This is a genomic window from Cystobacter fuscus (assembly GCF_002305875.1).
GTDB classification, from domain to species: domain Bacteria; phylum Myxococcota; class Myxococcia; order Myxococcales; family Myxococcaceae; genus Cystobacter; species Cystobacter fuscus_A.
In genome coordinates this window covers 11280859-11338529 of sequence record NZ_CP022098.1, presented here as the reverse complement: position 1 = coordinate 11338529, position 57671 = coordinate 11280859, and the positions used below count along the sequence as shown (strand labels likewise).

Genomic DNA, 57671 nt, shown 5'->3' with positions numbered 1-57671 from the left:
CCCTTCGCGGTGCGCCCCGTGCCCTCATCTCTGGTCGGCGGGCAGGCTCAGCAGTTGGGCCCAGTTCCTCGCGAAGCCGCGCGAGAAGCCCGCCCAGTCCTGCGCCACGGCCTGGCACAGGTCGATCCGCGTCCCCAGTCCGGGCTGGAAGCCGTTCAGCCCGACGCTGAAGGGCTCGTAGAAGGGGTGCTCCGAGGGGCTGATGGCATCGAGCGCGGTCCGCGGGAAGGTGCTCATTCTCGCGCAGCGCTCACGCAACTGCGCGTAGCTCTCGTTCTCCGACGTGGAGACGAAGAGGAAGCGCGTCTGGGATCGGGGGATGCGCCAGGCGGAGGTCGGGGGACTGCCGATGTTGAGCCAGGGCATGTGCTCGACGCCGAACCGCTCCGCCGGGGTCTTCTCGGCCGGGTCACAACCGGGGCCGTAGTCTTGCGGATGGCTCCCATGGTCGATCATCACCACGAGCAGGGCGCCGAGCGGGTCCGCGAAGGGACGGGAGCCAGACGATGCCACCGTGGCCTCGCTGAGCCGGACCGTGAGCGACAGCAGGTGCTGGCTGCTGCAGCCGGTGGGAGTCGTGCCGCTGTAGGTGGCCGCGCTCTCCAGCAGGGACTGCACGCTCGCGGCGGATGGAGTCGCGCTCTCGTTGCCCGACAACAGCCTCGGCTCATAGAGCGAGCCCACGGCCGTTCTCCGGATGTCGAAGCCCTGGGCGATGAGCTGCTGGGTCATCGTCTCGATGAGCGAGCCATACGAGGCGGCCAGATTCGCCGTGCTCCGGTCGATGCGCACCAGCCAGAGTACGCCCGTTCCACGGTCTCCGTTCGCGCCGCCACCCGGGAAGTTCCCCCGTGGCCCAGAGCCCGCGTCCCAGGCTCCGCCGTCCCAGCCGCCACCTCCGCCTCCGAGACCGCCGTCCCATTCGATGTCGAAGCCGCCGTCCGATGTCGGACGTTTGCCCCCATCGGGCCACTCATCTCCTCCGTCCAAGCGGATCAGATCCGGTGGCTCGATGATGCAGCCGCTGCCCAGGGTGGCGACAAGAATCAGCCCCAACGCGCGCATGAACTATCCCCTCAATTGGCGCGCCCGGCGCGCGCGCCATTCTGCGATGTGCTCAATCCCCTGCGAATCATCTCATCCTTCACACAGGCAAGCAGCTCTCTTCTGGCGCCAGTGAACTCCTCTGGACGTCCCCCGCCGCGCATTCCCAGCTCCTCGCGCAATTCGCGCTGGAGCGAGGCGGGGCAGGCATTCAACAGTTGTTCACGCAACGAGCCCTCGGCCCCACTCAGATAGGTGACGACCTGGGCCGCGGGCAGGCGCAGCAGGGCCGCACCGAGCACCTCCACCGGCGCGTTCACCAGGGTGGACTCGGTGACCAGGGACGAGGCCAGCTTCTCCGAGCCTTCCTGCCGCAGCCGCTCGACGAGCCGGTCCTGATCGGCCATGGACAGCGTGTCGAGCACCTCGCCCAGGACGCGCTCGAGCTGGGAGACGCCTCCCGTGCTCTCGGCGAGCTGGGTGCGCAGCTCGTCCGCCACCGCCAGGGCGTAGCGCGTGCTCAGCTCGGGCTGGCGGGCGAGGCCCAGCGCGAGCTCCCGTCGCTGGGCGGAGTTCAGGGACTGCAGGGCCGTCGAGCGCAGCGCGGAGGGCGCGAAGCGCAGCGCCACCTCCCGGGCTCCCGGCGCCAGGCCCAGGCACGCGCTCGCGAAGCGTTCGGGCCGCACCCCCTCCAGGAAGGCGAAGGCCATCTCCACCGAGCCTTCCGCCTGGGTCAGCCGCGAGGCGATGGTCCGCCCCTCCAGGTCGTACAGCGCGGAGGCCCGTGCTCCCTCGTCCACGGAGGGCACGCGCCCCAGCTCGGCGGCGAGTCCCACCAGCGACGCGGACAGAGCGGGGTCTCCTCTCAGGTCCTCCAGGAGGAACTCCCCCATCTCCCGGGTCCACAGCGCCACCTGCCGCAGCTCGCCCCGCGCGAGCGCCTCGCGCACCACGGCGTTGCGCACCGAGCGCTCCTCGCGCAGCGTCCGCTCCAGCCGCCCGGCCCGTTGGGACGGGTACTCGGTGGGGGCGGGAGGGGCCGCGGGCGCGGGCTCGAGGGGAGGCAGGGGCAGCTCCGGCCCATACTCCAGGCCCGGGGGCGGCGACGCGCGGCGGGTGGCCACCACGAGCAGCACGCCCAGCACCAGCACCGTCAGCGCGAGCAGCGCCGCCACCGCCAGCAAGGGGGCCGCCTCCAGCAGTCGCTCCTCGGCGCGCTGGCTCAGGGGCACCTCGGGCTTGGGCTCTGGCTCGTTTTCGGGTGGAGGGGTGGGCGTGGCCGAGGGCGGGGGCGGCTTCGCCTCGCGGGGGGGCGCCTCCAGGTGGGGGGCGTTGCGTGGCGGGAAGGCCACGGATTCCATCTCGACCGTGGGCTGGGCGCTCACCGTCTTGAGACGCTGGGCCACCAGGTCCTTGAGCCGGGTGCGGAAGGGGCCCGGTAGCTGGCTGTCCGTCAGCACGCGCGCGCTCACCGAGCGCAGGGTAGGCAGGCTCGCGCTCGTCGACAGGCTCTCGAAGCCCGGAGCCGCGCCGCCCACGGCCTCCTCCTCGACGCGGGCCTCCACCGACACGAGCACGCATTGCTCGGGGCAGAGGGTGCGCAACAAATCGGTGATCTCCGTGCGAGCCCGCTCCTCGGACTCCGCGCGCAGGCGGGCCTGGGGCGTGGAGGGCGCGGCCGGGGCAATGCCCGCCCAGGCCAGGACGGGAAGCAGCGGCAGAAGATGTCGTGACAGGCGAGTCATTGGCTATTCCACCCGGATGACGACCCGGCGGTTGGCGGCGCGTTGTTCCTCGGGCGAGCCCGGGACGTCGACGCGGCGGGTATCGGCGAAGCCCCGCACCGACATCCGCTCACGGCCCACACCGCTCTGCTCGAGGGCGGTGCGCACGTTGATGGCGCGCTGCGAGGACAGCTCCCAGTTGGAGGCGAAGCGGGCGGTGCGGATGGGCACGTCATCGGTGTACCCCTCGATGACGAGCCCACGAGAGGGCAGCGTCTGTAGCATCCGGGCGATCGAGGTGATCGCCGCGTTGCCCTCGGCGCGGATGTCCGCCGAGCCCGAGTCGAACAGGAGCGCGTCCTTGAACTCGATGGCCAGCCCGTCCGTCTCCTGGCGGGTGAGCACCTTCTGCTGCAACCCCTCCTGGGTGATGAAGGTGTCCACCTTGTCCTTGAGCTCCTCCAGGGGGGGCGCCTCGCCCGAGAGCGAGGCCGCCATGCGCTCGAACTGCGCCATCTTCGGCGGCGACACGGCGAGCAGCAGCACGAAGAAGCCGATGAGCAGCGTCAGCAGGTCCGCGTAGCTGATGAGCCACAGCTCGTCCTCCTGGCCGCCTCGCAGCATCTCTTGCAGCTCTGGATCCTCCTTCACGGCTCACCCGCCGTTCCGGTGGCGATCTCGGCGGCCGGGGCGCCCGCGCCATGGGGCGAGGTGCCGGACAGCTCGAAGAGCTTGCGCACGTCCGCGAGCGGCTTGTCCTCGCGGATGAGCACGAGCGCGCGGGTGATGAGCCGCGCCTCCTCCACCGCCACCGTCATGTGCGAGTGGATGACGCGTCCGAGCGGCTGGTACACGGCATTGGCGAGCAGCAGGCCGTACAGGGTGCACAAGAGCGCGAGCGCCATGGAGGGGCCGAGCTGCTCGAAGCGCGACAGGTCCTTGAGCAGCGAGATGAGTCCGAGCACCGTGCCCACGAGGCCCGTGGCCGGCGCCACGCGCGACAGCGTGCCCAGGACGTCCTCGGCGCGCTTCATGCCACTCACCATGCAGAAGAGCGACGTGCTGGCGGTGCTTTCGATGTCCGCGGTGGAGTACTGGCGGATGACGAGGGGCCCGAGCTGCCGCAGCACGTCGTGTTGCGCCTGATTGGCGATCTCCAGCGCGCGGGCCGGACGACGCTGGCGCACCTCGGCGGCGAACTGGGTGAGGGCCTCATAGAGCTGGGCGCGCGAGCGCGACGCGGAGAAGCGCAGCGCGCGCACCACCGCCCGCGCCGCGCCCCCGAGCTCGCTGAACTTGTACGAGGCCACCGTCATGCACAGCGGCGCGAACCCCAGCAGCACGAGCGAGGGCACGTGGATGATGCCCCCGAAGCCGCTCGCGTGCCCCTGGGTCAGGGTGTAGGCCAGGGTCAGGCCGAGCCCCAGCATTCCGACGATGAAGTGCATGGTCCTACTCCTCTCCCGCGGTGGTGGCGCGCAGGGCCTCGGCCACGCCCGCGTCGTCCGGATTGATGGACAGGGCCTTCTCCCACGCCTGCCGGGCCAGCTTGGGCTGGTTCAGCTTGACGTAGAGCGAGCCCTTCATGGCCAGCAGCCGCGCGTCCTGGGGGTATTCCTTCTCCAGCGCCACGAGCTCGATGAGGGCCAGTTCGTATTTGCGCGCGGCGTACATCTCCTTCACCCGCGCCACGCCCCCCAGGTAGCTGCGCGTGCGCGCCGCCCGGTTCGCGTCCACCACCGGGGCGTTGCCCGCCGGCTTCGTCTCGCCCTTGGACGCGGGGGCCTTGTCCTGCTTCAAGCCCAGCACGGACTCGGCGAGCATCTCCTCGTCCGCGGAGGTGAGCATCTCCACGGGACTTCCGCCCGCGAGCGGCAGGCGCACCTCGTAGCCCCCCGACTCCTCGGGCAGCTCCATCTCCCACACGCGGCCGTTCTCGGCCAGACGCAGGATGTACTTCTGCGGCGGCGTGAGGGGCGGGCCCCTGTCCCTGTCGGCTCCTGGCCGCCGGCTCGGGGCCGCCGAGCGCCGCATCTCATCCGGCACCACCATCACCTTGGTGGTCGGAGTGGTCGTGCACGCGGGCAGCACCGCCGCGAGCAGCAATCCCCAGTACCTGGAGTTCACCATGTGAAACCCATCCCTAGCTGCGGGGTCACCCCGCCCACGAAATACGTACTGTCCTCGCTGCTCGCGAAGGGCACCAGGTACCCGAGGCTCGCCTGGACGGTGATCCGGTGCGCCAGCACACACTCCGCCTGGGCGTTGATCATGGGCGAGTTGCCCGTCACCCCCGTGACGAGGAAGCCCACGGAACCGCCCCCGAAGCAGTTGATGCTGTAGACGTTCTCCTTGTTGATGCGCGAGAGCAGCGTGGCCTCCAGCAGCGCGCCTCCGATGCGCGTGGGGTTGATGATGGCCGCCACCGTCCCGCCCGCGCGCCAGGTGCGCTCCTCCCCGAACGCCTCGGTGAACCGGTAGGCGGTGTAGGGCGCCCAGATGGCCCCGTCCGGATGGTTCTGGGTGGGGATGATGATGGCGCCCAGGTGCACCGCGTGATTGAAGCGCGGCTTCGCGTTGATGCGGTCCTCCAGGTCCTTGAGCCGCGCCTCCCGGTGCTGCACCTTGTCCGCGGAGCGGTAGAGCAGCGCCGTGTGCGGGTGCACCCGGTAGCCCTCGGCGAAGAAGATGGAGGCGTCATCCCCGCGCACCATCTCCACGTCGAACGCGAAGGAGTTGGGCGCGGTGTACAGGGTGAGGCTCGCGCTGAGCACCACCTGGGCGTTGTACTTCTTCATCACCTCCTGCAGGTCCTCTCGGCGCGCCAGACCCCGGCGCACCACCCACGTGCCATCCTCCACCTGGGCGTGCGTGGCGTAGCACTCGTAGCAGCGCACCACCCGCACGTTCGCCGCGCGGTAGATGGCGGCCACCAGGCGCGCCTCGAAGACGCTCGCGAACTCGGGATTCATGTTCTCCGAGACGCGCACCCGCTCCAGGAGGATGGGAGAGATGCGGCTGGCGCCCAGGCGCGCCACGTCCGCGGCGAACTCGTCGATGATCTCATCCAGCACGTCGTTGGCGTCCACGCGGTCACCCGGTCGCACGAGCCGTCCCTCGCGCGCCTCCAGCCGTGGGGGCGTGCGCGGCCGGGCGTAGATGCTGGCCTCGGCGGACATCTCGTTGTCGGGGGGTGACGTCGGCGGCGCCTCTTCTGTGGGCGTCTGGGCCCCCGCGCCGAGCGCCCACAGGAGCCCGGTGAGGAGGACGATGGCTTCACGGCGCATGCGGAACCTCGGTCTTCGCGGGAGCGGAGACGGGGGAAGCGGGCTCGCGCGGGAACCAGTCGCGCCAGGAGCCCTCGGGAAGGGGAAGGGCGAGCAGGGACCACAGCTCTGGCCAGCTCACGGTGAGGGGCGGCGGAGGCTCGAGTCCCGGAGGCGCGCCCACCGCCACCTGGCCCACCGCGACGAAGGCCTCCAGTCGCTTGCCCTTCGCCGCCGCCTGGGGCCCCCGGTCCTCGAGTGCCGCGAGGAGCGCGGGAAAGGCCTTCTCGTGGCGCGAGTGCACCGCCTGGCGCATCCCCTCCAACTGGGCGGCGAGCAGGGGGCGCCACCGCGCCTCCGTCAGGTCCGCGCTCGCCGTCACCAACGTCTGTGCGAGCGCGAGCACGATGCGGTCCACCTCTTCCAGGTCCTTCGTGGGCACGGGCTCCTGACGGCGCAGCGAGAGCAGCCGCTCGATGGCGCGGGTGAGCCCCGTCGCGTCGCCCGAGGCGAGCGCCACCTCGGCGCGCAGGGTGTGCCCCCGGACCCGGAAGAGGGCGCTCTTCTCGAGGAGCAACCGCTCGGAGACGTCGAGCGCCAGCCGCACGTTGCCCCGGTCCAGCGCGAGGCCTCCCAGGGTGGCCAGCCGCCGGGGGAAGGCGGCGGCGGGTCCCAGGTCGCGCAGCAGCGTCAGGGCCTGGGTGTCCAGCGTGCCGCGCGCCAGATCGGCCAGGGCGATGCCTCGCAGCGCCTCCACCCGGGAGTCCTGGGCGCTGGCGAGGGCGGGGAAGATGGAGGGCCACATGCGCGCGAGCGACTCTCGTTCCCCGAGCGCCTGGTACGCCAGCGCCCGCCGGTAGAAGACATCCCAGCGCTGGGGCGACTCGGAGAGGGAGGCCCGGGCATCGGGCCTCGGGGCGTAGGGCTCGGTGATCGCGAGCACCTCCCGCCAGCGGGCCTCGGTGGACAGGTGCGCCGCGGCCTGCGCGACGATGGGCATCCGCAACGGGGAGAGCACGGGCTCGTCCACGAGGGACAGGTAGCCCGCGGGGGGATCGATTCCGAGGCCGAGCCGCAGCAGTTGGCCCAGGGGCCGCAGGGCGTCGCCCATGGCGGAGGGATTCAACCGGCGCGCCACCTCCCGCGCCTCGTCGGCCCGCCCGAGCGTGAGCAGCCGGGATGCGCGGTGGTAGAGCAGCCGGTGCGCCACCTCCGCGCCCAGGGTCTTGTCCACCTCCTGCTCCAGCTCGGAGGTGAGCAGGGGCAGCTCATCCGTGGCGGGGACGGGCTGCCCACAGGACGAGGGCCGCAGCCGCAGCTCGAGCGTCTCGGAGGACCAGTTCTCCTCCTCGATGGGCCAGCGCAGCGCCTGCTCCTTGGGGAGCAGCGCGGCGCGCCGGAAGAAGTCGGGGGTGAGCACGTCGCGCCACAGCGTGGCGGAGGAGGCGGCGGACGCGCCGAGCCGGCCCCGGCGGGCCACCTCCAGTCGCAACAGAGCGCGCGGGGCCCGGGGGCTGTCCTCGGGCCGCAGCGGCGCGAGGGGCTCGCAGTTGAGGAAGCTCACCACGTCGCCGAAGAGCCGCTGCCGCTCGGCATCGGCCGGGTCCACGGGAGGCGCGGTGAGCCGCTCCACCAGCGCGGTGAGATCGCGGGCCCAGAAGGGCTCGGCGTAGGGATGGGTGGCGAGCGCCACCGCGAGCAGCGGTACCCTCACAGCACCACCCCGAACGTCAGCGTGGGCAGTACCCCGAGCGACACGAGTCCCCGCTGGCGCTTCTCGAAGGTCACCACGAGGGGCACATCGAGCTGGGCGTGGACGCGCGGACTCACGCGCACGAGCAGGCCGGGGCCGACCATCGGCGAGGGGCTCACCCCGCGATCGGTGAAGGTGAAGCCCAGGTGGCCGGCGGCCTGCACGTCGAAGTGCAGCAGCGTCCCGGTGCCGACGAGCACCTTGCCGTAGCCGAGCGCATGCCGCCAGCCGGCCGCGAGCAGCGCGACGGGGCGTTGGGCGTCGGGGACGAGGCCGGTGCGGTCGAAGACCTCGGAGCCCGCGGCGCTGAGCGAGGAGAAGAACAGGGCGAGCTTGAGCTCCACGCCGCCCGTCTCCATCGGGTACCAGCTCCCGGAGAGCAGCAGGCCCGGGTTGTTGTAGTAGTCGCCGCGCGCCAGGTAGCCCGGGCCTCCCGTGGCGAACACGTGGCCCTGCTTGAGCAGGAGCCGCCGCTCGACGCGCACGGGCGTGCCCTCGGTGCCGGGAATGGGCGAGGCGGGATCCGCGGCGAGCAGGACGAGGAGGAGTCCGGAGAGCATCAGAGGGAGCCCGACAGGAGACAGCGGGGCGTGGCGTTCCAGGACAGCAACTCGCCCTCGGAGGTGGAGAAGAAGCGCTCGCAATGCTCGCGACACGCCTCGAGCGCGAAGCGGATGGTCACCGGTTCGAGCTTCTGGTTGCGAGGGACCGGCTCCTGCGTGGGGACGGTCACCTGGTAGCGGGGGGGATAGGCCGCGTTCACCGTGAGGGTCTGGGGTCCGTAGACGAAGTTCATGCCGCTCAGGCCGGTCGCGTAGGTACACCCCTTGAATTCCCGCACCCAGGAGAGCTCCTGCGAGGTGAACAGGGCAAAGCCCCCCGCGGGGGGCTGCTCGTGCTGGATGAAAGGCAACTGCGCCCGGGCCAGCTCCTCGAGCTTCGCCGTCAGGCGGGGATCCGAGCTGTAGGTCCAGAGCGCGCTCTGGGTGAACCGGATGTTGCTCAGGACCTCCTGGGTCGTCAGGGCCCAGACTTGAGGGGAGTTGCCGCCCCCGTTTTGCAGATTGATGAAGTCTTCCCTCAGGGACGGCGGAAGCGTCAGCTCCACGTTGTTGAAGTAGAGCAACACCGGCTTGAACCGTCCCTGACCGAAGCGTGCCACCGCCGCCGCGTGCTGCTCCGCATAGCGGGTATAGGGGTACGTCCGTTGGCTGGGCTGTACACACCCCGGTGAGAGGTCATGGACGGACAGCTCCATCCCCTCCCGGCCCGGGGGGAGCAGCGCGGCCCGCAGGGTCGCCGTCAGCTGCCCCTTGACGCGGGTGCACTCGGCGGCATTGGGAATGTGGAGGTCGAAGATGAGGCCGTAGACCACGGGAGTATCGCGCACCTTCATCACCCGTTCACGGGGCAGGGTGCTGATGTCGGGCGGGTAGGGGTCCACGAAGTACGTCTCGCAGCCGGCCAACAGGGCGCCCAGGAGCGCCAGACCGCCGAGACTTCCTCTGCCCTGGTGGCGTGATGACCTCGACCGCGTCCGATTCACGTGAACGACCCGTCCCCCGCTTCGGCCCGCATGCGCGTGGTGGGCAGCGTTTTACCCGAAGGGGCCTCGGGTCTGAAAGGGGGGGGTCATCCCCCCTTCAACCGGGCGGACCCCCTACTCCCCGGCCGGACCCCCGGACGCGGCGAAGGTGGCCAGGGTGAGGGACTCGGGGGGCGCGGGCAGGGACTGGGGGGCGCGCGCCTCGCCGCTCCGGTAGCGCCAGCCGGTGCCATCGTGGCGGAACTCCGAGCGCTCCACGAAGGAGCGATCCTTGCCGCTCTCGAAGACGCGCGCGTAGAAGAGCACCACCGACGTCCCGGACGGGTCGGTGAGCTGGCGGTCCAACACGTACAGCCGGGGGTACTTGAGGGCGCTGGCCTGGGCGCGCAGCTCGCGCACGAAGTCTTCCCGGGGCCGGGAGCGGTCCGGGTGGTCGGGGTGCAGGGTGCGCCAGAGGTAGTCCACCTCGCGCAGGGCGAAGGCGCTGTAGCGCGAGCGCATGAGGGCCTCGGCGTCGGGTGCTTCCGCGGTGCCACGGTGGTAGCGGGCGCAGCACGCGGTGTAGCGCAGGCCCGAGGAGCAGGGGCAGGGGGGAGTGGGGGGCATGAGGTGTTTCCGGAAGACAGCTCCGACGTGAAGGACCTTGCTGCCCTGGAGGCTAGCGCATACATGCACTTCCCTCCTCTATGAGTCTCTTCCAAGCCATCGTTCTCGGACTGGTCCAGGGGTTGACCGAGTTCCTGCCCATCAGCTCCACCGCGCACCTGCGCATCGTTCCGGAGCTGTTCGGCTGGGCCGATCCGGGCGCGGCGTACTCGGCCGTCATCCAACTGGGCACCGTGGCGGCCGTGCTCATCTACTTCCGCAAGGATCTGGTCACGCTCGGCCGGGCCTTCTTCCAGGGGCTCGTGCGGCGCCAGCCCATGGCCACCACCGACTCGCGCCTCGCGTGGTTCGTGCTCGTGGGCACGCTGCCCATCGGCGTGTGCGGCCTGCTCTTCAAGAAGAGCATCGAGACGTCGCTGCGCTCGCTCTACGTCATCTCGGCGAGCCTCATCCTGCTCGCCCTCATCCTCTTCGTCGTGGAGCGCCTGGCCTCGCACCAGCGCACCCTGGAGCAGATGACCTGGCGCGACGGCATCATCGTGGGGCTGTGGCAGGCGCTCGCCCTCATTCCGGGCTCCTCGCGCTCGGGCACCACCATCACCGGGGCCCTGTCCCTGGGGCTGCGGCGCGAGGACGCGGCGCGCTACTCCTTCCTCCTGTCCATTCCCGCCACCTCGCTCGCGGGTCTCTTCGAACTCAAGCACCTGCTGGAGGCCACCGAGCGTCCCTCGACGCTGGCGCTGGTGGTGGGCACGCTGGTGGCCTTCGGCTCGGGATGGGCCGCCATCGCGTGGCTGTTGAGCTACCTGCGCCGACGCTCCACGCTCGTCTTCATCGTCTACCGCGTGGCGCTCGGCTGCCTGCTGCTCGTGCTGTTGCAGCGGGGCGTGCTGCACCCCCAGTCCGGGTTGGAGAACACGGACACCCCGAAGAAGCCCCTCATGGTCCCCGTGGAGAAGCAACTGACGGAGTAGCCGTGCACCCTCTCTTCGACGCGCTCGAGAATCAGCTGTCCACCCGGCCGCCCCAGGCGTTGCGCATGCCGGGGCTCGTGCTGCGCGAGGCGGCGGTGTTGGTGCCCCTGCTCCTGCGCGACGGGGTGCCCCAGGTGCTCTTCACCAAGCGGCCCACCACGCTGCGCCACCACGCCGGCCAGTACTCCTTCCCCGGCGGCTCGCGCGACGCCGTGGACCCCACGCCCCTGCAGACCGCGCTGCGCGAGACGCGCGAGGAACTCGGCATCGACGTGACGGGAGTGCGCGTGCTCGGTGCCCTGGACGAAGTGCCCACCCTGGGCGGCTCGGGCTTCCGCATCCAACCCTTCGTGGGCGTGCTTCCCCATGGCCTGGAGTACAAGCCCAACCCCGCGGAAGTGGAGTTCATCGTCGAGGTGCCCCTGGCGCACCTGATGGATCCCACCGCCCACCGCGTCGAGCCCCACTTCTCACGGGGCGTGGCGTACGAGGTGGATTTCTACACCTACGAGAGCCACGTCATCTGGGGCGCCACCGGCCGCATCCTGCGTCATCTGTTGGGCCTCACCCGCGCGTTGTCCCCGCCTTGAGGTGCTTCCAGGGCTTTAGAAATTACAGGCTGGCGCCGCATGCTCCGGTGCGGGTGCATGGCCCGAGACGTTCCAGGTCGCGCGTCCGCTGTTGCTATTGCTCGCACCCGGCTTCTTCGTGGATGGTTCGGGCTCGCCGCGCGTCGTCTCTGACTCGTCTCCCGAGCGCTCGTTCATCCGTGGCACGGTGTGTCCCGGAACGAGCAACCCGCATGGGGTGGGGCGGGGGCGTGCCGGTGTGGTTCGGAGCCCGTATGGCCAGGATTCTCATCGTCGATGACGAAGTTCATGTGGTGGGCGCCCTCCGCAGACTGCTGCGGCGCGAGGGCTTCTCCATCGAGGTCGCGCTCGGGGGCGAGGAGGCCATCGAGAAGCTGGCCACGTTTCCCGCGGACGTCGTCATCTCCGACTTCCGCATGCGGGGGATGAACGGCCTGGAACTGCTCGGCCAGGTGTTGCGGATCGCGCCTTCGGCCGTGCGGGTGCTCATCTCCGGCCATGCGGACCTGTCTTCCGGTGGACCCGAGGCCGGTGTCATCTCCCACTTCATCAGCAAGCCGTGGGATGATGACCGCCTCATCGCCGATGTCCGGGCACTGCTGGGCGCGCAGCGCTCGGCCTCCTGACGGATGAGAGGGCGCATGCCCTCCTGGTTGCCCTCCGGGCTCCGCCGTGGGGGATGGCCGGGCGGACGCGGGTGGATGGAACGGGCGGACCCGGACTGTTGGGACGGGGAATCGTCGAGAGGACTTCCGGCATGCATCTGGCCTTTCCCCGCGATGTGAATGCCCGCGAGAGCGGCTCCCCGGACGTCGCGGACGAGGCGCTCGGTCCCCAGGCCCTGGCCTGCTACGGCGAGCTGCTGCGGGTGTTGCGCTCGCCGCGCTGGAAGTGGCGGCTGCGCGTGCGGGTGGACCTGCTGCGCGGGGCGCTGGCGCTGGAGCCCGCCGTGAGCGAGTGGCTCGCCCGGGGCGCTCCGGGGGCCCACCGGCGGTTGCTCGCGCGGCGCGAGCGGCTGGAGCGCGTGGCCCGTGCGCGGCTCGCCCGCCTCACGCACCAGGAGGGGGCGTCGCTCGCCGAGGTGTGGGGGCATCTGGAGCGGCTGATGTCCGAGCCGCTGCCCCAGCCCCCGGGGGACGACGAGCCGGTGTTGTTCGAGGGCTCGCAGGGGTTGCGGCACTTCCTCGCATGGCCAGGCGCATGGGTGTTCGCGCTGCTCGTGCTCACCCACCAACATCTCCTCGGGCGGCGGGCCAGCGTCGTGCCGGTGCTCGTCCTGGGCGGGGCGCTCCTGGCCGTCTACTTCTCGCGCTACACGGGGCGCTTCTGGCTCACCGCGAAGCGGCTCGTGTGGCAGCCGCGCCTGGGTGAGCCGGTGCAGGTGTCGCTCGCGTCCATCGCTCCGGAGGGCATCACCGCCCTGGCGGCCTGGGGTGAGGTGCGCGTCGAGGGCGAGCGCCGGGTGACCGTGCGCCACGCGGGGGCCGCGGGACGCCTGGCCGCGCTGCTCGAGCTGCACCACCGCGCGCCCTTCCTCGGGCGGGTGGACGGCACGCGGCGGGTGGAGGACGTGTCCGTGGTGCCCGCCTGGCGTGTGCCCGAGGGGGCCGCGCCGGGCTCGCGCACGGAGCCGGGCGTGGCGGTGCTGCGGCCCGGCTATGCCGCGTTCCTGCCGGCGCGCCGCGCCACCGAGATGTTCCGGGGCCTGACGGCTCCGCTCGGCGCGAAGCCGGAGGCGGATGCCGCCGAGGTGGACGTCACGGTGGAGCTGCTGGTGGAGCACCTGCGGCTGTTGCCCGAGGCGGACTTCGACGCGTACCTGCGCCAGGCGGTGTTCGCCCTGGGCGGTGAGCTGTGGTTCGCGGATGAGGTGCGGCCCGGAGAGGCCGCGAGCGCCGGCCACGTGTGTCTGGTGGGCGCCCGCGGCGTGGGGATGCAGTTGCGGCCGGACTCCGTGCAGGCCGAGGCCACGCATCGCATCGTACGTCAGTGGGCGGCGTGACCCCGGGCCGGGACTAGCGGAAGTCCCACTTCTGGTTCGAGGTGCCGTTGCAGGTGTAGATGCTCAGCTTGGCGCCGTCGTTGGCGTTGAAGCCCTCGATGTCCACGCACTTGTCGGCGAGGTAGCTGACCAGGTCGCCCGCGGGGCTGAGCGTGAAGTCCTGGGCGCGGTTGCCATTGCAGTTGGCGAGCTGGATGCGGGTGCCGTTGGCCGTGGAGGCCCCGGACACGTCCATGCACTTGCCGCCGATCTTCAGCCGGGCGCCGTCCCAGGTGAACTTCTGGGCGTTGGTGCCATTGCAGGTCCACATCTGCAGCTGGACGCCGTCGGAGAAGTTGCTGTTGGGCACGTCGATGCACTTGCCGTTCATCCGCGACACGAACGACGCGCCGCCGCCGCTGCTGCCGCCGCTGGTGACGAGCGTGAGGCCGTAGGCGCTGAGGATGGGGTTGATGGGCTGGAAGAACGTCTGGGGAGCGCTGCTGGCGCAACCGCCCGCGATGCCCGAGGTCACGCCCTGCGCCTGGTTGCCGGAGATGACCGAGCCACCCGAGTCACCGGGGTCGGCGCACGCGTTGGTCTTGGACAGACCATAGACGGGGCCATTGGAGTAGTTGACGGTGATGTTCGTGGCCTGGAGCGTTCCACACCGCCAGCCCGTCGTGTTGCCGGAGCGACAGATGGAGGCGCCGATGCCCGCCGCGTTGGAGCCCTGCACCAGGACGTGGGCGTTGGCGTAGTTGTACACCCAGGGCTGCGGCGTCCACGAGCTGTTGGTGGCCACCCACGCCCAGTCATTGCCGGGCCAGACGGACGCGCGGACGGTGCCCATGGCCTGCCAGTTGAAGCCGAGGGTGGGGGTGCCCGCGCTGCCACAGTGTCCCGCGGTGACGAAGCCGCCGTACACGGAGAAGCCCACCGAGCACGCGGCATAGGAGCCACCGGCCCCGGTGCCGGTGAAGTAGACCTCGCCGCCGCGCACGTCGTACGCCGGGCGCGGGGCCTGGGCGGAGTGCTCCACGCGGATCGTCCCGTCCTTGGCGCCGCTGCTCAGGGCGGTGAACGACTGGGCGCGCGAGGCCATCAGGCTCGTGGCGCTCTCGGCCTGCACGACGACGCTGTTGGTGGCGACGTCCACGTACCAGGAGTAGACCGAGGCGGGCGCGTTGTGGGCGTTGCGATCCAGCTCCGCCATGACCTCGTCCAGCCGCGCCTTGCTGTGCTTGACGAGCCGGGGCTCGGCTCCAGCGCGGCGAACGCGCGCGGCGCTGGCCTCGTCGGTGACGCCGACGATGAGCCCGGTGCCCTCCTCGTTCAACCAGGCGCCGCCGAAGCGGTCTCCCAGCTGCTCGCGCAGGCCCCGCTCCAGGGAGGGCGCCTTCGCCTCGAAGTCCAGCCGGCGCAGCAACTGCTCCTCGGTGCCCTTCAGGTCCCGACGCATCGCGTTGAGGATGTCCGGCGACACCTCCGGCGCGGTCACGCTCTTGTCAGCGGAAGCTGCCTCGGCAACGGCTGGCAAGGCATTCACGGTGGCGATGCTGGCGAACAACGCCGTCACGGTGGAGAGCGCGTTGAACTTCGTATTCTTCATGTTTGTCTTCTCGGTGGGTAGAACCTCCTCGGCCGCGCGGTTTCAGCAGCGCACGGCGAGGGGCAGGTTTGTGATTGACTATGATTCAATCAACCCGGGTTTAGCAAGAGGAACTAACGAGATCGAAAAAGTCCCTAATGCCCATTTTCCAAGAAATGTCCGCGGGAGGCCGTCGGTCGAAACGTTTCGATTGATTGACCCGAAAAAAAGCAACTTTATCTCCAGTCCATCGAAAACGGAGATGCAGGAAAAACCGATGAAAGCTGAGGAATCCTCCTTGTCCTACATTCCCTACCCCTTGCGCAGGTTGACCGTAGGTGCTGTCCTCTCCACCGTGGTTGCGTGCTCCGGGGCGCCGGACGCGCTCTCCGAGCAGCCCCTGGACACCCAGGAGCAGGCCGCGCTCACCACCCGGGTCGTTGGCTACTTCCCCACCTGGAATGGCAACGTCAATGACATCCAGTACGACAACCTCACGCACATCAACTACTCCTTCCTCCTTCCCACCGCGCAGGGTGGGCTCACGGGGTTGAGCAGCGGGGACGCCCGGCTCAAGTCCCTGGTCCAGACGGCGCACTCGCGGGGCGTCAAGGTGCTCATCGCGGTGGGCGGCTGGAATGACGGAAACGACTCCGGCTTCGAGCAGCTGGCCGCCAATGCCTCGACCCGGACGGCCTTCGTCAACAACCTGGTGAACTTCGTGAACCAGGCCGGGCTGGATGGCGTTGATATCGATTGGGAGTACCCGGATCCGGGCAACTCGGCCACGAACTACGGCCTGCTGATGAAGGAGCTGTCCAGCGCGATGCACAGCCGCGGCAAGCTGCTCACCGCGGCGGTCGTGGCCAACGGGTACACGGGCGGGGGCATCCCCACGGCGACCTTCGCCGACGTGGACTTCCTCAACATCATGGCCTACGACGGCGGCTATCCGCACTCCACGTATAACTATGCCGTCCAGTCCCTGGATTACTGGCTCGGCCGCGGTCTGCCCAAGGACAAGGCGGTGCTCGGCGTGCCGTTCTACGGCCGCTCGCAGACCGCGTACGTGGGCTATGCCGCGCTGGTGGCCCAGGACTCCCAGGCGCCCTACAAGGACAACGTGGGCGCCGTCTATTACAACGGCATCGCCACCATCCAGTCGAAGTCCAAGCTGGCGCTCCAGCGGGGCGGCGGCGTGATGATCTGGGACATCTCCGATGACGCCAAGGGCAGCGCCTCGCTGCTGACCGCCATTGCCCAGGCGGTGGGGAGCACCACGCCCCCGCCCACGGGCAGCAACCTGCTGGACAACCCCAGCTTCGAGTCGGGTCTGACGAGCTGGAACTCCGAGTGGCACAGCCCGGCGCTGGCGCACAAGGTGGACACCGACTACCCCTACGCGGGCGCCTCCAAGCTCACGCACTACTCGGCGGCTGCCTACCAGCAGGTGTCGGGCCAGTCGAAGGCCGTGGCCAATGGCACCTACCGCGCCAGCGTGTGGGCCCGCTCCAGCGGCGGCCAGAAGGCGCTGCGCCTGTACGCGAAGAACTACGGCGGGGCCGAGGTGACGGCGGAGATCGGCTCCGGCGCCGTCGCGGGCTATACGCAGTACACCATCAGCAACATTCCCGTCACCAACGGCAGCATCGAGGTGGGTGTCTACAGCGACGCGAACGCGGGGAACTGGGCGGCCTTCGACCAGTTCGAGCTCGTCAAGCAGTGAGCCTCCGCGGTTCCCGGTGCCTCGGTGAGGCACCGGGTGCCGTCCCGTCGCTTGAACACGAAAGAACCAAGACATGGCATTCCTTACCCCATGGAAGCGCTTGACGACGTCCGCCCTGGCATTCGGGGCGCTCGTGATGGGAACGGCCGCCTCGGCCGCGCCCTCCGCGCAGGTCATCTGGAGTTCGGAGAAGAACCCCGGTGACGGCGCCTGGTTCAGCGGTCCCCTGTCCATTCCCTATGCGCTGAGCCCGCAGGCGAACATCGCCCTGACGAGCCCGACCACCACCTCGGCCACCACGCTGGCGGTGGACCCCTCGGTGCAGTTCCAGACGATGCTGGGCATCGGCACCTCGCTGGAGGAGTCGACGGTCTTCAACCTCTCGCGCATGTCCCAGGCGAAGCGCACGGAGGTCTTGAAGAAGCTGCTCGATCCGGCCACCGGGGCGGGCATGAACCTGCTGCGCATCACCTTCGGCACGTCTGACTTCACCGGCCGCCAGTTCTACACCTACGACGACCGGCCCGCTGGCCAGACCGACCCGAACCTCACGTACTTCTCCATCCAGAAGGACATCGACTACAACATCGTCTCGACGATCAAGCAGGCGCTGGCGGTCAACCCGAACCTGAAGATCTTCGCGAGCCCGTGGAGCCCGCCCGCCTGGATGAAGGACAACGGCAGCCTCATCGGCGGCAAGCTGCTGTCCCAGTACATCCCGACCCTGGCGACGTACTACCGCAAGGCCATCCAGGCCTACCAGGCGCAGGGCATCCCCATCTACGCGCTGACCGTGCAGAACGAGCCCCTGTATCAGGCGCCGGACTACCCCAGCACCTCGGTGGATTCGACCCAGGCGCGCCAGCTCATCGTCGCCCTGAAGAACGAGCTGAACGCGAACGGCTTGAGCACCCGCATCTGGGCGTTCGACCACAACTTCGACTCGGCGCTGGCCTATGTGACGCCTACCCTGAACGATGCCGCCGGGAACGCGGCGACGGACGGCGTGGCGTTCCACGACTACGCGGGCGACCCCAGCAGCATGACCCAGGTGCGCAACGCCTGGCCTGGCAAGAACATCATGATGACCGAGCGCTCGGTCTGGGGCACGAGCGGAGCGGACCGCATGGCGCAGTACTTCCGCAACTGGGCCGCGGGCTACAACGGCTGGGTGACGATGCTGGACAGCAACATCCAGCCGGAGAAGTGGACCGGGACGCCCGGCCCCACGATGCTCATCCAGAGCGCCTCCTCCTACGACAACTACTGGGCCCTTCCCGAGGTCTACCTGATCGGCCAGTACTCCAAGTACGTGAAGGCGGGCGCCAAACGCATCTCCAGCACCTACGGCTCGGCCAGCACGGTGACGAACGTGTCCTTCCTCAACCCGGACAACACCATCGTCTCCGTGGTCATCAACCAGACCGCCTCCAGCCAGCGCTTCAAGCTCGCGTCCGAGGGCTGGGAGCTGCTCGCCACGCTGCCGGCGAAGACCGTGGGCACCTACGTGTGGGCGCGTGAGAACGCCCCCACGGCGACGAACCTGCTCGCCAACCCCGGCTTCGAGGCGGACGGCACCCTGTCGAGCTGGAACGCCGAGTGGCACAACGCCGAGCTGGCGCACAAGGTGGACACGGACTACCCGTACACGGGCAATTACAAGCTCACGCACTACTCGGCGGCCGCCTACCAGCAGATCTCGGGCCAGACGAAGGCCGTGGCCAACGGCACCTACCGCGCCAGCGTGTGGGCCCGCTCCAGCGGCGGCCAGCGCGCGCTGCGGCTGTACGCGAAGGGCTACGGTGGCGCCGAGCTGACGGCGGAGATCGGCTCTGGCGCCGTCACGGGCTATACGCAGTACATCATCAACAACATCCCGGTCACCAACGGCAACATCGAGGTGGGCGTCTACAGCGACGCGAACGCGGGGAACTGGGCGGCCTTCGACCAGTTCGAGCTCGTCAAGCAGTAGGCCACGAGAGGCCCCCGGTGGCGGTAGTCAAGCGCTCCCGGGTGAAGAGGAGGGGCCTCGCCCGCTCTCCGGGGAGACCGGGGCGCGGCCCCTCCTGTCGGAATGGGCAGCCGGGCACCCGCCTCGCGGTTAGAGTCCGCCGCCCATGTCGTTGTCCACGTTGCTGACCGCCGACTCCCTCCGCGCGGCCTCGGGAAGTGCCTTCCTCTCCGGTGAGGCCTCCTGGCGCGAGGGGCGGGTCCTCTCCTGTGCCCTCGAGAACGATGCCCTCGAGGGGCTCGTCCGGGGACGGGAGACGTACCGAGTCCGGCTCACGGCCTCGGGGGGCGCGCTCGTGTCCCGCTGCGCGTGCCCGGTGCGCGACGCGGTCTGCGAGCATGCCATCGCCCTCGGGCTGTCTTTTCTCTCCCAGGGTTCTGTCCCGGCCGAGCCGCCCGAGGGGCCCTTCGCGACGCGCGCGGACCTGGAGCGCTGGGCGGACGCGCACCACGTCCGGCACGCGCTCGCGGTCTCCGTGTCCGTGCTCGTGGCGGAGCTGCCCCTCAACGAGGCGCGGCGCAATGGACTCCAGCACGCCCTCAATGGGCTCGCCCTGCGCGATGTGGGCTCGCGCGAGGGGGCCCTGCGCTACGTGGGCGCGCGCGGCAGTGGCCTGGAGACGGCGATCACCGAGGCGGCGTGGGCCTACCTGCGCCAGGAAGCGGACTCGGTGCGGCAGGCGCTCTCCGAGGAGGCGGCCCGTGGGGAGGCGCACGCGGATGCCATGCTCGCGCCGTTGTGGACGCGCCTGCTCGAGGTGCGCCGCTCGCTCCGGGCCCAGGCCTTTCCGCGCTCCCGCGAGCGCCGGGCCTCGGCGACCTGGGGCTTCGACGCGGCGACGTGCTCGCTCACCTGGAAGGAGCGGGACCGGGTCGTCCGCTCCGGGCCGGATTACGGCACCATCGGCGTCTCCACCCGGTTGTCGTTTCCCGGCGGCGGTGAGAGCCGCGTCGAGTGCAGCTGCGCGGCCCGGCAACGCGGCTGTGCCCACGCGCTCGCGCTCGTCGATACCGTGCTCGACGTCCTGGCCGAGCCCGCCCGGGCCCCCGAGGCGCGGAGGATCGCCGAGGAACTTCTCCTGCCGGGCTGGGCCCGCGCGTTGAAGGACCTCGAGCTGCTCGAGACGGAGGCGGCCAGGCCCCGTGCGGGAATCGAGGTGTGGTGGTGCGTCGAGCATGAGCTGGGCGCGCTGACGGTGTCGCCCCTGGTGAAGAAACAGACGCGCAAGGGCACCTGGAGCACCGGCGCGCGGATGACCGCGGCCCGGCTGCTCGAGGAGCATCGCGAGCTGCTCTCCGAGGTGGATCTCCGGGTCGCCGAGCACCTCGCCTCCTGGGCTCCGGCGTCACGCGCGGCCGGGACCTACCCCTCGCGGGCCTTCCTCGCGCTCGTCGGACATCCGCGGGTCGCGCTCGAGCTTCGTCCCGACGAGCCGCTCGAGGTGAAGCGGGTGCGGCTCGGCTTCACCGCGCTCTCCGCCGCGGACCACATCCGCCTGGAGCCCTCCGTCGAAGGCGAGCGTCTCAACCCCAAGACGATGGGGGCGCTCCTGCGTGCGTTCACCCCGGGCGAGCCGCTGTTCCTCGCCGAGGCGGAGCGGGGTCGGTTCCTGCTCATCGACGTGAACGAGGAGGCGCGGCAGCTCTGGCACGTGCTCGACAAGCACGGGGACCAGTTTCCCCCCGAGAGCCACGAGCAACTGCTCGAGCGGTTGTCGCGCCTCGAGACACGGCTGCCCCTCGTCGTCCCGCCCGCGCTCAAGGGACGCGAGCACCCGACGGAGATGGTTCCCGTCGTCCGCCTGCGCCTGTTGCCCGATGTGTCACTCGAGCTGGAGCTGCTCGTGAGGCCCGGTCCGGGCGCGCCGCTGTACCCTCCCGGCGTGGGCCCGCGCGATGTGCTGCTCTCGCGTCACGGGGAGCGCGGCTACGTGCGCCGCCACCTGATGTCCGAGGAGGAGCGTGCCCGCGCGGCGCTCGTCCCCCTTCCCCTCGAGGGCGCCGAGGAGGGGCCGCCGTTCCGCTTCCGCCTCGGGGACACGGAGTCGGCGCTGCGGCTCGTCGCCGCGTTGCAGCGGCCCCAGGAGGGGCTCGAGGTCGAGTGGGTGGACGAGCGGCCCGTCATCACCTCGTCGACGGGACCGGAATTCCTGAAGGTGCGTGTCGAGCGCAAGAAGGATTGGTTCGGGGTCTCGGGTGAGCTGAAGGTCGAGACGGGGAGGATCGAGCTCGCGGTCCTCCTGGACGCGGCCCGGCGGCAGAAGCGCTTCGTGCGAGTGGATGCCAACCGGTGGGTCGAGCTCGGTGACACCCTGAGACAGCGACTACAGGCGGTGGCGGATCACGCCTTCCTCGGGAAGAACCGCGTGGAGTTGTCTCCCGGCGCGGTGCCCGCCATCAGCGCGCTGTTCGACGCGGGCGCCGAGGTCGAGGTCGCGCCCGCGTGGCGGCTGTTGACGGAGCGCCTCGCCGCGTCGCTGTCGCTCAAGCCGAAGCCTCCCGCCTCGCTGGGAACCACGCTGCGCGACTACCAGGTGGAGGGGCATGCGTGGCTCAGCCGGGTGGCGGCCTGGGGGGCGGGTGCGTGCCTCGCGGATGACATGGGCCTGGGAAAGACGGTGCAGGCGCTCGCGATGCTGTTGGATCGCTCGCGGCTTGGTCCCGCCCTCGTTCTCGCGCCCACCTCGGTGGCCTTCAACTGGGTGGAGGAGATCCAGCGCTTCGCGCCGGGCCTGCGCCCCGTGCTCTACGCCGAGCAGGCGGATCGCGTGAAGTGCCTGGCGAAGCTCAAGAAGAACGACGTGCTCATCGTGAGCTATGGCCTGCTGGTGCGCGATGCGGCGAGTCTGGGCGCGGTGCAGTTCGCGACGCTCGTGGTCGACGAGGCGCAGGCGTTGAAGAACCCGAACACCCGGCGGGCCCGGGCCGCGCGGCAGTTGAATGCGGGCTTCCGCATCGCCCTGTCGGGCACGCCCCTGGAGAACCACCTGGGTGAGCTGTGGAGCCTCTTCGCGATCGTCTTCCCGGGCCTGCTCGGCAGTTGGGAGCAGTTCCGCGAGCGCTTCGCCGGGCCCATCGAGCGGGGCAAGGATCCCGAGGCGAACGCTGCCCTCTCGCGGGTCATCCGTCCCTTCCTGTTGCGGCGCACCAAGCGCGAGGTGGCGCGGGAGCTGCCGCCACGCACGGAGATCCTGGTGCCCGTGGCGCTCTCCGAGGAGGAATGGACGCTGTACGAGGACGCCCGGCTCGCGGCGGTGGCGGAGGTGAGCACGCAGGGCAAGGGCATTCGTGACGAGCAGCAGCGCTTCCAGGTGCTCGCGGCGCTCACGCGGTTGCGGCTGCTCGCCTCGCATCCGCGGCTCTACGATGGGCAGTCGGCCCTTTCATCCTCCAAGATGCGGCGTCTGATCGAGCTGCTGGAGGAACTGCGGAGCGAGGGCCACCGGGTGCTGGTGTTCAGCCAGTTCACCTCGCACCTGGAGCTCGTTCGCGAGGAGTTGGAGCGCGCGGGGTTCACCTACCAGTACCTGGATGGGTCGACGCCCGCGGCGGCGCGGGCGAAGCGGATCCATGCGTTCCAGGCGGGGGAGGGCGAGCTGTTCCTGATCTCCCTCAAGGCGGGTGGCACGGGCATCAACCTCACCGCCGCCGACTATGTCATCCACCTGGAGCCCTGGTGGAACCCGGCGGTCGAGGATCAAGCGACGGATCGCGCCCACCGCATCGGACAGACGCGGCCGGTGACGGTGTACCGGCTGGTCGCGCGCGGCACCATCGAGGAGCAGATCCTCTCGCTCCACTCGGACAAGCGGGCGCTCGTGGCGGGGGTGCTCGAGGGGACGAACGTCGCGGCCCGGTTGACCACCCAGGATCTCCTCGCGCTGCTGGAGGGGGGCGATTCGCCTCGTGACCGGGATGACGACGAGGAAGAGCCGCGCGCCCGGACGATGCACTGACTCCCCCCACGGGGCTCAGGGCAGGGCGGCTTCGTAGACTGGAGCCGGTGTCGTCTCGGCTGGCTTCGCGCCCGCGGCCTTGCGGCGCATGTCCTCGGTGGTCTCGCTGTTGCCATCCGGTCGCCAGCCCGGCGGAGAGCTGATGTAGCCCCACACCTCGCGTGGGCTCCGGGCGCTCATCACGTCACGCAGGAACGGGCCGAACTGGTGGAAGACGATCTTCAAGGGATTGTTCGTCGTCAGCGGGTGCACCAGGCCGTAGCGGCAGGGCAGGTCATCGCGCTCGGGGGTGTACGTGCCGAAGAGGCGATCGAAGAGCATGAGCACGCCTCCGTAATTGGCATCCAGGTAGTCGAGGTTGGCCGCGTGGTGGACGCGATGCGCCGACGGGGTGTTGAGGATGCCCTCGAGGAAGCCCAGCTTCGGAAACCAGTCCGCGTGGATCCAGAACTGATAGCTCAGGTTCAGGGCGTAGCCGGCGAGGATGGTCTCGGGAGTGAAGCCGAGGAGCGCCAGCGGCGTGAAGATGACGTAGGCGCCCGTGATCTGCGATGTCCACGCGAGCCGGCCCGCGGCGACGAGGTTGATCTCGTTGGTCGAGTGATGCACCGCGTGTGACAGCCAGAACCACCGTACGCGGTGACCCAGCCGGTGGTACCAGTAGTAGAAGAACTCGATGCCGAAGAAGAGCACCACCCAGGACACCACACCATGGGCCGAGGCATCGAAGAGCCGGTGCTCGTAGAGCCACGCCGCGCCGGGCAGGACGAGCGCGATGGGAATGAGCCGGGTGAAGCCCCGTCCCACGATCACGGCGAGCGTCGCCAGGGCGGAACGCCAGCCATACTCACGTTTGAAGACAAACTTGTAGGCCAGGATTTCCAACAAGGTGGCGCCCAGGCTCAGGACGAGGAGGACGCGGGACACGGAACCGAGGTTGTTCATGGGAGGCCTGGGAGGGGGGCGGACAGCGGCTGTGTCATAGCACCGCCCCCCAGGCGTCTCCAGGGCCCTTGACGCGCCTCGTCAGGAGGTGTTCCTGGCGAGGCGCGGGGACTCAGCAGCCGGTGTTGCCGCCGGGGTTCACGCCGAGCTTGCCCGTGAAGTTCAGGTAGTTGTTCACGCGGCTCTGCACCTGGGCGGGGTTCTTGCCGTTGCACTCCAGGGCGCCGTTGATGGTGCGGATGGTCTCACCGAAGCCCAGGTTGTTGACCATGGAGTCATGCGCCGGCCTGTAGCCCGCGCCCGCCTGGGTCATCCAGAACCAGAGGCCGGTGCGCCAGGCGATGGTGGCATCGCGCGCGACCCGGTCGGGGTCGTTCTTGAGGTCCACGCCGAGCGCGTTGCCCGCGGCGCAGTAGTTGCCGTTCCACGACAACTGGATGGGGCCACGGCCGTAGTACATCTTGCCCGCCGCGCAGCCGCAGCCCGGAGGGCCCCAGCTCGTGTCACACATGACGCTCTTGTTGATCTCCTCGATGTAGACGAGGCCACCGGTCTCGTGGGCGATGTTGGCGAGGAAGGCGGCCACCTCGCGCTTGCGCGTGTCGGTGTCACCCGTGGTGGCGAACCCGGGGAAGGTGTTGGCCGCGGCCACCAGGGCCGAGTAGGTGTAGAAGCCGTTGCGGCCGGGGAACATCGAGTTGAACGTGGCCTCGCTCAGGATGGCGGCGATGCCCGTGCCCGTGGGGGGCGGGGTGGTGCCCCCGTCGACCTTGTCGAAGGTGTAGAGCTGGTTGGCGGTGCCGGTGTACGGGTACTGGACGTACTGCGTGCCATTGTCCGCCGAGCCCCAGTACAGATCGATCGCCATGTCCGTGTGGCGCACGTGCATGCTGAACTGGCTGTTGCCCCGGCCCACGAACTTGAACTGCTGGTTGCCGCCGCCCACGTAGCTCCACTGATGGAGCTGGGCGTTCTGCGCGGTGCTCACCTCCTTGATGTCGAGCCCCTTGTTGCTGTTGACGTTGATGATCTTGAAATAGCCATCCGACGTCGGGGAGATGTGGAACTTCTGGGCGTTGGTGCCGTTGCAGTCCCACTGCTGCACCTTGGCGCCATCCTCGGTGCTGGACGACGCCACGTCGATGCACTTGTTCGTCATCACGGACCGGATGACGTAGTCCCCCTCGCTGATGCTGGAGACGATGGCGGCACTCTCGAGCTGTGAGAGTTTCTCGGTGGACGCCACCTCGTCCACCGTGCATCCGCTCAATCCACCGAGGACACCCAACAGCGCCATGCCGCGATACGTGGGTTTGTAAAACATTTCATGCTCCTGGTTCTGGCGGGCACGCACTCCGCGGACACCTGATGTGTCTGGAGCCGCGTGCCTGCGTCGAGAAGCCAAACTAAAGCATGAAATGGAATAGCCCGCCAGATCCGTACTGAGAAGAAAACGTTAAAAATCGTGAGAGGTGGAGGATTGACCCGAAATCCACGCTCGCGCGCTCTGTTGTATTTGGAGCCGTATGCGCCCCGGGCGGGTGGGCATATCGTGCCGCCCCATGCGCTGCCTGCTCTCGTTTCTTGTCATGTTGCTGTGCGTCGTGCCCCGCCTCGTGGCCGCCCAGACGGCGTCCGCGGCGCCCGTCGCCTATCTCCTACGCCCCGCGCGTGTCTTCGATGGAGTCTCCGCGAAGCCTCAGGAGGGCTGGGTCGTGCTCGTCCAAGGGGATCGCATCGCCTCCGCGGGTCCAGCGGCCCAGGTGAAGGCGCCCGCTGGCGCCGAGGTCATCGAGCTGCCCGGCACCACCCTCCTGCCCGGTCTCATCGAGGGCCACTCGCACCTGTTGTTGCACCCCTACAACGAGACCTCCTGGAATGATCAGGTGCTGCGCGAGCCGCTGGCGCTCCGGGTGGCCCGCGCCACCAACCATGCCCGCGCCACGTTGATGGCTGGCTTCACCACCGTGCGCGACCTGGGCACGGAGGGCGCCGCCGACGCCGACGTGGGACTGCGGCAGGCCATCCAGCAGGGCATCATTCCCGGGCCGCGCGTGCTCGCCACCACCCGCGCCATCATCGCCACCGGCTCCTATGGCCCCAAGGGCTTCGCTCCCGAGTGGCACGTCCCCCAGGGCGCCGAGGAGGCCGATGGGGTCGACGCGCTCGTGCGCGTGGTGCGCGGACAGATGGGCCGGGGGGCGGATTGGATCAAGGTCTACGGCGATTATCGCTGGGGGCCCGGGGGCGAGGCGCTGCCCACGTTCTCCGAGGAGGAGTTGAAGCTCATCGTGCGCACGGCCCGCGATGGGGGACGCCCCGTGGTGGTGCATGCCAGCACGCCCGAGGGCATGCGCCGCGCGGTGCTCGCGGGGGTCGAGACGATCGAGCATGGGGATGGGGGCACGCCCGAGGTCTTCAAGCTCATGGCCGAGCGCGGTGTCTTCCTCTGCCCCACGCTCGCCGCGGGTGACGCCCTTCACCAGTACGGGGGGTGGAAGAAGGGCAGCGACCCCGAGCCCGCCGCCCTCCAGCGCAAGCGCGCCAGCTTCCGGGCCGCACTCGCCGCCGGTGTGACGATTTGCGCTGGCAGTGACGTGGGCGTGTTCGCCCATGGCGACAACGCGCGCGAGCTGGCGCTGATGGTCGACCATGGCATGACTCCCGTGCGGGCACTCCAAGCCGCCACCTCCGTGAACGCGCGCATGCTCCACTTGCAAGACGTTATCGGGCAGGTGAAGCCAGGGTTGCTTGCGGACCTCGTCGCGGTGGAGGGGGACCCCACCCGGGATATCTCCGCGCTCCGCCACGTCCGCCTGGTCATGAAGGGCGGCACCCTCCATCGCCGGTAGGAGCGGTTATCCTGTCGCCCATGTCCGATTCCCTCTCCGCTCCCAGACCCCGCGCGATCCTCTTCCAGCACGACCTTCCGGTGAGCGTGGGGGCCCTCGAGGGGGCGCTCACGCGGGCCGGTTTCTCCCTCGAGACGCGCTTTCGCGAGGTCCGGCCGGGAGACGCCGACGCGGAGCTCGTGGTCGTCCTGGGCGGCTTCATGGGCGTCTACGAGGCCGAGCACCACCCGTACCTTCGCGAGGAGCTCGCCTTGATGGAGGGGCGGCTGGCGCGGCGCCGTCCCTGTCTGGGCATCTGCCTGGGCGCCCAGATGCTCGCGGCCGTCTCCGGCGCCCGCGTCTACCCGGACCCCAAGGGAATGGTCCTGGGCGTGGAGCCCATCCACGTCACGTCCGCGGGCCACGCACACCCCGTCTTCTCCGGGGCCCCGGCGTCCTTTCCCGTCGTCCAGTGGCACGGCGATACGTTCGACACCGTGCGTGGCGCGGAGGCACTCGCCGCCTCGGAGCGCCAGCCCCAGGAAGCCTTCCTCCTGTCGAACTCGGTGGGCTTCCTCTTCCACCCGGAGGTCGTGCCTCCGATGCTGGAGTCCTGGGTGCGCGCCTTGCCCGAATCCCTCGAGCGCTCGGGCCGGCGGCTCGAGGACGTGCTCACGCGGGACCTTCCCCGGCTCGAGGCGGCCCGCACCGAGATCGATGGGCTCCTGGATCGCGTGGCCCGCTACCTCGCGCACGAGGTCTCGTGAGCATCCGGATGCGCTAGCACCCGCCGTGTGGGTGGAGTGGGAACCTCCGCGAGATAGGCCCGCCTTCCGGGGGTTGCGGGGTAGCCAAGACTCCGGAGGTCGGGGGAAGATGGGGGCGCACGGAGGAGGCGGAATGGCTCACGGCGTCATCGACAGCATCTGCCCCGAGGAACCCCTCGTGCGAGAAGTCGCCTCGGGACGCTTCCCGGAGGCGGAGGTCGCGCGGTTGCTCGCGCACGCGGAGAACTGTCCCGCCTGTGGCCGGCTGCTGGTGCGCTCCGGTGGTTTCGAGGCGACGGGGGAGGTGCCCACCCACGTGGTGCCGCCTCCCGCGCCCCCGTCGACCCCCGCGCCCGAGGAGGTGCTCCCGCGCGGCGCGATGGTGGGCCGCTATATGGTGTTGGAGAAGCTGGGCGCCGGCGGCATGGGGGTGGTGTACGCGGCGTATGACCCGGAGCTCAACCGCCGGCTGGCCCTCAAGCTGCTGCATGCCGGGTCGGAGCAGCTGGAGCGCAGCGGCGGACAGGCCCGGCTGCTGCGCGAGGCGCAGGCCCTGGCGCGGCTGTCCCATCCCAACGTCACCTCCATCTATGACGTGGGGACGTGGGAGGAGCGCGTCTTCATCGCCATGGAGCTGGTGGAGGGGCCGTCGCTGCGCGACTGGCTCAAGCAGGGGCCGCGGCCCTGGCGCGAGGTGGTGGAGGTCTTCATCGCCGCGGGACGGGGACTGGCGGCCGCGCATGCCGCGGGCCTCGTGCACCGCGACTTCAAGCCAGACAACGTGCTGCTGGGCAAGGATGGGCGGGTGCGCGTGCTGGACTTCGGGCTGGCCCGGCAGGTCTCCGCCACGACTCCAGGGGAGGCGGGGGAGGCGCCCTCGCCGCGGCCCGTGGACGTCCCCTGGTCCGAACTGGGCCAATCGCCCTTGAACACGCCCCTGACGCGCGCGGGGCTCGTCATCGGCACCCTGGCCTACATGGCGCCGGAGTCGTACGAGGGCATCTTCGACGCGCGCGCGGACCAGTTCGGCTACTGCGTGGCGCTCTACGAGCTGCTCTATGGCGAGCGGCCCCAGGGCAAGACGCCGGGCCCTCCCTCGACCTGGCGCACCCCGGAGCCCCCCCGCGACGCGCGGGTCCCCGCCAACGTGCGGCGCATCGTCCTGCGGGGGCTCGAGCTCGAACCCGAGCAGCGCTGGCCGTCCATGGATGCGTTGCTCGGGGCGCTCGGAGACACCCTGCCCCGGCGGCAGCGCCAGTGGCTCGCGGTGGGAGGGCTGCTGGCGCTCTCGCTCGGCGTCGGGCTGCCACTGCAACTGCGGAGCATGGCCGAGCCGCCGTGTCAGGGCGGTGCCCGGCGCCTGGAGGGGCTGTGGGACGGGGCTCGAGGGGCGGCGCTCGGCCAGGCCTTCCAGGCCACCGGCAAGCCCAACGCGGAGGAGTCCTGGGCCCGCACCGCGCAGGTGTTGGACACCTACGCTCGCGACTGGACGGCCATGCATGTCGAGGCGTGCGAGGCCACGCGCGTGCGGGGGGCTCAATCCGACGCGGTGCTCTCGCTGCGCATGGCCTGTCTGGAGCGGCGGTTGCAGTCGCTGCGCGCCCTCACTGAAGTCTATGCCCAGCCGGACGCCGCCCTGGTGGACCAGGCGGCCAAGGCGGCCAGCGCCCTGCCCCTCATCACGGGGTGCGCGAACGTGGAGGCGCTCCAGGCGCCCGTGCTCCCGCCGGAGGATGCGGCCACGCGCCAGAAGGTCGAGCGGCTCGAGGTGCGTCTGGCCGAGGCCCGGGCGCTCTTCGACAGCGGCCAGTTCAAGCCGGCCCTGGAGCGCACCCGGGCGCTCGCCGACGACGCCCTGGCGCTGCGCTACCGTCCCCTGCAGGCCGAGGTGCTCGAGTTGCGCGGCGCCCTGGAGGAGAAGTTCGGGAACCTGGAGGACTCGGAGGCCTCGCTCCGTCAGGCGGTGTGGGCCGCGGAGGCGGGCCGCCACGACGAGGTGATCGCCTCGGCCTCGGCCCGGCTGGTGCGCTCGGCGATGCTCCAGGCGCACTTCGAGCAGGGCCGGGAGTGGGCCGAGCACACCCGCGCCGTCCTGGAGCGCATGGGCGGGGACGCGCGCATCGAGGCCTTCGTCACCAACGCCCTGGGCGCCATCTTCATGCGCGAGGACAAGACGGCCGACGCTCTGGAGAACTTCCGTCAGGTGGTGGCGTTGCGCCAGAAGGTCTACTCCACCGAGCACCCGGAGGTGGCGGCGGCCTACAACAACCTCGGGGCGGCGCTCACCAAGGCCGGCCGGTTGTCCGAGGCGCGCGAGGCGCTGTCGCACGCGCAGGCGCTCTACGCGAAGACGCTGGGTGCGCATCACCTGGAGACGGGCAATGCGTTGCACAACCTGGGGATCCTCGCGCAGAAGACCGCCGATGACGAGGCCGCCGTGGGCTATTTCAAGGGGGCCCTGGAGGCACGCGAGGTGGGCTCGCGGCGCGAGACGCTCGATGTGGCCATGACGTATTCCACCCTGGGCGCGAGCTATTGCCACCTGCGCGACCACGCGCGGTGTCTGTCCGCCCACGAGCGCGCCCTGGACATCCGTCGCCAGGTCTTCGGTCCCGAGCACACGGACGTGGCCGCCAGCCTGGTGGACGTGGCGGGGGTCCTCCTGGCCCTGGGCCGTCCGGGCGAGGCGTTGGAGCACTACCAGCGGGCCCTGCGGCTCGCGGAGGCGGCCCGGGAGCAGGTGCCCTATCAGCTCATCAATCCCCTGAGCGGTATCGGTGAGGTGCTGCTCGCGCAGGGCAAGCGCGCGGAGGCGCTGCCCTACCTGCAGCGGGCGCTGGCCCTGGCGGAGAAGAGCGAGGTCGATGAGGTCTGGGCGCTCGCCACCGTGGTGGAGGATATGGCCGACTGGTACCTGAAGGGGGGCCAGCACCGCCAGGCGTTGCCGTACTACCAGCGGGCGTTGGCGCTGGAGGAGAAGCGGGTGCCCGCGCGCCACCCGGAGCTCTTCTCGCCGCTGGTGGGGGTGGCGGAGTGTCAGCTCGCGCTCCACGCGCCCGCCGCGGCCCGCGCCGCGCTGGAGCGGGCCCTGACGACCGAGCCGCTCTCCCGCTTCTCCGCCGGCTCCCTGGCCCATGCCCGTTTCCTGCTCGCCCGGGCCATCTGGGAGGAGGGCGGTGCCGAGGCCCGTGCCCGAGAACTGGCCCTGCAAGCCCAGCAGGTGTTGCTCCAGGAGCACGAGGACTCCGCGGCCTCCCAGGTGACGGCCTGGCTGGACGCACACGCGAAGCGTTGAGACGAGCGGACGTGGGAGCGTGCGTGGTGCTCAAAGCAGACACCGTCCGTCTCTCTTCGGCTGAGAAAAAGAGAACTTCACGCCGCTGATTTCTCAGCAGCAGGAAAAGACAGACTGCTGCTGAAATCCAGACGACCGCGCTCCTTGAATTACGTATCATGTGATGGACGACGGAGGAGCCGGCCCATGTCCATTCGGATCAACCCGAACAACGTCCCCACCCACCGACCGCTCTTGGAGCAGAAACCCTCGGGGGTTTCCACGCCTCCCTCCGGAGTGCAGGCACCGTCGGCCTCCGTTCCCGCCAATGGGGCGCGGGGCTCGAGCTTCCAGACGAAGACCGAGGCCGTGAATCTCCAGGGGACCTCGAGCGCGTGGACTCAGGACAGCGTGCAGCGCCAGCTCGCGGTGACCTCGACCTACACCCGGCTCATGGAGGATGCGGTGACGGCGCGGGCGCTCAACGCCCTGCGGGTGCGGGACGGCGCGGCCCTGGCCGCCCTGGGCAGCCTGCTGACGAGCGGCAAGTTCTCGCTGTGGCCGGACAAGCAGGCCGCCCTCGAGAAGCTGCAGCAGACCCAGCCGGAGCTCTTCACCCAGCTCGTCACCCTCGCGCAGCAGCTCGGCTCCAGCGCCCCGCTGCCGGTGGGCTCCACCCCGGACGTCGCGGCGACGCAGGCCGCCAACGCCCTCACCACGGCGCGCAACGCCTACACTCACGCGCGCGACGTGGTGAACGTGTTGGATCAGCAGCTGGCCGCCGGCCTGGATGCGCTCGGCCCCGCGCTCACGGGCGCGCAGAAGCAGGCCTACATCGAGGCCTTCCGCGCCGCGCACCAGGCGGACTACGACCGCGCGCTCCAGACGGAGGCCACGCTCGCCGCCTCGCTGCTGAATCCCGAGCTGGACAAGATGCTCGGCCGGGATCTCCACCTCGCCTATGTGTCGGCGGAGGCGGCCCAGGCCCTGGCCGGCGGCGCGCACTCGGTGGAAGTGCTCCAGTGGGCGGCGCGTGTCCTGAACGAGGCCAACGTCGCCCAGGACATGTTCGAGCAGACCGAGCCGGGGGTGTCGATTCCCGGCTGGAAGGGGACGAGCGAGCTGCACGCGCCGGTCGACTTCGCGGAGCTCCAGCGTCTGGCGCTGGGCGGTGCGGCCGGGGAGCTGCTGGCCCAGGCCAACGGCGATCCCCAGGCGGCCCTGGCGAACTTCGCGGCACTCGCGTCGGCCGTGGGCGGAGATCCCGCGAAGACCAACGAGCTGCTCTCCGCCCTCAACAAGGCCTCGGCGGGCGACTACTCGGGCCTCTCGCAGTTGCTCAACTCGGCGGATCCGTTCACCCAGGGTCTGGGCACGGCCGCGGCGGTGTTCGCCGGACTCAATGCCCGCAACGCCACCCAGCAGGCCGCGTATGGGAAGTTCCTCAAGGACCTGGCCGCCACGCCGGCGGGAGCGAAGGTGCTGGGTGATGCGCTCCACTCCCTGGCCGGGGCGAGCCTCGCCGCGCCGGAGGGCTCGGCCGTGCCCGCGCAGATCGCGTCGACCCTGGGCGCGTTGACCACCACGCTCGACAGCGGCACGGAGACCCTGGATCTCTTCAGCGCGTCCTCCTTCGACGATGGCGCGCAGCAGGCGTTGACGGACTTGAGCGCCCTGGCCGACAGCGGTGCGCCGGCCGCGGCGCCGCAGCCGGAGACGCTCACCGAGAGCATCACCGACCTCATCACCGACCTGGGCGAGGAGATCACCGAGCTCAAGAGCAATCAGGCGGCCGAGGAGGAGAAGCGGACGGAGCGCGAGGAGAGGAGCCGCGACGAGGAGGTCCGCGAGAAGGAGGACCGGGAGCAGGAGAACCGGGAGTTGCTCGAGAAGGCGGGCGTGGAGCGCAACCTGGCGAAGACGCTCGCCAAGGGCGTGGAACTGCCCAAGGCGTTGAGCAAGAAGGTGGGCCTGACGCCCGCGCAGATCGCGTCGCTCGCCGTCTCGCACCCCGAGGTGTTCGCGTCGGCCCGGGCCTCCCAGGATGCCGTCGAGTTCGCCCGGGCGTGCGGCATGCGGGGGGACAACGTGCGCAAGTTCTTCGATGTCCTCGCGCAGGACTCCGCCGACTACCTCCAGAAGCTCTCCCAGGAGGGCGCGGCGCTGAAGGAGAAGGACACGGAGATGCGCGCGTTCGTCGAGCGCTCGTTCCCGAAGGCCCGTGCGCTCCTGCGCGAAGCCGACCGGGTCGCCGCCTGATTGCTCCGCGGGGACACTCGGGAGAGGTGGGCGCCCCGTTACGACTGGCGCGTTTTGTGTCATAGGACGGGCCCATGGAGCCCCTCCAGCGACAGTGGACGATAGGCAATCACACCTTCCACTTCGAGGCCCCCGATCTCCTCTGGGCGACGCACCAGGGGTACTGCACCCTGGATGAGGCCATGGGGATGGTGAGCCTCTACCGGGAGCTGGGCGGGATTCGTCCCTTCTTCCTCCTGAGTGACATGGCTCAGGCCGAGGGAATGGAGCCGGAGGCCCGGCGCCATGTCAGCGAGAATCTCCGGCCCGAGTGGCTCCTGGGCGCCATCTATTTCAACGCACGGCTGCTGCACAAAGCCATCGCCAGGGGTCTGCTCCTCGCCGCGCAACTGGCCCGGTCGGAGAATGATCCTCCGCGGACGGAGATCCACTTCGTCTCCACCCGGGAGAGCGCGCGAGAGCTCAGCGCCCGGTTGCGCGCGCAGCGGGAGGAACACCGCGTCTGAGCCGGAGGCCTCGAGGAGCCGTGGTCCGGGTCCCTCGTCGATGCGCTGGCTCGTGTCATGCCCGGGGGGCGGGCGCTCGCCACCTTCCTCGGGAAGATCCCAGGTGGACGTGTGAGCGGGGTTGCGCCGGCCCGATCGTCGGTTCCCTCCTCGTGGCTCCGTCCCCACCGTCATGAGGGGCCATCATGCGCGGAGGTGTTTCATGGCATCCCGAGTGCGTTTGGGAATGATGGTGCTGCTCATCATTCTGCTCAGTCTGATGCTTCAGGCATGCATCGTCGTGCCCGTGGAGTCGAGGCCCCGGAGTCGTTCGGCCTATGGCTATGGGGGGAGCGGCTATTCCACTGACGTGGACCCGCGGGAGGCTCAGCGGGAATGCTTCCGCGTGGCACGTGACTTCCGGGGCTACCAGGGGGTTCGCGTGGGGGCCGTGGACGTGACGGGGCCCGAGACGGCCCGGGTCGAACTGCGCGCCCGGACGTATGGCGGCTACGTGCGCATGGGCTGCACGTACGACGCTCGGACCGGCCGCGCCTATGTCCCGTGAGGGAATGCACCTCCTGCGAGTGCGTTCCTGTCCGTTCCCTCCGTGTTGCCTGGTACCAGGACCCAAGGGGTAGGGCCCCCCCTGTTGGCGATGGGAGGACCTTGTGTCATATGGAAGACACATGGCGCCCACCCAACGAAAGTGGACGATCGGGAGGAACACCTTCCACTTCGAGGCTCCCGATCTGCTCTGGGCGAAGTGGGAGGGAGAGTGCTCCCTGGATGAAGCCATACTCCTGGTGAAACTCTACCAGGAACTGGGCACGGTCCGCCCCTTCTTCATCCTGGGGGACATGGAGGAGGCCGGAGGGATCGAGGCAGAGGCCCGGCGCTATATCAACGAGCACGTCCGGCAGGAGTGGCTCCTGGGCGTCATCTATTTCAAGACGCGGCTGCTGCACCGAGCCATCGCCAAGGGCCTGCTCCTCGCCGCGGAGATGACCCGGTCGGAGGGTGATCCCCCGAGCACGAAGATCTACTTCGTCTCCACGCGGGACAGGGCACGGGAGCTTCTCGTTCAACTGCGTGCGCGGCAGGAGGAACACCGTGTTTGATGAGCCTTCGGCCGCCCTCTCCAGCACAAGGAACGGTTCGGGGTATGGCTTCAGGTGGGTGGGTACTTGTCAGGTGCTTGCGCGAAGGTCGTCGTGCTACCGTGGCGGGGCCGCTCGCGGGACTGTGATGCGACTTCCGAACCTTGCTTTTGAGGCTTGACTAGCTAGTCGTGTCCGCCTTCCCCGAGCGGCCTCTCGCCACCCGAAGCTCGAGACGAGGCAATCCTGGAGGCGGCGGTGGAACAGTCGGTGGTGCAGCGCGCCGAGCAGGTGGCTCGCGAAGATCTGGTGATGTTCGTGAACGCGTGCTTCTCGTGCACCGGGCAGCGCGAGTTCTACAACGACGCACGCGGGCAGTCGGTCTCCATCGAGTTCCTGCACGCCTATATCCTGGGCAACTACCGCCGCCTCTACGCCCGGACCCTGGCCGCGGGCATCAACCACTTCAACCAGGGGCAGATCATCCTCAACCTGCTGGCCACCGGGAAGCAGACGCCTCCCGAGGACCGGCGCGAGGAAGGGGCCCTCATCGCCGCGTCGCTCCGGTCGCTGCCGCCCCAGCGGGCCTTCCGCGTCCTGGAGCTGCTGCGCGAGCGGCGCATCAACAACCGCCGGGCTCGCGCCATCGCCCGCGAATACCTGGAGGGCCGCGAGGATCCGAGCTTCGACGCGGTGAAGTACCGCTCCAAGCTGCGGGCCACGGTGGCGCATGGACATCTGAAGCTCGCCGGGGAGCTCAACGCCTTCCTGTTCCATGGCTGGCGCAAGCGCGTGTTCAAGACGCCGCTGTTGGAGGCGTTCCGCCGGGCCCATTACGAACAGGCCTCCCTCTTCGAGCTGCCCTTCACCATCGCCGAGGGACTGGCCGTGAAGCACGGCATTGCCCGCGACGTGTTCCTCGAGCGCATCGAGCCGCGCCTCACCGCGGGCGAGCGGCTGCGCCTGCAAGGGGCCGCGGCGCGCCAGGAGGGTGTCATCGCCATTGAGCTCGGGAAGGCGCCGCTCACGAAGCTGGCGCTCTACCTGCTCTCGATGAAGCCGGAGACACGCCGGGAGCGCCACGTCGAGCTTCACGCCGCGCTGGAGCGGGCCGCCACGCGCACGCTGCGCCGGGGCTCCGTGCCGCTGGGCCGGGTGGCCGCCGTGCTCGACAACAGCTATTCCGCCTCGGGCTCCACCGAGAAGCGCCGCCGTCCCCTGGGCGTGGCGCTCGCCGCGCACTACCTCCTGTCCTCCATGGCCCGCGAGTACCGCGCCTTCTGGACCTCGCCCCCGGAGGCGCCGCTGCTCGTCGAGGCCCGGGGACAGACGAACCTCGCCTCGCCGCTGCTCGATGCCCTGGACTGGGGCGCGGAGTTGGTCGTCATCGTGTCCGATGGCTACGACAACGACCCGCCCCATGCCGTGGCCGAGCTCACCCGCGTGTTCCGCACGAAGTTGGATCCCTCGCGCCGCACCACCCTCCTCCACGTGAACCCGGTGTTCGCCTCGGATCTCTACGCTCCGCGAGCGCTGGGCGCGCACGTCCCCACGGTGGGTGTGCGGGACGCGGAGGACCTGCCCACGGTGCTCGGCTTCGCGCGCTTCGCCGAGGGCGCGGCCCCGCTGTCGGAACTGGAGGACTACCTCGCCGCGCGTGTGCGGCGGTTGCTGGAGCGCGGACGGAGGGCGGCGGAGCCGGGTGTCTCCCCGGTGGAAGACGAGGCGACCGTGGACGCCGGGGAGGACGCATGAAGGCGAAGGTCTCGGTGACGAACATCGTGCCCAAGGGTCTCCGGCTGGCTCCGTCCCAGGTGTGGGGCACCCTGCGGCTGGTGCCCGTGCTGCGCGACGAGGTGCGGGAAGACCTGCGCTTCGCCCAGCGCTCGTATGACGATGACCTCACCCTCGTCTCCTTGAAGGGCGGATTGAAGGAGCCCGGGCTCAAGTACCTCTCGTATGTGCCGCACGGGCTGGTGATGTCGTGGGAAGGCCGGCACGCGGAGGCCGTCGTCGGCACGCAACTGAAGAAGCCCGAGGGCAAGGCGTTGAAGGTGGGGCCTCACACGCTCCGGTTGATGCATCGCATGGTGCGCCGGGAGGAGAAGAACCGGCTGCGGATGCTGCCCCTGCACCTGGCCATGGAGGGCTTCCTCTCCCTGCATTTCGGCGGGCCGGAGGTGGCCTGGGCCGAGTACTCGCGGGAGGCGCTTTCCCATGGCCTGGATCCCCGGACGGAGTGGTCCGTGCCGGGCTGGGCGAACCCGCTCTTCGACGAGGCCCTGCGCGTCTTCGAGATCCACGAGCGGCAGGTGGGCGTGCTCCTCTTCCACGCGGACCTGCTGCTGTCCGCCTTCATCGTTTCGCACCCCGAGGACTATCGGGCCCTGCACCGGACGCTGCTGGAGGACTTCTACGGCGAGCTGCTGCTCCAGTACGGCTTCCTCGACAGCGCCGCGTCCCTGGAGTCCCCCATCGACGAGCGGCGGGTGTCCTCGCTCGGGGAGTTGAGGGCCGCCGTCGAGCGGATGCGCGAGGACTGGGCCTGGTTCCAGGGCTTCATGGCGGGAGGGCTCTTCGGCGCGGAGGTCTGGGCGACATCCGTCTACGGGGCGGGCCCCTTCCACCTCCAGCGTTTCGTCACCAGCCTTCAGGTGTCGGAGGAGAACCACATCGGCGAGCTGATCACCCGCGAGGACGGCACGCTCGAGTACCTCAAGACGTATCGCCTCTCCGCGGCCCAGACCCGGCGCGCCTACCTGCTCAAGCAGCTCGCGCTCGCGGACTGGAACCTGGACCGCGCCGCGGAGTCCCTGAAGACGACCCGGGCGGAGCTGATCCTCCGCCTGCGCAACGCCGGCTTCGGCTATCTCCTCAAGGACTCCGTGAAGTAGCGCCCCTCGATAGTCCTGGAGCCTGGGATGTTCATTCGCTTCGTCATCGACAGACTCGATCCGGATTCAGGCCGACGTCAGGGAATACTACAAGCCTTGAGGGAACTCAGGGACCATGACCTTCTGCTGCCCGAGGAACGGGATGTTTGCGATGAAGTGTTCGCCTGGCTTTTCGACAATCTGGACAGACCAGACACGTTCTCCCGATCGCGGAAGCGTCATGCCGCGAAGGTCGCGTTGAGCTGGTTCAAGCCGACGGCGAGAGAGCACATCGCGCGCATGCATGTGCTGGCCAGGGTGCTCGAGGCGCATGGGCTCCAGGTGGACGTCATCGAGGAACGGCGACCCGGGTACATCATCCATGAGGACGAGTATCAGGTCGTCGCCGAACCCTTTCAGGAGACGCGCACCTGAACTCCAGCGCTCGAAGTGGGGGGCAGAACTGGAAGTAGTGGTCGGCGTCGTGCTTCTTCCGCGGCCGTTGGGGCATGCCTCCACAGCACGAGCATTGAAAGAGCTGGGTGAACAATACCGCGCCTTCGTCGCAGCATTCCAAGAGGCGGCGGCTCGGTGGCTACGGGGGGACTTCTCGGTGAGCTTCCCCCTCTACTCCTTCCCTCCGCGTGTCGTGCCAGAGCGTGTTGTTCGAGTTCTTTGACACCCTTTCCGGGACACCCTTTCTGGCTCGTACTCGGTAATGCCTACATATGGAGGATGGCGAGGGCGTACCTCCTGCGAGCTGCCTCGTCCGCTGCTGACTGGACGGTGTGCAGCGCCGTCTCGACTGTGTCGTCATCGGCGCTCTCGAGTTCCTCGATGAAGTCCTCGGGCAGTTCATCAAGGGAGGTCTTGAGATCCTGAACCTGCTCGGGGCTGAAATAGCCAAAGCTGGGGCAGTCGCTGTCGTCGCCGAGGACATTGTTCGGAGAGTTGTTGAATGCGAACACAGGCAGGAATTTTGTTCCGCCCATCTGCTCGTCGATGATTTCGAGCGCCTCGGCGAAATCGAGGGTGTTCATCTCCAACTGCCCCCAGCGAGCTCCCTGCTTCTGGACGGATGCAACGAGTTTGTCATAGAATTCTTGGTCAGATAGCCCCTGGCGAGCCGTGGGCAGCTTTCTTTCGTCCACAACGTACAGCGTCAAGGTATCGCTCACTTCAACCCTCCAGCAGGAACAGGGGGAGGTAGAGAGACTTCACACCGCACTGCATACCGCGCTCCTGCCCGAGCTTTGCAAGGGTTAGCGCCGGCAGGCAGATGAATCCCTCCGAGCGAAGCTTGAGTTCCCCACGCTTCGCTTGAACTTCGTGTGCCTTGACGACGTCCGCAATGGACTCGTCCAACGACTTCGTATCCTGGGTTGCCACGGCCCGGAGGGCCCGGACCTCCGGAAGGACGGATTGCCTGTCGTCCTTGGAGGCCGTATCGGATGAGCACTTCGCAATCAGTTCTTCGATGGCAGCCGGATCCAGAGCGCTCTTGCGCAGGTACAACCTCACCTGCTCCAGATAGCCAGCATAGGCGTCATCCGAGGGCTCCACGGGGTTGCGAAACTGCCAGGGCTGAAGCCGGAGGAGTTCTTCTCGCTCCGCCGTACCGGCAAAGCAAACCACCAAGGACAGCGTCTTCTCGAATACCCACAGAATCCGGGACTCGCTGGGAGCTGGCTTTTGCCGCACCGCGTGCATCTTGAGCAGGTTTCGGCCAGCCAGGGCCAGATGCTCCCGGATCTGTTTCGGGTCCTTCTCCTGCTGGTACAGCATGAGACCCACTTCGCACGAGGACTCACCGATCGAGGAGTAGTATCTATCGAGCCCCCTGGCATCGCTCGCGGCGGGCGGCTTCTCGAGGAGCGCCTTCTTGAGCAGCCCTGCACGCCAATCCAGGTTCTTCACAACGACATCATCGGCGATCTTGTTGAGTTTCAGTCCCATTGGATTCTCCAGAGCCACCTGCCAGGTCAGTTGTATCTACCAGACGCTTGAATCCCGGGCGGCAGATATTCGCGGGCTCCGCCTCCCTCCAGGGCTTCCACCACCATACCGGTCACCTTTGGAGGGGGCTTGCTGCCCAGGGCTTCCACCAATTCCCTGCCCAAACCCATGTTCTTCGCTGCCATTTCCTCGGCCGTGCCCTTGACCCACTGTGTGCTCATCTGGTCTCCCTTGGTCTTGGTGGTGCCGAGTTTGGCGCCAGGCCCCTTGGCCTCGACAATGACATATTCCTTGATCTTCCCGTCCAGACCCCGCTTCACATAGACCTGATCGAACCCGACCCCCTGCTTGAATCCGTGGCGCAATTCGAGTTCTGGATGGTTCTTCGCCACGTGCTTCGCCGCGGCCTCTTCACCCACGGCTTCGGTGATCTTCCCCTTGTGTGCGCCGAGTGTTCTGGGTTTGGCATTGCGCTTCTTGGCCGCCTCCAGGGCCTTCTCGTATTTGGCTTTGTGTGCCGCCACGTTTTCCAAGTGCCTGGCCAGGCGTTTGTCAGCGATCTTCCGGGCTCTGCGCAGCCCGGGGTGAACCGCCTGGAGAAGCTTCCTCCCCAGCCGTCTGGCGGCTTGTTTGACGCCGGGAATTTTTCCGAGCCCCAGGAGGGCGAGGTCGATGGTCGCGGCCACGAGCGCCCCTTTCAGGGCGCACATGAGACAGAAGCCATCCCCATTCTGTGCCTGCTCGATGAGCTGACCAGCGAAAGCGCCGATGCCGGTGGCGACCACGCCCGCCGCGAGCACCACCCCAGCCGATGCCCCAGCGACGACAGCCACGAGAGCTCCCGCTCCCGCGATGGCTCCTTCCACGGCTCCGGCGACGGGATCTCCTCCAGTCACGGCCGCGGTCACCGCCCCTACCGCGGCCCCCACCAGGCCAGCGATGCCCACGGCGAGCAGGGGCGCGAGCCCACCAAAAGGGTCCGCCCGGTTCCAGGGATCGTTGCGGCAGTAACTGTAGTTCGTCGCGTCTGGCTCGTACCAACGCGGATCGCGTGAGAGGTAGGACTTCAGCCATGCGCAATAGTACCGGGCATGATTGTAGTAGAGCCCTGTCTCCTCATCCTCGTACTGCCCGGCCAGTCGCCAGGGTTGCCGCACTTCGGCAATCTCCACCCGAACCACACCAAAAGAGTCATAGCGTGCGCTCCAGACGACCTGGCCCGACTCGTCGAAAGCCCGGACGACAGCCCCGCGCGCATCTGTCTGCAGCCAGTATGTCCGCCCGTTCTCTCGGAAGGCGTGAGGAATCACCGTCTCGGGCAGGAAGAGGTAATCCCGTCGCACGGGTGCCGCTCCGGGGTTCCACTGCACCTCTTCCCATAGGAGCTGGTGCCCTGCCCAGCCATACTTCCACGTTGTCCGTCCATCCGTCTTGAGCACCCGGCGTCCGAGGGCATCATAGCCATAGCGGACTTCCCGGTCCCCACCGCGCGTCTCGCGCAGTAACCCGTCACCACCAAAGGAACACCACAATTCGCCGCCTGGAGTCGGTAGCCGAACTATGTTTCCATTTCCGTCATACTCGACAGATCGATCTCCATATACACGGGGCTCATCCATCAGCCCCATGCTCACCCGGGTGCCTGCGTCATCGACGAGGTTCCCCTTTGCATCATACGCATAGCGCACCAGCAACTGACCCGTCGTGGCATCCATCTCGCCAAGCAGCCGACTCTCGGCGTCATAAAGGAAGCGCCGGGTCATGGGCTGTCCAAAGCGTTCGGCCCCCCCATCCGCGACGGCCGTCAGCCGCTCGCAGGAATCGTATTCGTATCGCTGCTCGCTGAGTGTCCTTCCATTCTGGCTGACGACACATGCATGGGCCAGCCTTCCGGTGCTCGCGTACGACTGCGTCTCGAGCAGACCGTTTCCGTAACGTATCTCCGAGACAGTCCCGCCCGGTGCGTAACGGAATCGGGTCTCGTTCCTCCCCCAGTCTCGTACCAGACCGAGCCGACCGTCCTCGTCATACTCGTATTCGAGGGTCTCGCCGTGTGGTGAGACCATGCGCACCATGCGCCCCTCTTCGTCATAGGCGTACTCGACCCGCCCGAATGGCGACTCGTCCGTGAGCGGGTTGCCGTCGGCATCGAGGGTGCTCGTGAGGGCTCCGAAATCGTTGCGCGCGGCCGTCAGGGTATTCCCCTTCAGCTCGAACTCCGTTCGCGACCCATCGGCCCAGGTGATGGCCTTGAGGACCCGCACACCCTCATCGAACTCGTGGACGACCTGACGGCCATCACGCAGGACGACCACCGCGGACAACTCCTCCGGATGCGGTACGTGCTCCTGGCGAGACCCGTCCGGGAAGACGACGGACTTCAGCGTCCCTTCTGCGTCGGTCTCATAAGTCGTCTTGCGGCCGAGTGGATCGATGATGGCCCTCAGTCTGCCGGTCTCGTCGCGCTCGTAGCGGGTGATCGCGCCGGTGCGGTCAGTCACGCTCTCCACCGGTCCCGCTGGGTGGTAGGTGAAACGGACCGTGTTGCCGTCTGGGTAGCGGATCAACAGTGGGCGATCCTTGTCGTCATACCGCAGCAGGTACGACATCAGGCCAGGGCGGCGAAGCATGACGACATTGCCTCTCGCGTCCCGCTCTATCTCCAACCGTTCGGGGCCTGGATGGATGATGGTCGACAAGCGCCCCTGGGCGTCGAACTCGAAGCCCACCGTGTTTCCCGAGGGCGGCGTCAGCTTGGCGGGCAGGCCGTCCGTCTGGAAGGTCATGCGCGTCTGGAAGCCACGCGCATCGGTGGTGACGATGTCACCGGTAGCCAGCTCTCGCTCGGCCTGGAACCCTTCCAACCGCAAACCCGCGAGGACACGCTCGACTGACTTCGTCCGCCAGACTGGGCGGAAGGCCTCTATTTGCTCCTGGCTGAGCTTGAACATGTCTTCCCTCCATCTGCTTATGCGCTTCGACCCCGCAGTACGCGCTCACGCGGAAACGAGTGATACCTCGTCCCGGAGAACCTTGTGCTCTCTCACTGAAAAGAGGAGGAGGCGCCCTCCTCCGGAACCCTCCATCGAGAAAGAATCGATGCCTCCGAAGAACTCCTGGAGCTGCTCGGACGAACACCCGGAAAGAAAGATGGGGAGTACTCGTGGATCGTAGAAGCGAAAGTAGAGTTCCTGGGCCGTGGCGCTCTGGACCATGAGGAACTTCCGCAGGTGTCGCCGCACGTCCCTGAAGGGCTGTTGGCTGGTGAGGAACAACCCCCAATTCATTCCCCATCCTTCTTGGACCAAGGACGCCAACAGGCGCGAGTCCTTGGGCAGGCTCGCCAGTACCGGCGCAACCTCCGCCAGGGCATCCCCCTCAGGACCCTCGTAGAGGGAGCGGTACTCTTCCACGGACTCCCGCAGCAGAACGAGTACGCGCGCATCTCTCGCCGCGTCCATCACCGCGAACAGTGGCCCTGATTGGGATGCCAAGGCCTTCAAGGCCTTGTCCGCGAGCTCCTTTCGCGCCAGAGTCTCCGCTTCCATCGGTCTACTCGGAGGGGTCATCGCTTCCACGTGTACGGAGAAGTCCGTCATCCCAGCGCGCACCCAACTTCCATGGGAGACTTGGCCCGCCTCCACCCGCAGCCCTTCGAGCAACGTGCCGGTTGTGCTCCTCAGGTCGCGTAGCAAGCAATGCGTTCCGTTCCAGGCGAGTTCGAAGTGGAACTCGGACATTGAGGCATCGCCGGGCACTGACAACCCCGCCGTTTCCGCTCGACCCACCTGGAGGACACGCCCCGGCTCGACTATGCCCTTGGCGCCGGCGGACGCCCCCCAGAGCACCTCGACGATGAGGTGTCTCACGGAGTTCGCGACTCGCGCCGATGCGGTGTCAACCGTCATGACCCGGCTTTGCTTACAAAGGGATTTCCACTGTCGGCGGCGGACGCCATGCACCTGGCCTGCGCAGGCGCGCCAATCAGCACTGTCGGACAGCCCGCCACGACCCTTCCTCCATGTGATGTGGGGTCCCCCAATCGTGCCGCCGGCTTGTGGCCGATGAGCACCGATGGTTCACCCTGCGAAATGGAGTCCGGCGGTCCGATGCACACCGCCATGTCTCCGACCCGTGCGGCTGGCATGAATCCGATGAGCACCGTCGGCTCCCCGGTCGAAACCGGTCCTCCCACGTGAGGCACTGGGCCCGGTTCCACCTTCGGACAGACATGTATGTCACTGATGCGTGCGGCTGGAGGCATGATGTGGCTCCTGGGTCATGTGTACATTCTGCCAGAATGGCGGGGAGGCAGGGCGGTTGATCGGTTTCGAGACGATGGCCGCGCTCGCCCACATGACGGTACCCGGCAGAGAGATCATGGGAGGAGTGAGGCCCTGTGGAAGGGGAGGGAGGGGGCCGTGAGGCCGAGAAGGGCCGCTGCGGTGCCGGGCTTCGAGCCCTCAATCGATCGAATGCGAGCCGACGTTCGATGATGCCCTGAGCTGAACCACGACCACCGTGAGAGCCTCGCTCGCGACCCCCGCGGCGCTGCGCGTGGTGGTGACGGCCAACCTCAGACCGCCCGGCGTTTCTTCTCGCGCCTGGACTTGCGCTCGTGCTGTGCGGGAGGCGTCGTGCTGTCTGGAGGCGGAGTCTCGGTGTGCCTCCCGTTGGGAAGTCACGGTCCGTCTGCGAGCCCTGATTCATGGGACTGGGTGGGCTTGAGGGGGCGGATGATGAACGTGGCGCCTTCGCCGGGCTTGCGCGCACCGACAGCGTTCTTCACGATGCGCTACGAAATGAACGCGAAGTCCTCCGCCACGCAGGGGACGAAGAGGAGGCCGCCTCCTCCCTGAAAATGGTTTGTTGGGAGTTCTGGATTTCCGTCTTATAACGGCGCCATGTCGTCTCCCGTAATCGTCTGCCTCCGGCTGCGCTTCGCGCGGCGCCTGCTTCCCCTCGCCCTGGGCCTCGTGGCCCTGGGGGCCGAGGCTCGTCCGAGTCTTTCCGTGCAACCGCGGACGGCGAAGCCCGGTGATCCCGTGCTCATCACCCTCTGGGGCTTCGAGACGCCCCCCGCGGGCACGCTCGATGGACGTGCCTTGCGGTTCTTCAAGGCGCGAGACGCCTTTCATGCGCTCGTCGGGCTCTCGGTGGAGCAGCCCGTGGGCACGGTGGACGTGAAGGTCGTTGGCCCCGAGTCGGCGGGGAGTGAGCCGGTGGAGCTCGTCGAACGCGTGCGGGTGGTGCCGCCGGGCTATCCGGAGCGGCAGCTTCAAGTGGCGACCAAGTACATCGAGCCTCCGGAGTCCGTGAAGGCCCGGATGGCGGAGGATCAGGTCGCGCTCACCGCCGCCTTTTCCCAGGAATTGTCCCCCCTGCTGTTCCAGCGCAACTTCGCCTGGCCGCGGCGCAAGCGAATCACCGCGCGCTTCGGAGACCGCCGCTCCTTCAATGGCAAGCTACAGAGCCAGCACTTCGGCACGGACATCGCGGGCGCCATGGGCGCTCCGGTCCGCGCGGCCAACGATGGCGTGGTGGTGATGACGCGCGACAACTACAGCGAGGGCAACTCCGTGCTCGTCTACCACGGCGGGGGCCTGTACACGACCTACTTCCACCTCTCGGGCATCTCCGTGAAGGAAGGGGCGAAGGTGAAGCAGGGGCAGAAGCTGGGCGTCGTGGGGAGCACGGGCCGTGTCACCGGCCCGCACCTGCACTGGGGCGTGAAGATCGATGGCGTCTGGGTGGATTCCGAGACGCTGCTCAAGCTGGACTTCTTCTCCCCCCCGTAGCCCCTGGCTACTCGGGCTTCACCACCCGGGGATTGGCCCTGCCCCAGCCCATGCGGAGCTCGTCGATGAGCGTGCCCGCCCCCTGCTCCAGTTCCGTCTGGGTGATGGCGTTGGTGCCCTGGTGGCCGAACAGCACGACCTCGTCACCGGGTTGGATGTCCGGAGCTTCCGTGACATCGACCATGAACGTGTTCATGGAGATCCTCCCGACGACGGGATGGCGGCGTCCCCGGATGAGGACATGCCCCTGGTTCGAGAAGGCGCGCCGGTAGCCATCGGCGTAACCCATGGGGATGTTCGCGAGCAGGGAGTCCCGCTGCAAGGTGGCCGTGCGGTCATAGCCAATCGTACTCCCAGCCGGATAGGCATTGACGGAGGCCACGCGGGTTTTCACCTCCATCACCTGTTTGAACTCCGGATGCGTGGCCATGGTCTCTCCATAGATGGCGCCTCCGGGACGGACCATGTCGAGATGGCTCTCCGGGACGTCCAGGGTCGCGAAGGAGTTGGCGCAATGGAGGAGGAGCTTGCCGCGGTCCAGGTGCCCCTGTTCGATAATCCACGCCGCTTCCTCCTTGAAGAGAGCGATTCCGCGCAGGACATCCTCGCGGTCCTCCACCGGTAACTGGGTCATGATTCCGGTGAGTTGGAGGTGGGGGAGCTTCAGCAGTTCGAGCGCGTCGCTCTTGCCTCGCGCCGTGCTCAATTCGAGGCCGTTGCGGCCCACGCCCCGCGCGTTGAGATCGAGGTGGATGGGGATGGTCCGGGCATGCCGCTGGCCAATGTCCGAGACGTGCTTCGCGTGCGCGAGGTTTCCGACCAGTTCCTCGAGCGTGTAGGGCAATGCGTCCTCGACTTCCTGGGGCGTCGCGGTCCGGATCCGGACCAGCCTTCCGCCGAATCCTCCTTCACGCACGTGCCGGGCGTCCTCGTTGCTGGCGATGGCGACGCACGGGACACCCAGGGACACGATCGATGGAATGAGGAGGTCGATTCCGTGCCCGTAGGCGTCGGCTTTCATGACCGCGCAGAGTTGGGTCTTGTCCGACAGCCGGGTCTTCACGGTGCGGAGGTTGTGCTCGAAGGCCTTCGTGTCGATCTCCACCCAGGCATTGGAGTCGTGGGCACGGGGGACGGGTGTTCCCGGATGCGCCCGACAGTTCATGAGGAACAGCGGGGCGACCAGCACGAGCAGCAGTCGAGCATGAGGCATCGAGGAGTCTCTTGTGGGCATGGGATGAACCTTTTCAAGTGATAGTCATTCCCGTCCGTCAGGTGCTCTTGAGCATCCGCCGTGCCTTCTCCCGGTTGGCGAGCCAGTGGCCCGACTGGATGGGCCAATCCCGGAAGTCGAGCGGATTGGCCTCCAGCGCGCGCCGCGCGTTCAGGGGCCATTGGGGCGCGGCGAGGGCCTCGCGCGCCAGGGCCACCAGATCCGCCCGGCCCTCCGCCACGATGGCTTCCGCCTGCGCGGCCTCGGTGATGAGGCCCACCGCCATGGTGCGCAGGCCCGTCTCCTCGCGCACGCGCTGGGCGAAACCCACCTGATAGCCAGGGCCGGAGGGGCCCTTGAATTCCTTGGCCACGCCTCCCGAGGAGCAGTCGAGCACGTCGACGCCTCGTTTCTCCAACTCCCGGGCGAAGGTCACGGTGTCCTCCAGGGTCCAGCCCCCCTCGACGCCGTCGATGGCGGAGACCCGGACGAACACGGGCTTGTCCTGGGGCCAGAGCGCGCGGACGCTCTCGATGACCTCGAGCGGAAAGCGCATCCGGTTGTCCAGCGTGCCGCCGTAGCGATCCGTGCGCCGGTTGGCCACGGGCGAGAGGAATTCATTGAACAGGTAGCCATGCGCGCAGTGCACCTCGACGATGTCGAAGCCCGCCTGGAGCGCCCGCTGGGCGGCGGAACGCCAGGCCTGACGCAGACGCTCGAGGCCCTCGTCCGTCAGGGCGCTGGGGACCTGCCAGCCCTCGGCGTGGGGCAGGGCGCTCGGCGCCACCGTGGGCCAGGGGCCTTCCCCGCGCGCGTCCGCGTCCGCCTGGGTCAGCGAGACATCTCCCTCCCAGGGCCGCTGCCGCGAGCCCTTGCGCCCCGCGTGTCCGAGCTGGATGGCCGGCACCGCTCCGTGGGCGCGCAGAAAGGTGGAGATGCGGGCGAGTGGCGCGATCTGCGCATCGTTCCACAACCCCGTGTCACCGTGCGTGATGCGGCCTTCGGGCGAGACGCCGGTGGCCTCCACGAACACGATGCCAAAGCCTCCGAGCGCGAACCGTCCCAGATGCGCGAGATGGTAGTCGGTCGCGATCCCGTCGACCGCCGAGTACTGGCACATGGGTGAGACGACGAGGCGATTGCGTGCACGCACGCCGCGCAAGGTGATGGGCTCGAAGAGTTTCGGCGATGACATGGGACCTCCCCCAATCCGGTGAGCACTGCCGCGCGACCGTCGCGCTTGTCAGGAGCGGGGTTTTAACCAAGGACGCCGCGCCAGGCGAGAGGGCTGATTGTCAGATCGGCGGGTGCTTTCAGGAGCTTCCGCGAAGGCCCGTCGTGCTACCATGGCGGGGTTGCTCGCGGGACTGTGATGCGACTTCCGAATCTGGCTTTTGCGGCTTGACTCGCTGGTCGTGTCCGCCTTCCCCGAGCGGCCTCTCGCCACCCGAACGAGCTTCACGCCGCGCTGGAGCGGGCCGCCACGCGCACGCTGCGCCGGGGTAGCGTGCCGCTGGGCCGGGTGGCCGCCGTGCTCGACAACAGCAACTTCTTGTCCATCTTGTCCGCCTCCTTGGCGTAGGCGGACATGCTCACCTCTCGGCTTTCTCGTCACGACGGGCTCGGGCGAGGACTTACGAGAAGGGCACCGGGACAAGCACGGCCAGCACCACCCAGACATGGCCAAAGGTGAGCAGGCGCGTGCGCCGAGTCGAGCGGACCGGGTCGATGTGCACACCCGAGCCAAATACCTTGGGCCCTTTGTGCGTGCACAGGGTGTCGTCGAGCGCCAGGCGCACAGGCCCCGGCGCGAGCGCCACCTGGCGCAGCAAGAGCAGGCGCCCCATGTGGTCAATGCTCCAGCTCGCACGCGAGAAGAAGCGGTGGAAGCCCGCGTGGTGGCGCACGCCGGAGACGCCCGCGGACACCAGAGCCTCCGTGACAGCGTGCAATCCCCGGGTGCTCACCCAGCCAGCAAACAAGGTGAGGAAGCGACAGAACGAGGGTTGAGTGAAAACGGGCTGGACGAGCAGAAGCAGCGACAGCAGCGTGTTAGAGGAGGGGCGGTCATCGTGTACTGGACGGGAGAAGTCTTGGTCGACCTCACAACCAGTCCGGTGGCCGTCCCTTCCCTACGGCTCCCGCGCTCCCTCGCTCGCCCTCCTCAAATGGCGAAAGTCGAGTCTGAAATCATCGAGGTTTTTCCTGAACCGTTCGGAGTCTTGGAGGTCGCCAGCCTCCTTGCGCCGAACCTCCTGTTGTCGATTCTTCTGCATAATTTTCATCCTCAGGGTCTCCTCTCATAAACGAGGATGCATCCGCCCGAACACGCCAGGTGAGCGCTCACGAATCTTCTTCACGGTGGGTATGACGGGCGGACTATACGTGCGGGGAGGGCGGGGAGGGGAGATGCCGAGAAAACAAACCTGGGGAGAACACCTTGCAGAGCCTCTTGTTACCAAGGCCGTGGAATCCATGTCTGTCTTCATCCGCCGTACTCATGGGGTTCCTATGTCTCTCCATTTTTGGGTGTGTCAATCCCGACATCGATCACCCGGGCGTGGAACCTCCTCAGGAGAACCCCGCGCCCGAGCACCCTTCCGCGCCCGCGGGTACCAGCCTGCTACTTCAGGTCGTCGATGACTCGGGCAACCCGGTCGCGGGAGCCGCTGTCTCCTCCCAGGGTGCTGTCTTCTCCGTCGACAGCTCCGGCCACCTGCTCCTGGAGCAACTCCCGCCCGGGCGCCTGCTGGCCCGCGTGGACGCGCTCGGTTTCACTTCGGCCACCGCGGTGGTGGAGTTGCAAGAGGGGGTTCATGCTGGAGCCCGGGTGAAGCTGCTCCCACTGCCCAGTCCCATTCCCTTCCAGGCCGAGCAGGGTGGCATCATCCAGACGCCGCGGGTGCGTGTCACCATTCCCCCCGACGCGGTCGTGGATGCACTGGGTCAGCCCGTCACGGGCACCGTCAATGTCACCATCGTTCCGCTGGATCCGACGACCCAGCTGGCGGCCATGCCGGGGCCCTTGGAGGCCACCCGTGTGGCGGATGGCGCGACGGTGCAACTGGAGAGCTTCTTCATGGCGGAGGTGAGCCTGTGGAGCAACGGGGCCCCCGTGCAACTGGCGACGGGGAAATCGGCCACCCTGGAGTTCGTCCTCCCGGAGGCCCTGGCCAGCCAGTTCCACGCGGGGGACAGTGTCCCGGCGTGGTGGTTCGACCTGGACGAGGGCCAGTGGCGCGAGGAAGGGGAGGGGCGCATTCAACCCTCCTCGACGCAGCCAGACAGGCTGGCCTGGGTTGCCCAGGTGAAGCACTTCACCTGGTGGAACTGTGATGCGCCGTGGACGGACAAGAGCTGTGTGAACGTGCTCGTGGTGGATGGGAAAGGAACGCCCGTCGAGGGGGTGGCGGTGTACGCCCAGGGGACCAGCTACTCGGGAGTGAGCTGGCCCGTGGTCAGTGCCGGTGGCCGGGTGTGCATCGAGATCAAGCGAGGTCACACGGCCAACGTCTTCGCGGGACTGGCCGGTGAGTTCGCCACGGGCATGGTGACGGTGACGGGGACGGCGGATGCGGCCGTGTGTGGCAGCGGCCCCTGCACCGAGGTCCAACTCACCCTGGAGGACGTCATCTGCACGCCGGGTGCCTACGAGGCATGCGCGTACCCGGGGCCGGCGGGAACAGAGGGAAAGGGGTCGTGCCGGGCTGGCCGCCGGCAGTGCAACGTCATCGGGACGGAGTGGAGCGCCTGCCAGGGGGACGTGCTGCCAGCGGCCGAGAGCTGCCGGACTCCCTTCGATGACGACTGCGATGGCGTGGTGAACGAGGACTGCAGCTGTTCCGATCTGGAGGGCTCGCCCTGCTATGGCGGCGCCATCGAGACTCAAGGGGTGGGTTTCTGCCATGACGGGACGGTGGCGTGTGACATGTTCGGCCGCGTCGTCTGTCGGGGGCAACGGCTTCCCGTGCCGGAGACCTGCTCGACGCTCGAGGACGACAACTGCGATGGCATGAACGAAGAATGCGAGCCCGTGTCCCAGTGGTTCTGGGCAGTGGACACCAATGGCGTGAGTTGCACGTCCTCCACGGCGATGCTGGGCATGGATGTGGACGGCGAAGGCAACACGCTGACCCTGAGCACATTCAGTGGCACCACCACCATCGGCGGCGAGGTCTTCACGGGAGACGAGGACGATCTGCTCCTGGTGAAGGTGGATGCCAGGGGTCAACCCGTCTGGGCCAAACTCCTCGATATCTACAGCCGCTCCTCCTATTACACGGCGAAGGAGAGCATCACCGTGGACGCGATGGGGGGCGTGGTGGTGTCGGGGTCGTTCGTTGGTCCCCTGCTCATCGATGGTGTCTCGCTGCTCAGCCAAGGCTCCCCGCACGTTTTCGTGGCCAGGTTCGCTCCCAATGGCCGCTTGCTGTGGGCCCAGCAATTCCCCGCGGAGGGGGACGGGCTCGGCGGTGGGGCCGTGGCCACGGACGCGGCAGGCAATGTCCTCCTCCTGGCGAGGTACGGGTACGATGCCATCTACGTGGCGAAGCTCGACGCGGGCACGGGGGCGCCCCTCTGGAGCCGGAGCATCCGGAACCTCGGCACGTTGTACTATGCCATCTCCCTCGACGCGGATGAGGCGGGCAATGTCCTGCTGGTGGTGAACGTTTACCTGAGTGCTCTCGTCATGAAGCTCGATGGCCTCACGGGCAAGGAACTCTGGGCCCGGAGCGCAGGTCGGATAAATGGGGAAGGAGGAAACCCTCCGTACCTGAAGGTGGCGGGAGCAGGGTCGGTGTTGGTGCTGATGAATAACGGGAGTGGAGAGACAATACTTTCCAAGCTCTCCGCGGATGGCGATGAGCTCTGGAGCCACATCTTCACAGACTGGGGTGTGGATGGCTTGGGGGTCGACGCCGCGGGCAACGCACTGGTCACCGGGACATTCGAGGGCAGTGTCGACCTGGGCGGTGGGATCCGTCAGTCCAGAGGCCGGGGTGTGTTCGTGGCCTGGTACGATCCACAGGGAAGGTATCTGAGGGACTACGTCCTCCCGGCGCTCAGTGCGGTGGACGGAACAGTGCTTGGAAACTATTGGAGAGCCGAACTAGGCGTCGACCCCGAGGGAAACCTGCTGCTGGGGGGCGCGTTCGAGGGCACCGTGGACTTCGGGATGGGGCGGGTGAACACGTGCTCCTCCACCTCCTTCGTGCTGAAGATGGATCTCACCCCCTCTACTCCCAGCCACTTCAATCCCGTCATCACCCGGGCCTCCAGCTCCTCGGAGACGGCCACCCCCGGCCAGGTGCTCACCTTCGAGGTGGATGCCTTGGACCCCGAGGGCTCCGCGCTCGGCTTCTCCTGGACCGCCACCACGGGCTCGCCTGGCGCACCGGCCACCGGTGCATCCACCAGCCGCATTACCTGGACGGCTCCCTCCTGTATCACCGCGGGCAGTACCGCGACCCTCACCGCCACGGTCACCAACGCCTTCAACCAGAAGTCAGTGAGGCGCTTCCTGGTCAAGAGGCTGCCGTCCTGTGAGTGGGCCTCGACGGGCTCCATGGCCGGGCTTCGCGGAAGCCACACGGCGACGCTGCTGCTCAACGGCAAGGTGCTCGTTTCGGGGGGGGCGGGGATGTACTCGAGCGTCCACCTCGCGACGGCGGAGGTATACGACCCGGCAATGGGCACCTGGATCGCTACCGGCTCCATGGCCGTGTCTCGCTCTGGCCACACGGCGACGCTGCTGCCCGGCGGCAAGGTGCTCGTCGCCGGGGGGGAGGGGAGTGGCCCGATCTACTTGCACCGGACGGCGGAGGTGTACGACCCGGCCACGGGCGCTTGGAGTGCCACGGGCTCCATGGCCTCGCCTCGCTATCGCCACACGGCGACGCTGCTGCCCGACGGCAAGGTGCTCGTTACGGGGGGATACAGTGGCGGCAGTACCTTCGCGATGGCGGAGGTATACGACCCGGTCACCGGCACCTGGAGCGCTGCCGGTTCCATGGTCTCGCTCCGTGCTGGCCACACGGCGACGCTGCTGTCCGACGGCAAGGTGCTCGTCTCGGGGGGACATGCTTCCGGTGGCGGCGACCTCGCGACGGCGGAGATATACGACCCGGCCACGGACACCTGGAGCGCTGCCAGCTCCATGATTTTGCCTCGCCGTGGCCACACGGCGACGCTGCTGCCCGACGGCAAGGTACTCGTCTCGGGATGCGGCAGCGCGAGATGCCCCGTGTCGGCGGAGATGTACGATCCGGCCACGGCTACCTGGCGCGCTACTGGCGCCATGCTCTCGCCTCATGAGGGCCACGCGGCGACGTTGCTCCCTGACGGTAGGGTGCTCATCTCGGGGGGAAACAGAGGCGACACACCGGTGGCGGAGGTGTACGACCCGGCCCTGGACGCCTGGAGCGATGCCGGCTCCATGGCTGGGCGTCGCGAAAACCACACGGCGACGCTGCTGCTCGACGGCAAGGTGCTCGTCTCGGGGGGAAAGGGAGGGATGTCGGCGGAGCTGTACACGCCCTGAGCCTCGTGGTCAGTGGGTGTCGATGACAGGCACTCGGTGGGGCCAGGTGCACGGCCCCACCGCTTCTCCGGAGGGCTGTCACTTTCGCTCCTCCGCCTCGCCCAGGCGTTGGATGAGACACCGAGAAGCAAGTCGTCCTCGGCGAAGGAAGAGTCCGCGAACGCCTTGTTCGCAGGTACTCTGGGGACAGAGCCTACCCAGGCACCTCTGGAGTCACCACGCCATGATGAAGATGCTTCGCCTTGCCCTGATGGGGTGGGTGCTGTGTTCCACCTCACAAGCACTCGCCGCTCCTTATTGGGGAACCTTCCAGTCGGACGCCTGTACGGGTCTCGGCCAGCGTCAGAAGTCCTCCGTCCTCTGGGGCATTCCCTCGGGGACCTCGTGGGAGTCCGCCTGCGCGAACACGGGCGCCACCATTGATGGGCGCTGGTACGCACGGCCGAACCGCTGCGTGAGGACCAGCACCAACATGTGGGGCGAGTTCGACGTGCCCGACAGCTCGTGCAATCCCAACTGGAGCACCTTCAAACAGGATCGCTGCACCGACTCGGGCCGGCGCCAGTACTCGGCGCAGCTGATGAACATTCCTCCCAACACTTCCTGGGAGAACGCGTGCCAGGCCTCCGGCGCCACCGTGGCCGGCTACACCTTCCTGCGCCCTACGCGCTGCGTGAACAAGGGCACCTCCGGCATGTGGGGCGAGTTCGAGGTGAACGACACCACCTGCAACCCGGTGACGGAGTGCAACTCCTCCCTCCCGGCTGGTACCTTCTCCAAGCCCGGCAACACCGGCTCGGTGAGCTGTGAAGCCTTCTGCGCCAACCGTGACGCCAACTGGGGCCAGCGCGGCACGTGTGTGAAGGGGCTGGTCACCAGTGGCCCTCATGCGGGCACCTGCCTGGCCTGCACCGACGTCGCCTCCGAGCAGGGCGACACCGGCGTCACCTGCACCTGCAAGGCGCCCGCGAAGGGCTTCGCGGATCTCCATGCGCACCCGTTCGCCAACCTCGCTTTCGGCGGCCAGGCCTTCTTCGGCAAGGCCTATGGTCCCCTCAGCACCGCCCTGCCGTGGTGCGACAGTGTCCACGGGCCGGGGGGCACTCGGGACTCCTTCGGCAGCATCATGGCGACCCTCGGCTACGGCACGGGTGGGGCGGGCCATCTGGTGGGCGGCTATCCACAGTACGACGGCTGGCCCCGCTGGAACAGCTACACGCACCAGTCCATGTATGAGGATTGGCTCTATCGCTCCGTGCAGGGCGGCCTGCGGCTGATGGTGATGCTGGCCGTCAACAACCAGGACATCTTCGGCTTCCCCATCTATGCCACCAAGGCGCCGGGCCGCACGGGAGAGGACATGGAGGCGGTGGAGCTCCAGATCGCCGAGGCCTACGCCATGCAGGGCTACCTCGACAACAAGGCGGGCGGCGCGGGGCGCGGCTGGTTCCGCATCGTGAAGTCTCCCGCGGAGGCCCGTACCGTCATCGCTCAGGGCAAGCTGGCGGTGGTGCTGGGCGCCGAGGTGGACTACCTCTTCGACTGTCGCCGCAACGGCTCGTGCACGAGCGCGTATGTGGAGGAGCGGCTGGACCATTACCAGGCCATGGGCCTGCGCCACCTCTTCCCCGTCCACTTCAAGCAGAACGCGTTCGCGGGCTCGGCGCTCACCAGTATCGCGACCGAGGGAGACTCTCGCGACTGCAAGCAGGAGGGCTACGTCTACAAGCGAGACATCGCCAAGGATCCCATCTGTGGCGCGCAGGGGCTCACGGCCCTGGGCCGCACGCTGGTGCAGGGGATGATGCGCCGGAAGATGCTGATCGACATCGACCACATGTCGAAGCTGGCCTTCGATGACACGCTGGGGATGGTGGAGCCCTACGGCTACCCGGTGGTGAGCGGCCACACCACGCTGTTCGAGACGGCCCGCGGCAACAAGCGCCACGAGGGCAGCCTCAAGTCGGAGCAGCTCCAGCGCATCCGCCAGGTGGGCGGCATGGTGTCGCTCATCCTGGACCAGGGCAATCGCGACGAGATTCCCACCTGGCGCGGCGCGGGTCAGCCGGTGGTGGAGCACCAGTGCGGCAGCACCTCGCAGAGCTGGGCCCAGGCGTACCTCTATGTGACGAAGGAGCTGAGCGGGGTGTCAATCGGCTTCGGCTCGGACTTCAACGGCTTCGCTGGCATGCCGAGCCCCCGCTTTGGCGCTGAGGCGTGCCACGGCGGCAGCTCCGCCGCGCAGGTGGCGCGCACGAGCTACCCGCTGAGCATCGCCGTGGAGAACAGCGTCACGAAGCTGGAGCGCAGCGTGGTGGGCAACAAGGTGTTCGACATCAACGAGGATGGCGTGGCCCACGCGGGCATGATGCCGGACTTCATCGCGGATCTCCGCCGCCAGGGCCTGCGCAGCCAGGATCTGGAGCCGCTGATGAATTCCGCCGAGGGCTACATCCAGGTCTGGGAGCGCGCCGAGGCCATTGGCGCCACCGTGCCGTAAGCCCGCTCGCCGCCTGGGCGCATGAAAGACGGGTCCCCGGTAGCGGAGACCCGTCTTTCAAGGGAGGCCTACTGCAACTGGTAGAGGAACGAGCGCACCGCGCCCTGGGGGTTCAAGGCCGCGTCCGGGTAGGCATCCACGGTGGTTCCACCCAGCGAGGGATTGTCTCCCAGGAAGAACAGGTTGATGACGGAGGGATTGTTCACCCAGGCCCGCGGGACGAAGAGCTCGGCGTTCAGGCCGCCCCAGCTGAAGCCCGCCGTTCCCACCAGGGTCCACTGCCAATCCAAACCCGTGCCCGTGTAGCGGTAGAGGCTCGTGCCCAGGAGGACGAACTCGGCGCCCACGGGGAACTGGTCCCCTCCCCCCCGGAAGCCCGTGGAGCGGGTGTTGTCGGTGTCCAGGTACACCGAGAAGGCGGCGTTGAGCTGGGTGATGGAGACGTGGTTCTGGAGGGCGAGGTAGAGGTTGTTGGCGTCGTGGGCGAGCCAGGCCCGGGCCCAGTCCGCCACGTCACCGGACGCCGTGGCGTCCTGGGGGTCCACCGCGAACGACGTCAACGCGGCCCAGTCGGAGAGATCGCCATTCACGTTGATGCTGGCATTGGGGTTGGACACGTAGGTGGGCACCGTGATGGACAGGGTCACCGTGTTGGTGTCCTCGTGCGGCACGCTGGCGCTGTCCTCCGCGCGGACCCGGAAGTAGTGCGTCCCGGGCGTCAGGCCAGTGAGGGTGTACTGGTTGGCGAACTTCGTCGTCGGATCCGTGGACCAGCCCTCCCCGACCTCGAAGTTCACCTGGGCATACTTGACCGGATTGCTGAAGGTGGACGAGGTGGAGCGGTAGATGTTGTAGCGGACCGGGAGGCTCTGATCGCGCGCCACGTCCCAGTGGACGACGACCTCTCCGGGCCGTGACGTGAGGGACAGGCTCTGGACGCCCACGCGGTCCGGCACGTCCGGAAAGGCAGGATTGATGACCTCGGCATAGGCGGCGGTGCTGTCCCAGACGGGCGCGGCGGTATCGGCCGCGGGCGGATGGGTGGCGACATAGGTGCCCAGGGTGTCCAACTGGCCGGTGGGCGCGATGTACTCCACCCAGCCGTTCTTGATGGCGGTCTCCTGGCGCGCCTGCGCGGACAGGGCCGCGCCACGGCCCATGTCGTAGTCGAGGCTGAAGACGGTGAAGCCGTCGGGACGGTTGGCCTCGGCCATGAGCTTCTGCGCGTAGTTGTCCCGGTTGACGGGCAGGTAGGGACTCAGGCCGGTGTGGGAGGCATCACTGTCGAGGGCATAGCTCTCGAACAGGGCGGCATGGATGTAGGGCCGCAGGGAGTATTGGTACGGCCGGATGCCATGGGTGGGGTTGGTGATGAGCGGATTGAAGAAGAACGTCCCCCGGTTGGCGAAGACGATCTTCCCCGGGTAGCTGTCGTGGATGAACTTCACCGTCTTCTGCATTTCCGGAGCGACCCAGGCGTAATACCCCCAGGCATTCACATACGGTCCGGCCGTGTCGAGGGTGTCCAGGAAGAACCCATCGAAGCCGAAGTCGTGGGTGCGATTGGTGTCCGTCGCGCTCGTCCGCGCACCCGCCAGTTGCTTGAGGCCCGCTACGCTGCGATTGGCCAGGGACGTGGAGGGAACGCCTCCGATGCGCTGCTCGTTGAGCACCCAGCGCCAGTCATCATTGGGCCAGATGAAGAACCCTCCGAAGTTCGTGTTCACGTCCGGCAGCCCATCCGAGACGTACTGGCCCTGGCTGGAGTTCCAGAGCTGGTCCACGTAGAAGGACGCGACGCCGCCATTGGCCGGCACGATCTTGCTCGCGTCGTACCCCGTGCTTCCTCCGGTGTAGCGCACCGGCCCCTGTCCGTTGCCCACGATGGGAATGGGGTTGCCCGCGGCATCGAGCGGCGCCGGGTCCTCGCCCACGCTGATGTAGGCGATGACCTTCACGCCCGCGCCCTGCAACTCGGCCACGACGCTGGGCGTGAGCTGCGCCGAGTTGGTGGGATGCAGGACGACGAGGTTCGCCTGCTTCAGGGTCGCGAGGACCGTGGGGCCGTAGTCCTGACCGTAGTAGACCAGGAATCGGCTCGAGGACGTGATGCCCGGCACGCGGCTCGCGGCGGAGACCGCCGCGGGCGCACCCGCCAGGGCGAGGGACAGCAGGAGACCCAGACTTCGTTTCATCGGATGAACTCCATCAGGTTGTTCGAGCAGGAGCGCCGGAGCACCCTACCCGAAAACCCATGGGCCATTCGTTCTCACTCCGTGAGACTCGTCTCCGCGAAGACGTGCCGGTCGTAGACGGCGGTGAAGCGCGGAGCCGCGACGTACATCTCGCCCGGTTGGATGCG

The 57671-nt window shown here is 68.2% G+C and carries 44 protein-coding genes; 20 read left to right on the top strand and 24 right to left on the bottom strand.

Annotated elements, in window-relative coordinates:
• Nucleotides 1–24 precede the first annotated feature (24 nt).
• The 10 genes from CYFUS_RS45880 to CYFUS_RS45835 form a co-directional block, all read right to left on the bottom strand.
• Nucleotides 25–1065 (bottom strand): hypothetical protein, encoded by a 1041-nt coding sequence (locus tag CYFUS_RS45880; protein WP_095990982.1) that lies wholly within the window; start codon nt 1063–1065, stop codon nt 25–27.
• Between the two features lie 11 nt (nt 1066–1076).
• Nucleotides 1077–2789 (bottom strand): FliG C-terminal domain-containing protein, encoded by a 1713-nt coding sequence (locus CYFUS_RS45875; RefSeq protein WP_095990981.1) that lies wholly within the window; start codon nt 2787–2789, stop codon nt 1077–1079.
• A 3-nt stretch (nt 2790–2792) separates the two neighbouring features.
• Nucleotides 2793–3419 carry an OmpA/MotB family protein gene (locus CYFUS_RS45870; protein WP_095990980.1) on the bottom strand — a complete coding sequence of 209 codons (627 nt, stop codon included), beginning with the start codon at nt 3417–3419 and terminating at the stop codon, nt 2793–2795.
• The gene (locus CYFUS_RS45865) at nt 3416–4216 is read right to left on the bottom strand and encodes a MotA/TolQ/ExbB proton channel family protein (RefSeq protein ID WP_095990979.1); all 801 of its coding nucleotides are present in this window, start codon (nt 4214–4216) and stop codon (nt 3416–3418) included. The genes CYFUS_RS45870 and CYFUS_RS45865 overlap by 4 nt, the downstream gene beginning before the upstream one ends.
• 4 nt (nt 4217–4220) lie before the next feature.
• Nucleotides 4221–4898, bottom strand: a complete 678-nt coding sequence (locus tag CYFUS_RS45860) for a tetratricopeptide repeat protein (protein ID WP_095990978.1) — start codon at nt 4896–4898, stop codon at nt 4221–4223.
• Complete coding sequence (locus CYFUS_RS45855) at nt 4892–6055, bottom strand: hypothetical protein (protein ID WP_095990977.1); 1164 nt, start codon at nt 6053–6055, stop codon at nt 4892–4894. Before CYFUS_RS45855 ends, CYFUS_RS45860 begins: the two co-directional genes overlap by 7 nt.
• Nucleotides 6045–7748 (bottom strand): hypothetical protein, encoded by a 1704-nt coding sequence (locus tag CYFUS_RS45850; protein WP_157759040.1) that lies wholly within the window; start codon nt 7746–7748, stop codon nt 6045–6047. The genes CYFUS_RS45855 and CYFUS_RS45850 overlap by 11 nt, the downstream gene beginning before the upstream one ends.
• On the bottom strand, nt 7745–8347 hold the full coding sequence (locus tag CYFUS_RS45845) for a hypothetical protein (protein ID WP_095990975.1): 603 nt from the start codon (nt 8345–8347) through the stop codon (nt 7745–7747). The genes CYFUS_RS45850 and CYFUS_RS45845 overlap by 4 nt, the downstream gene beginning before the upstream one ends.
• Nucleotides 8347–9333: a hypothetical protein gene (locus CYFUS_RS45840; protein ID WP_157759039.1), complete on the bottom strand. Its 987-nt coding sequence runs from the start codon at nt 9331–9333 to the stop codon at nt 8347–8349. Before CYFUS_RS45840 ends, CYFUS_RS45845 begins: the two co-directional genes overlap by 1 nt.
• Before the next feature lie 114 nt (nt 9334–9447).
• Nucleotides 9448–9939 carry a YchJ family protein gene (locus tag CYFUS_RS45835; RefSeq protein WP_095990973.1) on the bottom strand — a complete coding sequence of 164 codons (492 nt, stop codon included), beginning with the start codon at nt 9937–9939 and terminating at the stop codon, nt 9448–9450.
• Between the two features lie 80 nt (nt 9940–10019).
• On the opposite strand from CYFUS_RS45835, the gene CYFUS_RS45830 reads away from it, so the two are divergent.
• The 4 genes from CYFUS_RS45830 to CYFUS_RS45815 all read left to right on the top strand — a co-directional run bounded on the left by CYFUS_RS45830 (nt 10020) and on the right by CYFUS_RS45815 (nt 13505).
• Nucleotides 10020–10913 carry an undecaprenyl-diphosphate phosphatase gene (locus CYFUS_RS45830; protein WP_095990972.1) on the top strand — a complete coding sequence of 298 codons (894 nt, stop codon included), beginning with the start codon at nt 10020–10022 and terminating at the stop codon, nt 10911–10913.
• Between the two features lie 2 nt (nt 10914–10915).
• A complete protein-coding gene (locus CYFUS_RS45825; protein WP_095990971.1) occupies nt 10916–11503 on the top strand; it encodes an NUDIX hydrolase in 588 nt (195 codons plus the stop codon).
• Nucleotides 11504–11757: 254 nt separating this feature from the next.
• Nucleotides 11758–12129: a response regulator gene (locus tag CYFUS_RS45820; protein ID WP_095990970.1), complete on the top strand. Its 372-nt coding sequence runs from the start codon at nt 11758–11760 to the stop codon at nt 12127–12129.
• Between the two features lie 131 nt (nt 12130–12260).
• A complete protein-coding gene (locus tag CYFUS_RS45815; protein ID WP_095990969.1) occupies nt 12261–13505 on the top strand; it encodes a hypothetical protein in 1245 nt (414 codons plus the stop codon).
• Nucleotides 13506–13518: 13 nt separating this feature from the next.
• Here the strand turns inward: CYFUS_RS45815 and CYFUS_RS45810 are convergent, their stop codons facing one another.
• Nucleotides 13519–15096 carry a S1 family peptidase gene (locus CYFUS_RS45810; RefSeq protein ID WP_095990968.1) on the bottom strand — a complete coding sequence of 526 codons (1578 nt, stop codon included), beginning with the start codon at nt 15094–15096 and terminating at the stop codon, nt 13519–13521.
• Nucleotides 15097–15352: 256 nt separating this feature from the next.
• Here CYFUS_RS45810 and CYFUS_RS45805 point away from each other — a divergent pair, with 256 nt between their 5' ends.
• The 3 genes from CYFUS_RS45805 (at nt 15353) to CYFUS_RS45795 (ending at nt 22767) form a co-directional block, all read left to right on the top strand.
• A complete protein-coding gene (locus tag CYFUS_RS45805; protein ID WP_232537190.1) occupies nt 15353–16801 on the top strand; it encodes a glycosyl hydrolase family 18 protein in 1449 nt (482 codons plus the stop codon).
• A gap of 100 nt (nt 16802–16901) precedes the next feature.
• A complete protein-coding gene (locus CYFUS_RS45800; RefSeq protein WP_232537189.1) occupies nt 16902–18773 on the top strand; it encodes a glycoside hydrolase family 30 protein in 1872 nt (623 codons plus the stop codon).
• 145 nt (nt 18774–18918) lie between these two features.
• Entirely contained in the window at nt 18919–22767 is a 3849-nt protein-coding gene (locus tag CYFUS_RS45795) for a DEAD/DEAH box helicase (protein WP_095990966.1), read from the top strand.
• Nucleotides 22768–22782: 15 nt separating this feature from the next.
• On the opposite strand, the gene CYFUS_RS45790 is transcribed toward CYFUS_RS45795, so the two are convergent.
• Together CYFUS_RS45790 and CYFUS_RS45785 are read right to left on the bottom strand one after the other, a co-directional pair.
• Nucleotides 22783–23712: a sterol desaturase family protein gene (locus CYFUS_RS45790; protein WP_095990965.1), complete on the bottom strand. Its 930-nt coding sequence runs from the start codon at nt 23710–23712 to the stop codon at nt 22783–22785.
• 112 nt (nt 23713–23824) lie between these two features.
• Nucleotides 23825–25036, bottom strand: coding sequence for a glycoside hydrolase family 19 protein (locus tag CYFUS_RS45785; RefSeq protein ID WP_095990964.1), 1212 nt, complete (start codon nt 25034–25036; stop codon nt 23825–23827).
• A 238-nt stretch (nt 25037–25274) separates the two neighbouring features.
• Here CYFUS_RS45785 and CYFUS_RS45780 point away from each other — a divergent pair, with 238 nt between their 5' ends.
• The 10 genes from CYFUS_RS45780 to CYFUS_RS45735 all read left to right on the top strand — a co-directional run bounded on the left by CYFUS_RS45780 (nt 25275) and on the right by CYFUS_RS45735 (nt 37736).
• Nucleotides 25275–26564, top strand: coding sequence for a metal-dependent hydrolase family protein (locus CYFUS_RS45780; protein ID WP_095992623.1), 1290 nt, complete (start codon nt 25275–25277; stop codon nt 26562–26564).
• A gap of 20 nt (nt 26565–26584) precedes the next feature.
• Entirely contained in the window at nt 26585–27310 is a 726-nt protein-coding gene (locus CYFUS_RS45775; RefSeq protein WP_095990963.1) for a type 1 glutamine amidotransferase, read from the top strand.
• A 133-nt stretch (nt 27311–27443) separates the two neighbouring features.
• Nucleotides 27444–30605, top strand: coding sequence for a serine/threonine-protein kinase (locus CYFUS_RS54230; RefSeq protein ID WP_095990962.1), 3162 nt, complete (start codon nt 27444–27446; stop codon nt 30603–30605).
• Between the two features lie 186 nt (nt 30606–30791).
• Nucleotides 30792–32843, top strand: a complete 2052-nt coding sequence (locus tag CYFUS_RS45765) for a hypothetical protein (protein ID WP_095990961.1) — start codon at nt 30792–30794, stop codon at nt 32841–32843.
• A gap of 74 nt (nt 32844–32917) precedes the next feature.
• Nucleotides 32918–33349: a hypothetical protein gene (locus CYFUS_RS45760; protein ID WP_095990960.1), complete on the top strand. Its 432-nt coding sequence runs from the start codon at nt 32918–32920 to the stop codon at nt 33347–33349.
• A 202-nt stretch (nt 33350–33551) separates the two neighbouring features.
• Nucleotides 33552–33896, top strand: coding sequence for a hypothetical protein (locus CYFUS_RS45755; RefSeq protein WP_157759038.1), 345 nt, complete (start codon nt 33552–33554; stop codon nt 33894–33896).
• Between the two features lie 121 nt (nt 33897–34017).
• On the top strand, nt 34018–34449 hold the full coding sequence (locus CYFUS_RS45750) for a hypothetical protein (protein WP_095990958.1): 432 nt from the start codon (nt 34018–34020) through the stop codon (nt 34447–34449).
• 291 nt (nt 34450–34740) lie between these two features.
• Entirely contained in the window at nt 34741–36183 is a 1443-nt protein-coding gene (locus tag CYFUS_RS45745) for a hypothetical protein (RefSeq protein ID WP_232537891.1), read from the top strand.
• Nucleotides 36180–37322, top strand: coding sequence for an ARPP-2 domain-containing protein (locus CYFUS_RS45740; RefSeq protein ID WP_095990957.1), 1143 nt, complete (start codon nt 36180–36182; stop codon nt 37320–37322). The genes CYFUS_RS45745 and CYFUS_RS45740 overlap by 4 nt, the downstream gene beginning before the upstream one ends.
• 27 nt (nt 37323–37349) lie before the next feature.
• Nucleotides 37350–37736 carry a hypothetical protein gene (locus CYFUS_RS45735; RefSeq protein ID WP_095990956.1) on the top strand — a complete coding sequence of 129 codons (387 nt, stop codon included), beginning with the start codon at nt 37350–37352 and terminating at the stop codon, nt 37734–37736.
• Between the two features lie 287 nt (nt 37737–38023).
• Here the strand turns inward: CYFUS_RS45735 and CYFUS_RS45725 are convergent, their stop codons facing one another.
• From CYFUS_RS45725 to CYFUS_RS45705, 5 genes are read right to left on the bottom strand one after another with little or no spacing between them, the layout of a single operon-like run.
• Nucleotides 38024–38479, bottom strand: coding sequence for a hypothetical protein (locus CYFUS_RS45725; protein ID WP_095990955.1), 456 nt, complete (start codon nt 38477–38479; stop codon nt 38024–38026).
• 1 nt (nt 38480) lies between these two features.
• The gene (locus CYFUS_RS45720) at nt 38481–39257 is read right to left on the bottom strand and encodes an Imm49 family immunity protein (RefSeq protein ID WP_095990954.1); all 777 of its coding nucleotides are present in this window, start codon (nt 39255–39257) and stop codon (nt 38481–38483) included.
• Nucleotides 39258–39283: 26 nt separating this feature from the next.
• Nucleotides 39284–42208, bottom strand: a complete 2925-nt coding sequence (locus tag CYFUS_RS54225; protein WP_095990953.1) for an RHS repeat-associated core domain-containing protein — start codon at nt 42206–42208, stop codon at nt 39284–39286.
• A gap of 45 nt (nt 42209–42253) precedes the next feature.
• Nucleotides 42254–43165, bottom strand: coding sequence for a DUF4123 domain-containing protein (locus CYFUS_RS45710; protein WP_095990952.1), 912 nt, complete (start codon nt 43163–43165; stop codon nt 42254–42256).
• Complete coding sequence (locus tag CYFUS_RS45705; RefSeq protein ID WP_095990951.1) at nt 43162–43521, bottom strand: PAAR domain-containing protein; 360 nt, start codon at nt 43519–43521, stop codon at nt 43162–43164. Before CYFUS_RS45705 ends, CYFUS_RS45710 begins: the two co-directional genes overlap by 4 nt.
• Nucleotides 43522–44161: 640 nt before the next feature.
• On the opposite strand from CYFUS_RS45705, the gene CYFUS_RS45695 reads away from it, so the two are divergent.
• Nucleotides 44162–45055 (top strand): M23 family metallopeptidase, encoded by an 894-nt coding sequence (locus CYFUS_RS45695; RefSeq protein WP_095990949.1) that lies wholly within the window; start codon nt 44162–44164, stop codon nt 45053–45055.
• 7 nt (nt 45056–45062) lie between these two features.
• Here CYFUS_RS45695 and alr read toward each other — a convergent pair whose 3' ends face one another.
• The 5 genes from alr to CYFUS_RS51440 all read right to left on the bottom strand — a co-directional run bounded on the left by alr (nt 45063) and on the right by CYFUS_RS51440 (nt 49086).
• The gene (alr, locus tag CYFUS_RS45690) at nt 45063–46268 is read right to left on the bottom strand and encodes an alanine racemase (RefSeq protein ID WP_095990948.1); all 1206 of its coding nucleotides are present in this window, start codon (nt 46266–46268) and stop codon (nt 45063–45065) included.
• 58 nt (nt 46269–46326) lie between these two features.
• Nucleotides 46327–47463 (bottom strand): NADH:flavin oxidoreductase/NADH oxidase, encoded by a 1137-nt coding sequence (locus CYFUS_RS45685; RefSeq protein ID WP_095990947.1) that lies wholly within the window; start codon nt 47461–47463, stop codon nt 46327–46329.
• A gap of 263 nt (nt 47464–47726) precedes the next feature.
• Nucleotides 47727–47858, bottom strand: a complete 132-nt coding sequence (locus CYFUS_RS54220) for a hypothetical protein (RefSeq protein ID WP_269770185.1) — start codon at nt 47856–47858, stop codon at nt 47727–47729.
• Nucleotides 47859–47902: 44 nt separating this feature from the next.
• Nucleotides 47903–48196: a transposase gene (locus CYFUS_RS45680; protein WP_332468326.1), complete on the bottom strand. Its 294-nt coding sequence runs from the start codon at nt 48194–48196 to the stop codon at nt 47903–47905.
• Nucleotides 48197–48891: 695 nt separating this feature from the next.
• Nucleotides 48892–49086 carry a hypothetical protein gene (locus CYFUS_RS51440; RefSeq protein WP_157759037.1) on the bottom strand — a complete coding sequence of 65 codons (195 nt, stop codon included), beginning with the start codon at nt 49084–49086 and terminating at the stop codon, nt 48892–48894.
• A gap of 12 nt (nt 49087–49098) precedes the next feature.
• Here CYFUS_RS51440 and CYFUS_RS53545 point away from each other — a divergent pair, with 12 nt between their 5' ends.
• Both CYFUS_RS53545 and CYFUS_RS45670 read left to right on the top strand, forming a co-directional pair.
• On the top strand, nt 49099–52809 hold the full coding sequence (locus tag CYFUS_RS53545) for a kelch repeat-containing protein (RefSeq protein ID WP_232537187.1): 3711 nt from the start codon (nt 49099–49101) through the stop codon (nt 52807–52809).
• A 223-nt stretch (nt 52810–53032) separates the two neighbouring features.
• Nucleotides 53033–55309: a membrane dipeptidase gene (locus tag CYFUS_RS45670; protein WP_095990945.1), complete on the top strand. Its 2277-nt coding sequence runs from the start codon at nt 53033–53035 to the stop codon at nt 55307–55309.
• 68 nt (nt 55310–55377) lie between these two features.
• Here the strand turns inward: CYFUS_RS45670 and CYFUS_RS45665 are convergent, their stop codons facing one another.
• Nucleotides 55378–57504, bottom strand: coding sequence for a fibronectin type III domain-containing protein (locus CYFUS_RS45665; protein WP_095990944.1), 2127 nt, complete (start codon nt 57502–57504; stop codon nt 55378–55380).
• Nucleotides 57505–57671 lie beyond the last annotated feature (167 nt).

Excerpts from the sequence above, each read along its gene's own strand:
- CYFUS_RS45880 (WP_095990982.1), bottom strand. The coding sequence starts at position 1,065 with ATGCGCGCGTTGGGGCTGATTCTTGTCGCCACCCTGGGCAGCGGCTGC.
- CYFUS_RS45875 (WP_095990981.1), bottom strand. The coding sequence starts at position 2,789 with ATGACTCGCCTGTCACGACATCTTCTGCCGCTGCTTCCCGTCCTGGCC.
- CYFUS_RS45865 (WP_095990979.1), bottom strand. The coding sequence starts at position 4,216 with ATGCACTTCATCGTCGGAATGCTGGGGCTCGGCCTGACCCTGGCCTAC.
- CYFUS_RS45860 (WP_095990978.1), bottom strand. The coding sequence starts at position 4,898 with ATGGTGAACTCCAGGTACTGGGGATTGCTGCTCGCGGCGGTGCTGCCC.
- CYFUS_RS45855 (WP_095990977.1), bottom strand. The coding sequence starts at position 6,055 with ATGCGCCGTGAAGCCATCGTCCTCCTCACCGGGCTCCTGTGGGCGCTC.
- CYFUS_RS45845 (WP_095990975.1), bottom strand. The coding sequence starts at position 8,347 with ATGCTCTCCGGACTCCTCCTCGTCCTGCTCGCCGCGGATCCCGCCTCG.
- CYFUS_RS45835 (WP_095990973.1), bottom strand. The coding sequence starts at position 9,939 with ATGCCCCCCACTCCCCCCTGCCCCTGCTCCTCGGGCCTGCGCTACACC.
- CYFUS_RS45830 (WP_095990972.1), top strand. The coding sequence starts at position 10,020 with ATGAGTCTCTTCCAAGCCATCGTTCTCGGACTGGTCCAGGGGTTGACC.
- CYFUS_RS45820 (WP_095990970.1), top strand. The coding sequence starts at position 11,758 with ATGGCCAGGATTCTCATCGTCGATGACGAAGTTCATGTGGTGGGCGCC.
- CYFUS_RS45815 (WP_095990969.1), top strand. The coding sequence starts at position 12,261 with ATGCATCTGGCCTTTCCCCGCGATGTGAATGCCCGCGAGAGCGGCTCC.
- CYFUS_RS45810 (WP_095990968.1), bottom strand. The coding sequence starts at position 15,096 with ATGAAGAATACGAAGTTCAACGCGCTCTCCACCGTGACGGCGTTGTTC.
- CYFUS_RS45805 (WP_232537190.1), top strand. The coding sequence starts at position 15,353 with ATGAAAGCTGAGGAATCCTCCTTGTCCTACATTCCCTACCCCTTGCGC.
- CYFUS_RS45795 (WP_095990966.1), top strand. The coding sequence starts at position 18,919 with ATGTCGTTGTCCACGTTGCTGACCGCCGACTCCCTCCGCGCGGCCTCG.
- CYFUS_RS45790 (WP_095990965.1), bottom strand. The coding sequence starts at position 23,712 with ATGAACAACCTCGGTTCCGTGTCCCGCGTCCTCCTCGTCCTGAGCCTG.
- CYFUS_RS45785 (WP_095990964.1), bottom strand. The coding sequence starts at position 25,036 with ATGTTTTACAAACCCACGTATCGCGGCATGGCGCTGTTGGGTGTCCTC.
- CYFUS_RS45780 (WP_095992623.1), top strand. The coding sequence starts at position 25,275 with ATGCGCTGCCTGCTCTCGTTTCTTGTCATGTTGCTGTGCGTCGTGCCC.
- CYFUS_RS45775 (WP_095990963.1), top strand. The coding sequence starts at position 26,585 with ATGTCCGATTCCCTCTCCGCTCCCAGACCCCGCGCGATCCTCTTCCAG.
- CYFUS_RS54230 (WP_095990962.1), top strand. The coding sequence starts at position 27,444 with ATGGCTCACGGCGTCATCGACAGCATCTGCCCCGAGGAACCCCTCGTG.
- CYFUS_RS45765 (WP_095990961.1), top strand. The coding sequence starts at position 30,792 with ATGTCCATTCGGATCAACCCGAACAACGTCCCCACCCACCGACCGCTC.
- CYFUS_RS45760 (WP_095990960.1), top strand. The coding sequence starts at position 32,918 with ATGGAGCCCCTCCAGCGACAGTGGACGATAGGCAATCACACCTTCCAC.
- CYFUS_RS45755 (WP_157759038.1), top strand. The coding sequence starts at position 33,552 with ATGGCATCCCGAGTGCGTTTGGGAATGATGGTGCTGCTCATCATTCTG.
- CYFUS_RS45750 (WP_095990958.1), top strand. The coding sequence starts at position 34,018 with ATGGCGCCCACCCAACGAAAGTGGACGATCGGGAGGAACACCTTCCAC.
- CYFUS_RS45745 (WP_232537891.1), top strand. The coding sequence starts at position 34,741 with ATGTTCGTGAACGCGTGCTTCTCGTGCACCGGGCAGCGCGAGTTCTAC.
- CYFUS_RS45740 (WP_095990957.1), top strand. The coding sequence starts at position 36,180 with ATGAAGGCGAAGGTCTCGGTGACGAACATCGTGCCCAAGGGTCTCCGG.
- CYFUS_RS45735 (WP_095990956.1), top strand. The coding sequence starts at position 37,350 with ATGTTCATTCGCTTCGTCATCGACAGACTCGATCCGGATTCAGGCCGA.
- CYFUS_RS45720 (WP_095990954.1), bottom strand. The coding sequence starts at position 39,257 with ATGGGACTGAAACTCAACAAGATCGCCGATGATGTCGTTGTGAAGAAC.
- CYFUS_RS54225 (WP_095990953.1), bottom strand. The coding sequence starts at position 42,208 with ATGTTCAAGCTCAGCCAGGAGCAAATAGAGGCCTTCCGCCCAGTCTGG.
- CYFUS_RS45710 (WP_095990952.1), bottom strand. The coding sequence starts at position 43,165 with ATGACGGTTGACACCGCATCGGCGCGAGTCGCGAACTCCGTGAGACAC.
- CYFUS_RS45705 (WP_095990951.1), bottom strand. The coding sequence starts at position 43,521 with ATGCCTCCAGCCGCACGCATCAGTGACATACATGTCTGTCCGAAGGTG.
- CYFUS_RS45695 (WP_095990949.1), top strand. The coding sequence starts at position 44,162 with ATGTCGTCTCCCGTAATCGTCTGCCTCCGGCTGCGCTTCGCGCGGCGC.
- alr (WP_095990948.1), bottom strand. The coding sequence starts at position 46,268 with ATGCCTCATGCTCGACTGCTGCTCGTGCTGGTCGCCCCGCTGTTCCTC.
- CYFUS_RS45685 (WP_095990947.1), bottom strand. The coding sequence starts at position 47,463 with ATGTCATCGCCGAAACTCTTCGAGCCCATCACCTTGCGCGGCGTGCGT.
- CYFUS_RS54220 (WP_269770185.1), bottom strand. The coding sequence starts at position 47,858 with ATGTCCGCCTACGCCAAGGAGGCGGACAAGATGGACAAGAAGTTGCTG.
- CYFUS_RS51440 (WP_157759037.1), bottom strand. The coding sequence starts at position 49,086 with ATGAACCCCCTCTTGCAACTCCACCACCGCGGTGGCCGAAGTGAAACC.
- CYFUS_RS45670 (WP_095990945.1), top strand. The coding sequence starts at position 53,033 with ATGATGAAGATGCTTCGCCTTGCCCTGATGGGGTGGGTGCTGTGTTCC.
- CYFUS_RS45665 (WP_095990944.1), bottom strand. The coding sequence starts at position 57,504 with ATGAAACGAAGTCTGGGTCTCCTGCTGTCCCTCGCCCTGGCGGGTGCG.